Origin of the sequence: Xenorhabdus szentirmaii DSM 16338 (genome assembly GCF_002632585.1) — a bacterium.
GTDB lineage: Bacteria > Pseudomonadota > Gammaproteobacteria > Enterobacterales > Enterobacteriaceae > Xenorhabdus > Xenorhabdus szentirmaii.
This window is the reverse complement of record NZ_NIBV01000001.1, coordinates 2,017,588-2,075,258: the sequence shown is the minus strand read 5'-3', so window position 1 is coordinate 2,075,258 and position 57,671 is coordinate 2,017,588. Positions and strand designations below refer to the sequence as shown.

The window sequence follows — 57,671 nt, the reverse complement described above, 5'->3', positions numbered from 1 at the left end:
CAACATGTTATACCAACTCTATGTTATTTTAAACATTTGTCTATTCTTCAGCTATAATTTAAACTTTTAAATAAAATTAACGTATTAAGTTGCACTAAAATGTGACATAAAACACATTTTCAAGAACAATGGATGTAGTTATAACAGTTATTATTGAGTAATACTTTTTATATGTTGATATATCTATATTATTAGATTAACAATGCCATCTATACTTCCCTACCCATCACCTTTAGATTTGTATATTTATTAAACTAACCATAAAATAACTCAAGGATATTATTTTGGGAGTACCCATTAAATACAAATGATATCGTAAAGCGTATCAGGGGGAGCTTGATATTTATCAAAATCTGCATGTATAACCGCATGCAATTCATCAATATGAATTTTTTTAATGGCTTCAATTTTCTCACACTCTGTTATTGAAACCACCATTCTTGTGGCATGAGTTACCTTGATGATATCAAGCAAGATATCGATAAGTATATCTACCCTTTCTTTAGGATTGACCGGAAAACCTATATCTACAGTTTCTGGATCGTATTGGTAATCATCGGTTAAATAAGTGGAATTATGGTAGCCAGGAACATCACCTATTAAAAATATAAAAAAATCATCATCTGGAAGTAAATCAGCCGGATAATTATACACCTGATTTCTAGATATAGCCTGTATCCCTAACTGGCTTTTTCCTATAAATTCCAGTAAAGCAGTCTTGGATGACAAATTTAATGCTGGCTCTAAATAACCACAAACCTCATTTGACATATTTATATCCCTTGTTATTTTCCATAGTAAAAATAACCCACTAAACAATTTCTTTTATTGAATTTATATCCGTGAAAAATAAATAGGAGAAATATATTTATCCATTAATAATTTCCTACCGCTCCCATTTCATTTCTTTTTTAAACTCAATATAAATTATAGCTGTTCTTTTCCAATAGAATACATTCGATAGAAATAAATGGTTTTAATCTGATTTCAATTTTTACTATCGAATCAGAAAAAATACCTTCCGAATATAAATATTCCCTTTGTATTTCATTCATGAACCTAAAACTTTTCACACTTTCAACCAAATAATGAGATATTTCATTACCATTCAATTCTAGTTTCGCCTGATCTGTGTCCTTTCGACAACCCAACGGCTTGTTTTAAAATAAACGTCGTTTAGCTTCGCATTATGTTCATCTTTTCTCGATTGAATACAGGGAATATAGCGCTGTTTCTTAAGTTATTTTTCTAACCATTCTGCTTCATAGGCTTTATCCAGATGAAGCAATAATGCTTGCCCCGGCCGGCCTGTTTCAAGATGCGCCAGAGTCTCTATGACTAACTTGATGTCATGGGTATTAGCGGGGGCAACGACTACGGCTAAAGGCAAACCGTTTCCGACAGTCAGAAGACTTCTTTTGACACCTTGCTTTCCCCTGCCTGTTGGGTTGTGACCTGTTTTTTTGTTCCGGCAAGCGCTGAAGTTCACATTGCTGTGGTTGGTCTTAAAACCTTGCGGTTTGGAGAACGAAGTGCCCACGCTGAAGTCATAGCTGATATTGGCGATATTCAAGTTGCCCCGTATTCCTGCAACGCCACCGGCTAAATGGTTGCCCACCATCCACTCAGTCCCCTGCCACCCACTTCACCGTAGTCCATCCCCAAATACAGCTCCTGATCCGGCAGCGGAGTTCTCCATGCCAGTGTGTTTTGCACAAACCAGCCCCGACTGGCGCTCAGGGTTCGTTCACCGTCGAAACCGCGCACTGTCCAGCGATTGCCGATGCTGAACTGTTCTTGTGATGTCAGCGGGGTGTTACTCATCTGGCGGAGGTATGTCATCTGATAACTGAAGCGTTGAGCCCCGATATTGAATGGCATTTCAAGGGACGCTGACCATTGCAGGATTTTGAATAATGCAGTCGCATATTCTTCCCCCGTATTCGGTTCTGCGTAAGCAGGAAGTGCGCCAAACCAGCGGGTTGCCGCGCTGGTAACTCACGCCTGCATCCAGAATCGCTGTACCAAGGTAATGACGGTGGTAGCCCCATTTCCAGGCACTGGTGTGGCGTTTTTGAGATTCGATTTCAGTTTCGTTGATAATATTTTTACTTTGGCGAAGGCTGACTTCATATGTAGCCGTCGTTTTTGATGCAGCATTGCGATGCAATATCCGGCTGAGTTTGGCATTGGCGCTGTCACTTTCACCACTGTACAGGATGTCATTCCCGCCATATCCCGCAATGGTCTGGGCATAGGTATAATGGCTGCCTGTCACGCCAAATTGCCAATAACCGAACGGGACGGAATAGTGGGCGCTATAGCTTTTGGTACTCTTTTTACCGGCAAAGCTGAGATCACCGCGGCCCAAGCCGAAAATGAACTTTTCGCCACCATCATTTCAATGGTTGAAAGGCGTGGTTAAATAAGCCGTTAAGCTCGCCTTCATTCCCAATTTAGGATAGCATCTGCGCCCTTTTTAAAATTTTCCACGATTGAGGATGAGAAAAGCTATGTTCATCGGTTTTGACTATGGCACATCAAATTGCGCGGTAGCAGAAATGATTGGGGATACACCACAGCTGATCGCGATTGAAAATGATAATTTCTATATGCCTTCAGCTTTGTCGGCCCCAACTCGGGAATCCGTTTCTGAGTACTTATTTCGCCACTGGAATATCAAACCGGGTAGTCAAACAGGTGAGCAACTTCTTCGCAGTGCGATTGCCGGAAACCGTGAAGAAGGCATCGAACTTTTGCCGGATGATGTCTCATTTGGTCAGGAAGCATTGAGCCGGTATTTAGGTGATCCCCAAGATACCTATTATGTTAAATCACCAAAATCTTTTCTGGGTGCGATGGGATTAAAGGAAAGCCAAATCTGCTTTTTCGAAGATTTAGTCTGCGCCATGATGGCGAATATCAAGCTACGGGTAGAAACCCATAAGCAAGAAATCGTTGAGGATGTCGTGATTGGTCGCCCGATCAATTTTCATGGGCGTGGCGGAGAGCAATCTAATCAACAAGCTGAGAGCATTCTGTTTAATGCTGCAAAACGGGCAGGATTTCGCAATATAGAATTTCAATTCGAGCCTGTTGCCGCAGGTCTGGAATATGAAGCGACGCTGGAAAAAGATAAGACCGTATTAATCGTTGATATTGGTGGTGGGACAACCGACTGTTCTCTTATTCAAATGGGGCCGGGCTGGAAAGGTAAATCTGAACGCAATGACAGTTTGCTGGCCCATACAGGCCAGCGTGTTGGCGGGAATGATTTGGATATTAACCTGACCTTCAAACAACTTATGCATCCTTTCGGGTTGGGCAGTAAGGTAGGATCTAATATTGATATGCCACTGACTCAGTTTTGGAATCCCATTGCCATCAACGATATTCAGGCTCAGAAAGAGTTCTATTCCCGCCAGAATTTATCCGTCTTAAGATCTTTGCACAGAGACGCCCAAGAGCCAGAGAAAGTAGCCCGATTATTGAAGATCTACCAAGACACATTGGGGTACAGCCTGGTCAGGAGTGCAGAAGAAGCCAAGATTGCTCTCTCCAAGCAAACGGAGCATCGCGTTAAATTAAATTTATTATCAGAATTGATTGAGGTTGATATTCAGCGTGACCAGATGATTGCAGCGTTTGAATCAACCAAAGCCAAGATGATGAAATTGGTCAGCGAAGCCATTTCACAGGGAGGAACTCAACCTGATGTCATCTTTATGACAGGCGGTTCAGCAAGTTCACCAATCCTTCGTCAAGCTGTTGAACAAGAACTTCCCGGCATTCCGTTGATCGGAGGCAATTACTTCGGATCAGTAACAACGGGGTTAGCCCGTTGGGCAAAAATTTGTTTCTCTTAATCACCTGTGAGCAGACTCAATAAAATGAGTCTGCTTTTTTATTATCATTTACCTGCCATCTCTTACATTACCGCTTTCTTGTCTTTGCTCATTTATTCTTTATTACTGCTCTCCGGGCAAAAGCATCAATGTAATACAGCGTCACATTTCATAATAGGAGTTTTATTTTGATTAGAGTTTTGCTGATTTTTATTACCGGAATATTTTTATCTTTTTCCCATGCTGCAAGAACAGATCCTTTACATGAATTACAGGCTATTCACAAGAAAGTATTAGATCCAAATGAAATGTTTAGTATCAGCAAAACAATGGGAAAAATAGAAGACATTGAACCCCGGGTAAAGGATACCGATTATCAGGCACAAGGAGAAATTGCTTTTTTACGCGGTTTAATCTTATGGAAAGCAAACTCTCCTGAAGAGAGCCTGGAATTTACGCAAAAGGCGTTGGAGATTCATCAAAAACACCCTTTTTTATCCGAGCAAGAACAAACGGATACCTACCATAATCTTGCACAAATATCTGAAGAATTAGGGGAATGGGATATTGCTATTCCTGCCTATCAGAAAGTGATGGCTGTCTTTGAATCAGATAAAAATTTACCGCTGGATCAGCAATTATTTCCCCGGGAACGATTAGCTTATTGTTTACATGAGTCCGGTCGTTATGAAGAAGCCAAATCAATGAACAAAATCTCTCTTCTGCGTGCTGAAAAAGCGTTGGGAAAGGAAGATAAACGTCTGATTGTAACAATGATGAATCTTGCTCAAAACGAATATATGCTTGAAAATTATGAAGCATCAAAATTATTACTGGAAAAACTTTTTAAGGTGACAACCAAACATAATGAAATCACCTATCTTGATATTACGCTTTTTCAATTGGGTGTATTGGAATTTGAATTAGGCAATGATGAAAAAGCAGAATATTGGATGAAGAAAAAACTTGAATTAGCGCAACAAAGTGGCGATGAAGATAGAATAGAAGAGTCAAACGAAAATCTACAAATGCTGTATGATAAAATTCAGGAAAAGGAAAACAGTGCTCCAGAAGACTCAGGAGATAACTAATTAAAACAGGAAAAAATAATGTTAGATCTCTATTTTGAATCTTTTATCAAGAAAATGGGCGAGGCAACACAATATAAAATTACCTCTGAAGAAATAATAAAAAAATGGCTGGGAATATTACCGGATAGGCTTCTGCTTTATTGGGAAGTGGAAGGTTTCGCAAGAGACTATGCAGTTAATTATGAAGCGAGCACAGTTTATTCCCGAAGTTAACTACCATGTTATTGCTGTCAGTGGGCTTGGCGATCTCTTCCTTTATGGTGAAAATACAGGAATGCATACTTCAATACATAATAATTATAATATAATCAGCCGAGAGGAAGACGGAGCTATGAAAAAGACAAATTAGAGTTAGATGATGAAATTTGTTCATTTTTTAAAGATATGAGTTTCTTTTCCGATGATAATGATGCATATACGGATGAAGTTTTTGATCAAGCGATAGGAATACACGGGCCTCTCGAAGATAATGAAATATTCTGTTTTGAACCCGCTATTTATTTAAGGGGAGAAATTACACTTGAGAACATCAGAAAAGTGGATATTTATACCCACTTTAATGCTCAAAGCCAGAAAGGTTACTATAGCTTTTCTCCATATTGTTATTACGACGCTTCTTGATCTTTGATAATGAGGAGGATGAACTCCTGCCAAATATCCACTGAAATAACCGTTTTAACATAGATCCCTCTTGGGTAAAAATTTTGCCATGAGTATGTAATCAGAATGAGATGTGCTTATTATTATATTTTTTGTTCACATATTCCATCACTTCTGCCACGGTTTTATATTTAAAAACAGACAATTCATCATTAAAAAACCCCTCCAGACCTGACAAATTAGGATCATTAGAAATATCATTGTTTTTATGAAGGGCATCATCTTTATAATAATAAGCGTGTACTTCATAGGATTCACCGTCAATCTTAAGTGCATCATGCTTGTGTTTCCATGACACAATCACAAAAGCGTTCCTCATGCCTGCAATATTCATGAAAAAGAACCCCTTGATTTCGGGATCACTGCCATTAACGCTATATCTGTCAACCTGTTCTTCACGTTTTCCATCATTGAAAATAAGGCTTAATGGCGCTCCTTCCTTATTTGTTCTCGTTAAATAGACGTAATCATGATATTCATTCAATATAATGGGGCTATTTATGATATGACCATAAGAAGTAGTGGGATAATTCAATTTTAAAAAGGATACTGAGACAATTTTCCATTGAGACGATTCTTTTTCTAATTCAACCGAAAGGTTATACGGTTTTTCTTGCAATCCCGCAATATAAGCGTTAGCCGTTACCCGATTATCACTTTCATCAATAGCTATAATGGTGGTATGTCTCCAATCATCAAGGTAGTCTTGCGCTTTAATAAAATAATCTTTATCCACCATTTCATCTAACTGATTGATGAGTTTTGGAGAGACATATTTTTTCATCATAGTCTGATAATCAGATGCATAAGGATCTTTATGAGCATACAATGCTTTCATATACCAAATGTAAAAAGCCTCAGCAATTTGTTCTGCTGATTGGGGCTGATGCCTGGACACCAGGATGATTTTCCATTGACCTGACCGCTTTTCTAAAAGCACAGGGAGGCGATATTCATATTCAGTTCCGCGACCTAAAATCACAGCCAACTCAGCAAAATCATCAACCTTATTCACTGTCTCAACGGTTACATCAGCCCATTCATCAGGCGCATCCTGCGATCTTGTAAAGTAATCAGAATCCGAAAAAACACCCTCTACAGCGCATTCGCCCATTTCCCCTTCTGAATGACAGTCGTAAACGGCTTTGATCCGCACAATTAATTCTTCAGATATAGATTCTTTGGCTTCATTCAGAACCTCCATGGGATGTTTATGCTCCATGGATAAAAATTCTTTAATATACAATGTGTAAAATTCTTTCGTCACCTGCTCCGGTGACAGATGCTCTGTGTTAGCATATACATTTATTGGCATACATATAAACATAAACGCCATAAAATAAAAAAATTGGCCTAACAATAATAAGCGTCTCATTTATCCATCCTTATTGTTATAATAAATTAAAAATTCACCAATTCCATGCAACCCGGAATATAGCAAATGACTTTTCCTTTAGATAGAGATACCACCGCTTTTATTAGCTAAATAAAGTCAGCAATTATTATCATGTCCAACTATAAGAGGTTATGTAAGATGCTCGAGTACCTGATCAATTGGATATTATAGTTATGACGAAACAACGGTTGAATGCACTTCTTCAATATATCGATAAACATATTGATACTCCGATGGATGGGGAGTTTTTAAGTCATATTGCTTCGTTTTCTAAATATCACTTCCACAGATTATTTTCTGCTAATTATGGCATCGGGGTTGCCGCCTATATCCGGCAAATTCGCTTAAAAAAAGCGGTATATGATCTGGCATACAGCAATCGTTCAGTATTGGATATTGCACTTATATGTGGTTATGAAAGCTCTGAAGCATTTTCTCGCGCATTCAAAAGTACTGTTGGTCAAAGCCCTAATGAATTCAGAAAAAAACCTGACTGGTCTATTTGGTATAACCAGTATCAAGTTATAAATCATATAAGGACCCGAGTTATGAACGAAAAACTACCCCATATTGAGGTCAGTATCGTTAATTTTACAGAAACATCAGTCGCTGTCATGGAACATAGAGGTGCGCCAGCTCAAATAGGCAATACCATCAAAGAATTCAAGGAGTGGAGAGTCAAGAATAAATTACCGCCTGAAAGAAATAAAACATTCAATCTCGTTTATGCAGATCCGACAAAGGTTGATCCAGAAGAGTATCAATTAGATTTGTGTGTAGAAATTTCGCCAGCATTTGATATTAATCATCCGGGAGTGATCCGGAAGATGATCCCATCAGGAAAATGTGCTTATATAAGGCATATTGGTTCAGATGATGAGATACCAACTCTTATTAATTACTTATATAAGAATTGGTTGTCAGAAAACAATCAAGAATTACGTAATTCCCCACTCTTTTTGGAGAGAGTGAAATTATTCCCTGCGGTTTCTGAAGCAGAATCTGTGACGGATATTTATTTACCATTATCGTAAAAATATTAACATAAAAATAAATAAAAAACTGCAACACCATGCTATGTTGCAGTTTAATGCGATGAATTCAACCTACCGTAAATATGAATATAGTGCCAATAATCATTCATTTTATAGCAATCGCCCATAACTTATTGATTATAACTTATAAAATATCAATACCATCTCGCTAGAGGAGAGTTTTCTTGCAATTCCTGATCAATGCATTCTTGGGTGATTATTTTCTCATCAATCAAAGGAACAAAGATTTCATTCAGAATTTCCACATCCTGTTGGCATCCCGTATGGTCAAAAATAAGAAATAATGCTTTTTTAATCAATTGGGTTTCATTACATGCTTTGGCTTCCAAAATCAAATCGACAATACACGATTTAATTTCCTTATTTTTTAAATATTCTTCTTGCTCAGATAAATATTCCTTAGTGTAAAAATCATCCAACTCTTTAGATAATATATCAAGGCGAAAGTAAAAATCATTACTCATTTTTTCCCCACTTTTTTAAATGAAATTGTCTTTAAAATAAAAAACTCAATCAAGTATTAGATTACAATACTCTTCAAGAATCGAAACCAAATCATAAGCTGAACGCCTATTATATGGCACGATATAACTTTATTCTTTTAGAAGCTGTTGCCAGATTTTGGCATACTCTTGTTGAACAGAAGATAGGCATGAAACTGAATAATGTGGCCGCTGCCAGCCGTAAAAAGGGTTTCGCAAAAATGATCGTAATCTTTTGCGACACCCTTTGAAGAACGAGGTTTTACAACGTACCGGGTAAGTCTGCTCTCTATTTAGCTATCCGGTTTCAGCTAACCTGCAAATGGTGTTGCAGCTGGTCCTGAAACTCCCGGCTGGCAAATAAATAACCCACCCGCTCCCGGCGCCGTGGCTGACTGTTCCACGATATCCAGAGAAAGACCATATAAATGATGAGTAATATCCGGTAATTTTCGGCCTGCACTTGTGATAAACAGATTGTCACCGTGAATGCCACCAAATGTACAGCTTGTGACCGCTGGCGTGGATATCAAGACTTTCCCCATCAATTCCCCCGCTGGAGAGTAACGGTGTACTGCACCGCTGCCCATTAAAGCCAGCCAAATGCATCCCTCCTGATCAACCACTAAACCGTTTGGTATTCCTTCACCTTTGGCGAATGCTTTAAAACAGCGGCGATTATGGAGTGTCCCTTCAGAGACATCAAAATCGAAGATGTCCACGGCCAATGTATGCGAATCCACATAATAGAAAGATGTTCCGTCGGGGCTCCAGTCCAGCCCGTTGGAGAGCGTAATATCATTCAGTATGGTTGTCATTGTGCCGTCTGGATCGATACGGTAAAGGCTTCCCTGACCTTCAATAACCTCGCCAGAAGAGGTGAGAATATCATTACCGAGTGTACCAACCCACAACCTGCCCTGAGCATCGCATTTTACATCATTCGCCCGTACTTTTTTGGGGTCGGCATCCAGTTGAGCAAAGGGCGTGATATAACCGTCATCATCCAGCGCCAAGATATCAGTGCCCGCGACAACAATGACGCCACCATTCTGGCGGGGAACTGCACCACCAATATGGCGATTTAACGTCCAATGCCTGCCGGTATGCCAATCTTTACCATTATCAGATTGCGCTTCCCGCACGATACCCAGTGCATTATCGCACCAGAGAAGGCGTGCTTCCCCGGCATCCCATAATGGACCTTCTCCTATTATGTTTCTGGCATCAATGGCCAGTGTTGCTTCCATCTGAACATTCATGTGTATTTGAGCCTTCTATCCAACCGATGATTGAGCGCCATTGGTGTTATTTATCCCCCAAGGCACGATCCAACTCATTACGTAAAATTGACTGGAAGGTTGCCAGATGTTTCGGCCCCATCAGATCGTAATGACCGCCTGCTACCGGGATATAATTATTTGGCTGGCGGGAAAAGCTATCCCAGCGTTTGAGGTGAGTCAGCCACTCTTCTTTAGATCCACGAGGAGGATCGGCGTAGAACACACTGATGGATTCAACATGACCCGTCGGTACGTATGAACGCCCCACACTCAACAATGATTGCGTCAATGTGGCCCAGGCCTTGAATTTTTCTGCATCTAAATCCAGTTCTTGCAAGCGTTCAGATGACACATCTTTCAGGATATATTCACAAGGATTTTGGTTTCCTGCGGCAGCCCGGATTTCGGCGGGCAGCTCATCTTTCTGCTCCCTGTCAACCAAGGAGAGGAAAAAGGCCAATGTGGTGGCGATATCGGCTTCATCAACGTCAGCCATCTGATGCATAAGCAATGGTGCCATATCGATACTGCCAACAAAAGCCACGCGCTCACCTTGTGCTTCAAGTCGCTTGGCTATTTCGAAAGCAACAGGGCTGCCATATGAATATCCCGCGATGGCATACGGGCCATGGGGCTGACGTGAACGGATCCCTTCAAGGTATACACTGACCAATTCTTCAAATGACGCGAAATGTTCTTCACCTTCTTCAAGGCCACGTGCGCGCAATGCGTAAAAAGGACGATCGTTGATAAAATATTTTGCGAGATTGACAAAAACCAGGATTTCACCAATTCCGGGATGGATGCAGAAAAGTGGTGTTTTCTGGCCTGTGGTTTGAAGGGCAACCACCGGATCATAAATACCGTTGCCATGGGAGGCTATCCGGGCCGCGAGTGTGCGTACCGTTGGATTCTGGAGAAGTGTGACGATAGGAACGTCTTTGATATTGAATTGCTGTTGAATAGCTTGCTTAAGTTTAACGATATCGAGGGAAGTTCCCCCTACATCAAAAAAGTTTTCTGTTGCACTTATCTGAGCGGTTTCAAGACCAAATAGTTCGGCATAAATATTGGCAATGATTTCTTCTGCTTCCCCTGTTGGCGGAGTATAGCCCCCTGTCTGCCTGTCACTCACTTCTTTGATATGACGTATTTCATCGGCAAACACCCCAGACTCCAGACGCTTGCGCATAGCCGCACGCTGTATTTTTCCCAGACTGGTTTTCTGAAAAGCGTCTGTTGGTAAAGGTAAAATCAGTGTTGGACGGAAGCCCCAGAGCAGAATCGTCGTATTGCGGATAGCCGTAACCAGTTGATACAGCTTGTTATCATCAGAATGTGGGAATGAAGCAGAGAAAGCAACGACCAGTTGCTCAGTATCACTGCCCGCAGGCCGCGTCGGGAAGGCCGCAACAAATGATTTTTCAATGCCGGAAAGCTGCTCAAGCGCCGTTTCAAGCTCATGGCTGAAATAGTTCACACCACTCACAATAATGCTGTCTTTATTTCTTCCGACCAGATTCAGCCGCCCGTTTTCGATCAAAGCAAGATCGCCTGTCCGGAACCAGCCATCATCCGTGAATGCTTCCCGCGTCGCGCCTTCATTATTATAGTAACGGGTGAAGATCATCGGGCCATGCAACTGGAGTTCTCCCACCTCACCGGCTTGTGTCAGAGGGCCGTCTTCATCAGCAACACGCATTTGCAGGCCGAGTACCGGAAAACCGAGTGAACCAAACTCCTTGCCGGCATCAATATTAGGAAATTCGCATGAATAGATCGAGCCTGCACATGTTTCCGTCATGCCAAATCCCGGCCAAATGACATTGTTTGTCAATCCATAAGGGGCAAGATGACGATAGAAATTTCTCCCGGTTTCAACAACGGTCGCTTCCCCGCCTGAAATGATTTGTCTCAGGCAGGAGAGATCAAACGATTTGTTTTGAAGCTCAAGGGCATCTGTCCGCCCTGATTGCAATGCGGCATTGATTTGACCTAAAAGGAAATTGGGTGTGAAGGTCATTGCGACTTTATAATCGCTGATAAGGCGCAAAAACAGCAGAGGCTCTGCGAGAATGGTTGAGGATGGAACATGGAGCTGTATTGCACCGACGGATAAAGGCAATAGATGGGCTTCTGATAGAGCAGCGACGTGATCAAAAGAGATCCAGTTCAGCGTAGTATCTTCTGCTGTCAGGCACTGGCGCTCATTTTTCCCTTCCATCGATGCCAGCAAATTCCCATGTGTCAGCACAACCGCTTTTGAATTGCCGGTTGATCCGGAGGTCAGCATAAAGACAGCCGGATCGTCAATGTCCGCTTGGTGAATCGTGTCATCCGGCATCGCGGTGCGCAGTTCATTGATATCGATGGCATCAGTAACCCCTGTCAACTCCCTTTGCAACGCTTTGGTGGATATCCGAAGTGGATTTCCAAGCAGGGAGCTGACATGGTTAAGGTGTTTTTCCCAGCGTTCAGGATCATTGCGGATAGGAAGTACAGGGCAAGGAACATATCCCCCAAGAATACAAGCCCAAAAAGCAGGCACGAAATCGTAGGCATGTTCAAGAACCAAAATAACATGAACATCAGGCTCGGGAGCATGGGCACGCAATCCTCCCAGTATCCGCTGTGCTTCTTCCAGCAATTCAGGATATGTGGCCCACGTATTCTTATTGGCTTTTTCACCAGAAATAAAGCAGAGGCCAGAATGAGGATATTGCTGCACCGCTCGTAATAAGAGATCACTGATAGAAGTCACAGTGGATTCAAAATGAGCAATATACTCATTCGGTTCGTTATATATTATATTTACAGACATACTTGATATTCCATTCTAATCAGGAAGTAAGAGATAGATTGACGTCTTCCAAATTCCAAGCTTCAGCTCTATTGTGGTGTTCACTTCCCCAGTCACAGGGTGTTCTGTTCTGTTGGGACTCGCTCACTTGCCGCGTGCAGTAATTTGAAATCTATTGGATGTAGGGTACATACGTACTTTGTGATTATTACCTTACATAGCCCTGATGAATAAAATTAAACTAATATCCGTCTGTCAGAAGATAATATTAATTGATACTCCCACTATAATTAACGAAAGATATTAATTACTTTTAATACACGCCATCTCCCTGAACATGTGTATCTTTCAGGTAAAACGGTTAGGTAGTCCCCGGGATAATCAGTATGCGATCATTCTAAAAATACCAGCCAAAAACTGAGATTGCCATGCTACTTCTCAGTGGCGAACATACCATTATTTTAAATATTAAATTGAATGTTATATTTTGCCGATAAAAGAACCAATGGAAAAAACTATCCACCAATATGTTTTGCATACCATACGTTTTGCATTCCATTCACAAGTTATATCTAAGGAATTGGGTAATGAAAGAATTTATGAGGTTTCAAAAAATAATGTGCTATTAGGAATCGTCCGCTTGTGGGCAGAAGCAGCTAAATGTAGAGATTATCACAAATATATTTGTGGATTTTTACAAATACAGAGATCAATACTTATGCTTGGATCAAAACCACCAAAGCATGTATGCCGTTTTTGCTCACGTCATTTTGGATCAAGAAAAAGCTTAAATTTTCATATAAGCCATAGCCACCCATTTTACCGGCAGTTAGCAACATCAGTTATCACCCCATAGCCAGCTCCCAACCAGCCTACGGGCAAGAACAACTTCAAACCGGAAGCAGCAGAGCCGAACAGCATAGTATATCGCATTCATGGCGAGTCAGTTCTCCCTCTTATAAGTTCAAAGTTCAAAGTACAAGCTCAGACACCGCACCAATGCTCCTATTTAAACCTTCAACAATCCACTCCATTTAACGATTTCAAGGATACCTGCCTGCTGATATTACATCTTTATTAGTAACACAGCGAAGCAATAAGAATATATCCTATGTATTAAATCACCTCACTTACCCACCGGTTTTTGAGTTACGTTTATCAAACACATTTATTTATACTAAATTGGACAGGTAAATAATCCATATGATATTGCAGTTATTATTTCACTACTCCATTAGCGCTAAAACAATAACAGTTAAAAATATTAACATGTTATTTTGAACCATTTCATCAAAAGGATCACAACATGAAGATTATCAATATATTATTTTGTTCAGCTTTATATTGTTTGTTGATATCCCCAGTCTGGGCAGATGAAAAAATGGTTGATGCGGACAAACAACAGATTCTTTCTGCTGATTATAATATGGAATTTAAAAACCACTCTTCTTCTGTAAATAATCTTGTGATAGTTAAGCAAAGCAGTAATTGTATGTATGATAGTGGTGCAGATCAGATAAGCATTAATCCTGGCAATAAACAGGCTACCCATTTAGAAGACAACGATAATTTATTTAGTGCTTGTACTCTTAGAGCTAAATGGGTTGAGTGGTCGGTTTCTTATGATTCCATGAGTTGTGCTTTGAGATTTGAACGTGGATACGATTTTAGTGATTTAGGCTGGTATACCGTGATCAAAGGGTGTCCGGATATTGTTCAGAGCGCAACTTGTGGAAATGCTGACTGTAATCAGACGAAAGTTTACGGAAGCTCATCGTATATGGATATCAATGTGGAATTCCTTGTTCAGTGAATCTAGTATGCACCACATCCTATGCAAAGGTGAGATTTCTCACCTTTTAATCATGAATCAGATCTGAGTTATGGCTGAAATCAAATAGATATTGAAAAGATATTCATATTCAGCACCAAATTTCAAATTGACACTTCCTTGAAAGCCATAACAACAATCATTTTTAGTGATATAAGAATTCCGGACACCTCATAAACCTTAAATAAAATAGCCAGAAATATCATCTTGGGGAATTTCTCCGGCTATTTATAAGTAATAAATTAACGTGTATTTTTAACAACATCGGTAAAAAAACGGTGTATTTTGAAACAGAATGTAGAATTCTCAATAAAATCAGGGATAACTAATACATAATAAAATACATTATCTAATAATAAATTTATATCATAGGGTTCAAAATCTGACTGAGTTTCAAATTCAAATAATGAGGCTATGCCATGTAAATTAACAATCCTTGCCTCAATACAAAAACATCCTTGCCCATCAATATCTGTGTTATACCCGACTTCTAAATGATGCTCTAACATATTTTTATCTTTATAAAAAATAAGGACTCTTCTCCATCATAGGAATAATACTCATACTGATAATCTATATGATTAATTTCTCTTTTTAGCACCTCAAAAATTTTTTCTATCGGTTTATTAGTATAAAACCTATACAATTCTCCAGTCCATCCTGACATATCAGCCCTCGTGATAATATTTTCTTAAAAACTAATAACTCATTTTACACTTGCATGTATAAAATCATCTTTTAGCTCATTATTTGAATTTCTGAGCATTACATTTTCTTGTATAAAAAGGCATTTAACGCCATACTGATGATCCATTCGATGCATTTTACTACTATCTATTTCAAAAGAGATATCATGAGTATTTTTTGAGTTAGGTAATTCCATTTGCCCTCTAGCTCTGGGAACAGGATAAATGAAATACTATTTATCCAGAGATGCCAACGTATCAGTTGTTCAATCACGATCGGGAATGGGCCTTGACCGAATTCATTTAAGCCATCGAAACCAGAGAGTGCTTTATTAACCAGTTCAGCCAATACCTTATCTGTGTTTTCCATCTCTTTACCTACATTCAGTCCGCACATAATCCCTCAGTCCGAGGAGCTGGGCTTCGAGGGTTTCCAGTTCTCCGGGGAGAGTTTGTCACGTTGTTTTATGTGTGCCCGTAACGTGTCCCACTTACTGCCATAGCCGCGTTCGTGTCGGCTCCTGCCTTGTTGGTGAGTTTGCCAGCCAATATGCAGGTGGTCAGTGCAGTAGCCTGAGCGGTCGGTAGTGGTCTTGGGGCAACCTTGTTTGCGGCAGGCTCGGGGAATACGGGGTGGCATCGCATCACCACCTTGATAACAGCCCACCTCGCCGACTCTCACGAGTGACGAACTGCTGTAGCTCTTCACCGGATGTGCTCGTCAGAAGCCTTTATCTTGGCTTCATTGATTTTTGCTGAATCGATGGTTACCGGTTTTATGTAAGGTCACCCCAGCTGCGACATTAAAGACATTGAAACCTTCGGCAGTGATGCTTGCCTGTTTCCTTTCTGCCTTCTGCTTAACTTCATGGTAAATGCAAATATTTTGAGGCGCGTTCTCTCCCAGACTCAGCACAATCTTCCCTTCTTTATCATACCATGCTGAATATTCTTCAGCTGTTATGGAGGTGCTACCATCTTCTTTGATAAGTATCATCATCATTTTTGCCTCATTTAGCCTATTCAACTTATATAAAATTCTGAAAAAACCACTCAATGAATGGCCTGTTCAGAATTTGCCGTCTCTCCGGCTGTCACACCCCTTCGTCTGCCTACAGCGGATATTGCTGATAATGACCCGTTTTACACGGTGGCATGGGTTATTTTTGATTCTGTCTGTACGCTCGATGGTAAGGAAACATGTCACAGCTAATACCGACAGACGGCGATAACCCGACGCAAATAAAAATGCCACCAGCCCGTGTGTGTTGGGTACGCGATGAGAACGGGATGATGGCATGAGTTATTGCTTTAACCACTCAAGGGAATAGGTAAATGAATACTTAAAAACTGTTTAATGTTTGTTCAAAAAAAGCACAAATTGGATGCTAACCTTATTACAAATATATTTTTTGGAGGTAGTCATCATGGCTAATACACAAGTAATATCCAATTTCTATAATCTAATAGATGCAGGTGACCCTAATTATTTATTAATGCAACAACCCGCTGTTGAGGCATTTGGTGTAAATACTCTATATATTGATTTTAGGAGTCCTGGGGCAACTGCATTAATAAAAAGACTATTCGATCTTTCTGCTATGACTGGTATTACCTACCACCTATATGGCCTATTTTTTCATCGTAACTTTAACCAATTTTATAAGCTAAAGCAAAGTGACGTACAGCATCCGAATCAACCTATCAATATCACGATTGATTCGTTTGCAGAACATATATTGCCGCTTATTAAAGATACAACAGCAAGGAATAGTGACAATATTCTATTGCCGTCCCTATTAGCAGACTCATCACTTCGAGAAAAATTGAATGACCATTGGATTAGTACTCAAGGATATAGTGATAAGCAGCGCAGGATTAATGCAAAGAACACCATAACTCAACTATACCCAAATACAATTCAACAAGCTCTAGCGCGACAACAACAACTTGAACAAAGGCAGGGAATTCCGTCTCAGCCACCTAACTTGCAAGTATCCCAATCTGGCGGGATGAACTATCCGGCGTTAACCTCACAACAAGAGCTACATTATCCCTCTGCGATGGCATCACCAAATACTTTTGGTCAACCGCCAGAATATAATCAAACTGTCCAATTTGGCCTTTACCCTACGCAAAATAACCCACCTCCAGCTAGCGGGATAATGAGAACTCAAAGGGCGCATCCTACTGTAGCAAGTCCGTATAATGCGCCTCCACGAGCTACAGATTCAAATAGCCAAGACATATTTCAGAGTCTGCGTGAAGCCACGTTGAGTAAATATCCTGGCATGTGGCCACCACCTCGTCGTTAATCACACCAACTTTCTGGTGGCCCCTGAATTAGGGATTAGGGGCTACTGACATTCGCCTAACTTATTCCCGCCACCTCAGAATCATTTGCTCTGAGGTGGTGATGCCTAACCTAATTTTGCCCTAACCAGACAATCTTTAGCTTCCAACAGCTTTCGCAGTCCTGCTGATTTTTCTGGGCCATCAGGTAGCGATTCATCCATTGATTTAGCCAAATCACCAATAGGTTTACTGATTTCTTGCAAATGTGATGGTAGATGGGCGTATTCAAAATATTTCATCATTGGTGACATGATTACCTCAGTTCATTTTACACTCAGTCTTCACATAATCCCTCAGTCCAAGGTACTGGGCTTCGAGGGTTTCCAGTTATCCGAGGAGACGTACATAATCTTGTTCAGCGTCTTTCGCCAGTCGGGCGGGTCCTGAACCATCCACGCTGGCGGGGGAAGGGGTTTCAGACACTGGACATTCAACTTTGACATACATGCGCTTAACGTGAGTGCGCAAATCATCGCCAAGCTGAGTGATTTTAGATTTGGCATTCGTGAGTTCCTGTGTGTACTTGGCGTCCAGTTCATGCAACATTTCAATATGCGTGTTCTGGTAGTTAATCCGGTCAGTCAGTTGCTGAATTTCGGTTATCTGGTTGTTGTTGATACTCAACTGTTTCATATACTCAGTGCAGTAATAACCTCCCATATACATAGCAACGCCTAGTGCCATAGCTAGTCCGCAGATAACGTAGAATTTCATAGCAGCAATACCCCTATGAACAAAAACCAGCCCCAACCATTCGCACCAAAACCCGCCAAAATGAAAGCAAACAGAAACATCAGTCCCACCAATGAATGACTATTCACCCAACCTCCAACATGTTAATTCTGACTCTTGGGCACGTCGCTCAACCTGACCGTAACAGCCGTTCGCTTGGCCTTGGGTCTGCCGGCAGTCTTTACCGCCGTCAAATATCCACCGTTTGATTTCGGCACAAGCACCTTTCCTATCCCCGGCATTGAGCTTCCGATAGAACGTGGAAGAAAAGCATTTCCCCGGGCCAATGTTGTACGGGCAGAAACTGGCAATACCAGCTATCTGAGGTTCAGTCAACGGCACCCGTACATGGCGTTTTACCCAAACAATGGCGTGCTCGGCTTCTTTGGCATTGGCTCGGCGTTAGTCTCATCCCCTGACGAACGGGAACGCTGTCTATCTGAGTAACACCCCGACAAATAGTCCAGATGCCGCCCGCATCACGATAGGCTGATAACCGGTTACTCTTTCTCGTCCAAGAACTGAGAAAGAATAGCCGTAGCCCCCGCGCCGGACAACACCAGTCCAATGACCACCGCCGTTAATTTAGTCTTGGTCTTTGCCATTGCGGTTAAATTCCCGATGCCTGTAATACCAGTTCACGACGAATGTTCCTGCCGTGCAGATAATTCCGACGATAATCGCCCAATTGTTCAATGACAGAGCGCCGAGCATGGCTGTGAATGCCCCAGCGGTAAGCAGTGGGGCTTGAGTATTTGTCCATACACATATTTCTACCCCACTGACGGAGTGACCATTAGGTAAGTTGATAAGAAAAAGCGCCGTAATTGCTGGCACCAGAAATGAAAAAGGCCGCTTAAGCGACCTTAATTATTTGGATGAATAAGTTAAGTTACTTTTTGCTTTTGTCTTTGATTGCGTCGTAAATGAAACTAGCGCCAATACATATTACTGCCAATGGTAATCCCCATTTTACATCAGACGATATGACACCAAAACTCTCTAGCAAAGAAATGATACCTGCAAAAACAATAAATAAACCAAGAAACATATTTTTACACATGATCAGTAAGCAAACAAATATTGATCACATCACAACCAATGCAACTAACTAATAGAATGATAAGATTAATTCAATATTGAGTTATTTAGTATCCACTAATAAATTGAATCTGTTCCGATATGGAAATTCTCATATCGGATAAGTTTCAAATAGTTAGAAATGCCAGCCGCAATGCATGGATACGGATGTGACTAGAGTGATTGCGGTGGCAAATACAGAAAAGGCTGCATTAAGCAGCCTTAGATTCAAGATTGGAGTTATTTCCAGTTGAGGCAAAAGTGCAGTATTTTACCTACGCTTTGTTTCAGTAGATTACCTAATTTTTTTGCTTCGGCGTTAGAGTACTGACCAAAAAATTCATACTGCTGTTTACCAACTATACTGCTATCTGTCGTACTTCCAAGGTGATAAGATACTTCACCTACAGTTACAGTGAGATTTTTTGCTAATAAATTTATCATCTTCTGATAACCTTCTGACGTTCGAGGATTACCAGAGGAGACTCTGATAAAAATCGCCGCAGACACATTGTCCCATACGAAAGATGAAAATGTCGTAATATCTGTTTTATTTTGGAGATTAGTTAAAGTACCAAAAGGACCTTCTCTGTTGGGCCCAGACTCAAGTTCATTATCAGCAAGATATCCCCACATTTGTTCAGTATCAGAATATTTCCCGGTCCCTATCTTAAGATCAAAAGACAGCATACAATCTTCTAGTTTCACCAATTTCCAATCACATGCCATTAAATCTTCTGGTGTTGGTTGCCAAGGAAACCAATGACCATGTCTATCACTCTTCTCAATATAAACAGAGTTATTATCTGGTTTTTTAGAAGTAAGGCGCATATATTCATTAGGAATATCCCAGTCACTACGATGCAACATATTACCCAAATATACTTGAATTATTGCCCACGGACAGGAACCAACTGGTGCTGTTACTGTATCAATCTTAATTTTGTATTGGTTAGGGTCAATCTGGCATTGTGTCTCAGTATTCTCATTATCCAGCTTATCAACATCAGACATAAACACCTCACTTTATTATTCGTTAAAGGTCATTTCAGCCTACTGTTAACTCGCCAGAAACCTTACTTATGTCTAATTCCTATCTCAATCGGATTACTACTATAGCAAGGCTTATAATTTGAAAGACGATACTCAATTCAGTGAAGTGTAAATTTGAAGTTTACTATTGATACATGCCATACCTGCCATTAGTCAGATAGTAACTATTGTCTGAGAATGAGGAATATGGACTTAAACTATGGGGATCGGAGTGTTGACCAAATCGCCAAAAATCATACCTAATATATTGATTTAACTATGATATAGATATTGACCGATCTCGCTCGAGTTGTAATCTAAAAATTAACTTTTGGGGTGCAGTTCAGAGTGCGAGGCTATGGAGTTCGATAAGCTATGTGACATTGCTATCACTCTTATCACGATATACCCACTTTTGTAATTACGCAACCTTATCGATGATTTCTTTTTGCACACTTTTATCAGCTTCCAATGTTACCCCTGAAACCGCTAAGACCCCCTCAATAAATCCCTCAGCAGCCTGTAGTCGTTTTGCTACTTCGTTGTGGGAAATGCCTAACTTGTTGCCCATTGTCCGCAAGGTACACGTCTTGATGTAATGCAAGACGATGAGCTGATAGTAATAAGCGTTGTGCTTTTTCAGTCGCAGAACGGCAGCATCAAACGTAATACCATCATCATCAAAACATTGGACACAGGTCTTTCGGGTACTGGGGAGCAATCCCTTAAACCCTGCGGCAACAGTGCCCAATCCACTTCGCTCTTGCCTTCACTCGCCCATGCTCCCCACTGACTGAGTGTCATCCTCATGTCACGCATCAGCACACCCCCCCACCAGATTGAGGATACTCCTGTCGGTCACCGCCCGATCAAGGAACTGTTCTTCTTCCAATACCCACTGACAGACCTCTATCAGTCGTTCAGCTTCGCAATCTTCAAGAGCTTGCTTGTACTGCCAAACAGTCCCCTGACCTGACTGAATACAATTCTGCGGGTAGTGTATGATAAGCCGGTGCATAAGACCGGTAAACTTTCATCGCCAGACGGTGGGTTATTTGTCCGACGATATCTGCTTCCAAAAGTGCACAGATGTACCGCAATGCTTGCTCTCCCTTTCAGGCTACGGGAGTTTTTTATAGCCGTTTTTAACGGCGCGTACCCATCTGTGATGGTGATTAAACAAGTTTAGGCTAACGTTTTTTTCGAACTACTGCAATTAAATGTCACTAATTCGAAAATTTTATTAAAAAATTTTTCACACAAGAAATTTCTTAATAAACTACTAATTTAAAGTGACATATATATAATTAAAAACATAAATCACAATGGATAACTATTTCACATATTGCGGAATATGACAGAAATAATATATTTCAATTTGGTTGAAAAGCATTTAATAACATAATAACATTAAGTTAGGTGGAAATATTTATATTCAGACATATTACATTTCACCTCCGTCCATCTGATGTTAACATGCCAATTGGATTATCTATGATTTATTTGTTATAGTTCATATTCGGAACATCAAGTTAAGTATATTTTTACTCAACTCAAGTATAAGAGGTCTGTACTATGTTAGAAGAATCATCAAAAGATTCGCCTGAGCTTCCCAAAGAGATCCCCTATGAGCAAAGCCATTTATTAAAATCCAGATGTATTATTATATCTGGTGAAATTAACCAAAAATTAGCTGAAAGGGTAACAATACAGCTACTGATTTTACAAGAAATAAGTAACGAACCAATCAAGGTTTTTATTAACAGTCAAGGTGGACATGTTGAAGCTGGCGATACCATTCATGACTTAATTAAATTTATAAAACCGGAAGTTTTTATAATAGGAACCGGTTGGGTCGCAAGTGCTGGTATTACTATTTTTCTTGCTGCCAAGAAAGAAAATCGTTATTCCCTTCCAAATACCCGTTTTATGATTCATCAACCTTTAGGAGGATACGAAGGGAGAGCATCTGATATTGAAATAGAAGCTAAAGAGTTTTTGCTGATACGTAGTCGTATAAATCAGCTTATCAGCGATGCCACAGAACAGCCAATAGAAAAAGTAGAAAAAGATACTGATAGAAATTATTGGATGCGCCCCCAACAGGCTATTGAATATGGAATTGTAGGTCGAATAATAACCAAGTGGGAAGACGTCAGCCCTGTATAAATGATAAAGAGGGTGGGCAAAGTCTCACCCTCTATTTTATATTAGTATCATATTCTTTTAAAAACCTTGGTACTTTCCATTCATCTTTTAGAATTGCATATATATACATGTCACTCCATATTCTATTAACGTATTCGTTTTGTAATAAGTGAGCCTCTTGACGCATTCCTAGTTTTTCAACTAATTTTTTGGAACCTAGATTTAAAGTATCTAATCTTGCATAAATTCTATGATATTTAAAATAATTAAAACTAATATCTATTAATGCACCTAAAGATTCTGTTCCAATAGATTTTTTTTGATATAATGGATGAAATATACAACCTATTTCCCCCTGCTGTGATTCTTTGCTCGTTACCCTTAACATAATTTCTCCGGCTAAATCATTATGTTCACGTAGAACTACAGCAAGTCTTATTTCATCACCATTATCATTAAATGCAGGGTTAAGGACTTTATTAAATTGTTCACGAATCTCTTTATCTGTAGGGAGTGGGGTGTATAAAAACTTATAAACCTCTGGTAATGAATGATAGTTTTTATACTTTATGAAATCTTTTTCCTCAAATTTACGAAGAATTAAGTGTGATGTAAAAAATAAAAGAGAATCATTATTTAGTAGCATAAAAACCTCTAGATTACTTATTGATTTACTGATTTATTAATATTGCTATTTTCTTTAAGAAAGAAAAGACAAAATAACCCAGCTAGTAACGTCAAGATAAAAATAATTATAAAAAACACTTTAAATATTTCTCTATAATAAACTATTTGAGTGCTATCACTAATTGAATTGGAATTAATATACATCGAAGTAAGCATATTTATCAATGAACCAACAAGTGTAATAGCAATGGCTTCGCCTGCAACTCGCATAGTATTAAACAATCCAGACGCTAACCCAGCTTTTTCTTGAGGAACAACACTAACAGATAAAGCATCCATTAACCCCCAAGGTAAGGCATTACCAATTCCTATTAATGCCATAGCAAAAGATATTAACCAAATTTTTTCATATGTGGAGTTGATTAGTATACATACTCCAATAGAAGCTATAAAAAAACCAATCCCTGAAATATTATTAATTGGATAATTTTTAGCAAGATAACCAGAAATAATCGGAATAAAAAGCATCGGCAAAGTCAAAGGTAAAATAATTATCGAAGTTTTAGATGCACTGAAGCCTCCTCCAACCATAAGCCACATTGGTAAATAAACAAAGAGTGATATATAACTAAAAGCAGTTAACAAAGGTAGTAATTGCACTCCAAAAAATAAAGGAATCTTAAATAATGATATATCGACTAAAGGGTGAGCGGTTCGTTTTTCTGTAAAATAAAACACAATTATGAGAAAGATTACAATAAATATAATTGTATGAAATTGCATATCACTAAATCCATTTTTACCAACTAAAATAATTGCATATGTGAACAAGATTAAAGATAAAGTGAAAATAACAAGACCAATCCAATCTAGGCGTTCGGCATTATTATTTTTTGATTCTTTAATTCTCCATCCTCCTAATGAAATTATTAGAATAGAAAAAATAGATATTCCCCAATAGAGTGAGCGCCAACCTAGAAAATCAATCATAAAACCAGAGATAATAGGGCCAAATGCAAGCCCAGCACCAAAAGATGTACCTAAAAAAGAAAATGCAATAGCTTTATTTTTTCCATAAAATTCTTGAGCTAATAACGATGTGGCAGAAGTTGATACTAACGCACCGCCCATACCCTCAAGTATTCTCATTATAATTATAGTGAATAAATCATGACTGATTGCAATATATATAGATGACAGGCTAAATAAAACAAAACCAATTATAAAACATAATTTTCTGCCAATATAATCACCTGCAACACCAGCAGCCATAACAAGTCCACCGAATGCAATGACATAAGAATTGATTATCCATTCTAATGAAAACCTGTCGCCACCTATATCATTTTTCACAGCATGGAGAGAAATTGCAGGCCCAGTAAATACCAAAGGTATCATAAATGCTGCACAACAGATAATTATAAGGATGTCATGTCTTTTTTTTGTAAATTCTGTCATGGTATTATATAAACACACTAATCTTGTATTTTGTTAAAAATTAACTGAAAATAATCAGTTGAATCAATTTCGAACTTATCTGAAAGATTTTCATTTAGCCATTTCAAAAAAATATTAGAATGCTCTGTATTATGTCTTTTGTCTATTATTGATATAGCCTTATATGAAAAATCATACAGTTTATAGGATTCTGCAAGAATTATAGCAAGAACACAAAGTTTTTCATTAGGCATAGAATCCCATTCATTAATATCTCTAATAAACAATGCATCACTCCATATCCATTGATTTCCATAAATAAAAGGATCTTTATTTATAGTGATCGGTTCCAAAGGTCTTGTGCCATACCCCATGAATTTAACAAAATTAAAACCTTGTGAGCGTAGTAAAATTTCTATTTCTGAGAATCGAGGTTGACCTATATATTGTTCTACAAATTCAACTTCACATTCAATTACAAGAGTGTCTTTAAGTTTTTCCAAAGAATTATATAATGCAAGATATTCGCACCCTTGAATATCTATTTTATATAAATCTATATATTTTATATCATTTATTTCATCAAGTCGTTTCGTTTGAACTATATGTTCATCTACAACCAACATCCATTCAGAAAAAGATTTGTATTTACTCATTTCTTCTAAGTTAGGTATCAAAAGGGAAGAGCAGCCAGGAATCTGGCAAATAGAAAGTTTATGTATCCCACCATCCCCAATAGCATATGGAAAGTATGTAATCCTTACATCTTTATTTTTCTTTAATTTTTCGAATTCATCAGGATTTGGTTCAAATCCATAAATTTTAAATGGATAATATTCAATTATTTCATTGTAGTTGTTTTCTGTTGTTTCAAAATTAGCTGCACCTATATCTACTATATTTATACTTCTATTTTCTTTTGTTATATTTTTATATAATTCAATAAGAGGTTTGATCGCCATATTTAATTTACCTAATCAAGATTCATTCAAAAGCCATTTCTCTTATGCTATTCATTAATTTTTTTCCTAGCTCAGTTAATTTTGCATTTTCTAATATTATATTCCAGCAATCATAAAATTTTTCTTCAAATGAAGCTGAATTATTGGCATTGTTGTATGCAGTGTCAACTCGTTCTAAAATTGGATCATAATCATGATAAGAACTTAATTTCTTTAAAATACGCATTGTTCTAGCAAGAACAAACATTGCATGATATATTCCGCTTAATGGCCTAGCCTCACGGCGTAATGGCGACTTATATGTACCACTATCTTCGTTTAAAATTATTGGGTCAATAAAAAAAAGCATATTTAAATGATTATGCCCAGCTTCATGAGCCAGATTCTCAAAATACCGAGTCCAAATTTGATTTTCTCTTAATTGACTCATTCTTATGATTCCAAATGTATTTAATGATGAGCCAGCATTCATGGTAGGGGAATTGACAATGATAATATCTGTAATTAAAGAATTAAGCTCATCAAATAAATCCCGATCAACTTCTTTCATTCTATTTAAAGATTTTTCTACGGCATGAGTTGAATGCTCTAATTCTTTCTTTGATGGAATATCCCCATCAAAATGATAACCATAGGTATTTATCATTCCATAGTCACATGTATCATAATAAAACTGATGTAGTGATTGTGTATACCCATTAGTAAATAATCCTATAGTACGTGGTGGCTGTTCAATATAATTTAACTCCTTAAAAGAGTCTAATATATCTTTAATTAAAATAACATTTTCATCTTCAATAGCTTGCAATATCCTATTATGTAATACATGTACCATTCCACTTATTTTTCTTTTCTTATTTAAATTTCTTATTATTTCCTCCGCTGAATTACAATTAAATCCAGAAATATTACACTGTTCAAATATATATGAAAGACTGTTTATTAGCCTTTCATTTATCTGTTCTCTAAGTGTAATATCTCTTATTGCATCTGGGCGAGCATCATATATATCAAGCATAAACACCTCTATTAATAAGATATATTTATGTAAAATACATAAAAATTATTATGCTTATAATTATAGATTAAATTGTTTCTCCAAAAATACTGCCGCAAACCTTTCGCTTGCGGCAATAATTATGGATTAGTTTACTTGATCCATAATAGGTGCAGTTCGATTTGCCGAGGCAGAAAAAATTTTCTTGGCATCGAGTTTTATCTTATTATTTTTATTATCTTTTTTTGCAGTATTCATAGTGTATCTCCTAGATTTAATATCGTTGATTTACTACTAGAATTTACCAGAACGTACTAATTAATGATAAAACCAGATATGGTTAGTGTATCTGGTAAAAGAATACTATCAGATAAAAACAGAAGTTCAACATTTAAATAATAATATCGAATGTGTTTTTTTTGACTAGACAATTAAAATACTCGGCTTATTATTTTTAATTTCACTTTTGGCTTTGACTATAGCGATTTATAATTAAAATCGTCATTTCGCAGGCATATCACAACATTCTGTTTTAATTAATATGTGCACAAAAAACATATAAACGGGTATAAATCATAACATTACAGAGTTATTTGTGAAATGTCGGTTATAAAAAACTTATTAAATTTTATTCCTAATAAATTACTTATTAAATTTTAACTAAATTAAACTTCAAGTAGTGCAATAGATTAAAAACACACTGACGCACTGCTCTTGTCTTCTCTGATTTGTCTGGCTAATACATTAACCAGACAAATCAGAGATCCTAAAAATACCATACCCGCCAAGAAAAGCCATTTTTCACTATCCCCTCCCTATTAAAGAATTATGCGTAAAATTGTTCACCCTGTTCATCTTTGAGTATTTTTATTTAAATTCATATTGTTAAAGGGTGATGAGTTGAAATCAGACTCATCACCACTCTTCACCCAACCCCTCACCGTCAAACCAGAAAAAGGTGAACAGGGATGAAGACTTGTGAACAGTTTAAAAATAACTGCTCATCCTTTAATACCTTGATATATCTGATTTAAATTACAGAGTGAACAGTAGTGAACACTTTTTTTATATTTTTAGGAAATTTTTATCAGGGTGAAAAAATTATTCTTCTGGCAGGTTATCCCTTATCAGTTTTGGCAGCCATTCGATGGCAGTATCGATATTCAAGTCTAGGCAGTGTCCCTTAATATAAATTGAGAGTATTATCATCTCATTAAGTTCATGACTGGAAAAAGATGATGGCACGTTATGACATTCCCGATGAAGCATGGATATTGATAGAACCGTATTTGCCACCCCGCCATTCAAAGCGGGCAGGACGTCCCCACGTTGAACACCGTCGAGTGATGAACGGAATGTTTTGGGTTCTTTGTTCAGGGGCGCCATGGCGCGATTTGCCTGAACGTTATGGCCCCTGGAAAACGGTTTATAACCGATTTAATCGCTGGTCAAAATCGGGCATTATCAGCATGATATTTAACCGATTATTATCCATCCTTGATGAAAAAGGCTTAATTGACTGGGATGCGATTTGTCTGGATGGCAGCAATATTCGCGCCAGTCAAGATGTCGCTGGAGCCCAAAAAAACATCCCGATATCGCTGGCGATCATGCGCTGGGTCGCTCACGCGGTGGTTATGGCACCAAAATCCACTTGGCCACAGACGGAAACGGGTTCCCTCTCAACATCATGTTGACGGCTGGGCAGGCTCACGAAAGCCAATCCGCTATTCCTTTACTTGATGGCATAGGTATACAACGTAAAAATGGTTTCATGAAACGGCGTGGCAAGGCGGTACTGGCAGATAAAGGTTATTCGGATAGAAAACTCCGCTATTATCTTCGTAAACGGAGAATTAAAAGCATTATTCCTTATAAAATCAACGAAAAAGGCCGTTCAGATGGCCGCACGCAATTTGATAAACAGGCGTATCGTAACCGCAATGTTGTTGAACGCGGCTTCAGTTTTCTTAAAAATAATCGGCGTATTGCCACCCGTTACGAAAAAACAGCACGAAACTATTTATCCATGGTGAAATTAGGCTGCATTCGGCTTTTTTACAGGCGATTAAATAATTAAGGGACACAGCCTAGGATCAATTAATAAAGATAATCCGTTGCCATCCGCCAACGTATAGGCTTTTTCCTTTGCTTTAGCTCGCTTGATCACTAAGTCTGTCAGCTTCATAATCCACCAAAATTGTATAGAAGAAAATGCATACAGAATTCTATACAAAAAACTGTATGGATTTAGGAAGATGACACTAGACTCGGAGAAAGTGGAATAGTTATAACTATATTGATTTTACTGGATTTAATGGACTTCAGGAGAGGTTTGATTGGAGCGAGTGAAGGGAATCGAACCCTCGTATAGAGCTTGGGAAGCTCTCGTTCTACCATTGAACTACACTCGCAATCATCATTTGGAATGATAAAATGTGCAGTCAAATATATACCTCTTATTAAGTCTCAGCAAGCGGATTTTCGTTAATAATTGTATATATTTCAATCAATTATTTAAGGCTTCTGTATCAAATAAAAAAACGCCCTATCGGGTAAAACTAACAGGGCGCTGATGACTTTAATTAATCAAAAATGATTATTTGTTCGGACGCATTGCCGGGAACAGGATAACGTCGCGGATGGTGTGGCTGTTCGTAAACAGCATGACCATACGGTCGATACCAATCCCTAAGCCTGCTGTTGGTGGCATACCGTGTTCCAGTGCTGTGACGTAGTCTTCATCGTAGAACATGGCTTCGTCATCACCTTCGTCTTTCTGACGAACTTGCTCTGCAAAACGTTCTGCCTGATCTTCTGCGTCGTTCAGCTCTGAGAAGCCGTTACCAATTTCACGGCCGCCGATGAAGAATTCAAAACGGTCAGTGATGAATGGGTTGTCATCGTTGCGACGCGCCAGCGGAGAGACTTCTGCCGGATATTCGGTAATGAATGTTGGCTGAATCAGGTGGCTTTCTGCGGTTTCTTCAAAGATTTCACATTGAACGCGACCCAATCCCCAGCCTTTTTCTACTTCAATGCCGAGAGATTTGGCGATAGCTGTTGCTTTATCCATATCATCCAGATCCGCCATGTTGGTTTCCGGACGATATTTGCAGATCGCTTCTTTCATGCTCATTTTGGTAAAAGGTTTACCGAAATCGAACTCTTGTTCACCGTATTGAACCAGTGTCGTGCCCAGAACTTCTTGAGTCAGGGTACGGAACAGTTCTTCGGTCAGCACAATCAGATCTTGGTAATCCGCGTAAGCCATATAGAGTTCCATCATGGTGAACTCTGGGTTATGGCGCGGAGAAATACCTTCGTTACGGAAGTTACGGTTGATTTCGAAAACACGCTCAAAACCACCCACAACCAGACGCTTCAGGTACAGTTCCGGTGCAATACGCAGGTACATGTCGATGTCCAACGCATTGTGGTGCGTGATGAATGGACGTGCACTTGCACCACCGGGGATTGCCTGCATCATTGGTGTTTCAACTTCCATGAAGTCTTTCTTAATCATGAAGCTACGCAATGAAGACATCACGCGGGAACGGATCTGGAATGTCTTGCGGGATTCCTCATTCGAGATCAGATCCAAATAACGCTGACGATAGCGGGTTTCCTGATCCGCAAGGCCGTGGAATTTATCCGGCAGTGGGCGCAGTGCCTTGGTCAACAGACGCAGTTCAGTACAGTGGATGGAAAGTTCACCCGTCTGAGTTTTGAACAACTTACCACGCGCACCTAAAATGTCACCCAAGTCCCATTTCTTGAACTGAGTGTTGTAAATGCCTTCCGGCAGATCATCACGGGAAACGTAGATCTGAATGCGGCCACCCATGTCCTGCAAGGTTGCGAAAGATGCCTTGCCCATGATGCGACATGTCATCATGCGACCGGCAACGGTCACTTCAATGCCCAACTCTTCCAGTTCTTCCTTGGTTTTTTCATCGTATTTTGCGTGCAGATCTTCAGAAATGTTTTCACGGCGGAAATCATTTGGGAACGCAATACCGTTGCCACGCAAAGCAGCCAGTTTTTCCCGGCGGGTTTTCAGTTCGTTATTTAAGTCAGGAGCCTGTTCTGCTCCCTGCTGTTGTTGTGACATTTCAGTTCCTCATAGGCCAGCTTTTAAGCTTGCTTCAATGAATTTGTCCAAATCGCCATCCAGCACGGATTGCGTATTGCGGGTTTCAACACCGGTACGCAAATCTTTAATGCGGGAATCATCTAAAACGTAAGAGCGGATCTGACTGCCCCAACCAATATCTGATTTGTTTTCTTCCATTGCTTGTTTATCAGCATTTTTTTTCTGCATTTCCAGTTCATACAGTTTTGCTTTCAACTGTTTCATCGCCTGGTCTTTGTTTTTATGCTGAGAGCGGTCTGTCTGACATTGGGTGACAACGCCAGTCGGTACGTGGGTGATACGTACCGCAGATTCGGTTTTGTTAACGTGCTGACCACCAGCACCAGAGGCACGGTATACATCAATACGTAAATCTGCCGGATTGATTTCGATATCAATATCATCATCCACTTCCGGATAGATAAAGGCAGAGCTGAATGATGTATGACGGCGACCACCAGAGTCAAAAGGACTCTTGCGAACCAAGCGATGAACGCCTGTTTCTGTACGCAACCAACCATAAGCATATTCGCCGATGATTTTGATCGTTGCGGATTTCAGCCCAGCAACATCTCCATCAGATTCTTCGATGATCTCAGTTTTGAAACCCTTGGATTCTGCCCAGCGCAAATACATGCGCATCAACATGCTGGCCCAGTCCTGTGCTTCCGTACCACCAGAGCCGGCTTGAAGATCCAGATAACAGTTTGCACTATCATATTCACCAGAAAACATACGGCGGAATTCTAACTGAGCCAGTTTTTCTTCCAGCTGTTCCAATTCAGCGACGGCTTCATTGAAGGTTTCTTCGTCATCCGCTTCAATGGCCAGTTCCAACAGCCCGTTTACGTCTTCCAAACCCTGATCAAGCTGATCAATCGTTTCTACGATGCTTTCCAGTGATGAACGCTCTTTACCCAATGCCTGTGCCCGCTCCGGTTCGTTCCAGACATCAGGCTGTTCCAGTTCTGCATTAACTTCTTCTAGGCGTTCTTTCTTGGCATCATAGTCAAAGATACCCCCTCAGAACTGCTGTCCGCTCAGACAGGTCCTGAATGTGGTTTTTTACCGGATTAATTTCAAACATATTTAGTGTCTTATACGTTGTATATTATGAATATCCCCAGTGTCTTCCGGGGATTGCCGCTTTATTGGCGGCATCCCGAAATCCATTGGGTATTATAATGATGGTCGCATGGGTCCTTTCGAACCGTGCATTGTAACGGATCTGTCAGCGGGTTTATAGCATTTCCATATAATTAACCCGCATTCAAAGGCCAAATATGCTGGATCAAAAGCTGGACATCACGATTGCCACGAAATTCGTTAATGTCCAGTTTATAAGCCAGTTCCACGGCTTTGATGCTATTGTCCGGCCAGAATCTGGGATCAATATTAAATGCAATGCCATCTAACATTGGCCCGCCATGCAATGGCTCAAGCATCACTTTCAGGTGCTTTTCACCCACGATTCGCTGTTGCAGCAATTTAAACTTGCCGTCAAAAACGGGTTCCGCAAATGCCTGCCCCCATGGACCTCCGTCACGCAGAATTTCAGCGACTTCCAGAGATAACTCTTCTAAAGCGAGTTCTCCATCACTCCAAATCACGCCTTCAAGCTGGGCGATGTCCAGCCATTCTGCAACCAATTCAGAAAAACGACACTGAAACTGATCAAATTTGTCTTGTTCAATCGATAAACCGGCAGCCATCGCATGACCACCAAATTTCAGCATCAACCCCGGATGCAAAGTATCAAGGCGTTCAAGCGCATCACGCATATGCAATCCATTGATTGAGCGCCCGGAGCCTTTCAATGTGCCATCACCCGCAGGTGCAAATGCGATGACCGGACGATGGAAACGCTCTTTGATGCGTGAAGCCAAAATGCCGACCACACCTTGGTGCCATTCAGGGTGATAAATCGCTAAGCCGTATGGTAACTGGGCATGAGCCCGCTCGATGTTATCGCAAATCTGCAAGGCTTCCTGTTCCATGCCTTGTTCGATTTCCCGTCGGGTCTGGTTCAGTCCATCCAATTCACAAGCAATCTGACGGGCTTGAACCTTGTCATCGGTCAGCAATAAAGCCACCCCGACAGACATATCGTCCAATCGTCCCGCCGCATTTAAACGTGGCCCTAAAGCAAACCCCAAGTCACTGGCTGCCAGTTTAGCCGGTTCACGTCTGGATACTTCAAGCAGGGCCTGTATTCCGGCGCAGCAGCGACCTGCCCGAATCCGGTTCAGGCCCTGATATACCAAAATGCGATTGTTGGTATCAAGGGGCACAACATCAGCCACAGTGCCCAATGCCACTAAATCCAGTAATTCCGCCAGATTGGGCAATGGAATGCCTTGTTGTTCAAACCAGCCCGATGTACGTAATTCTGCCCTGAGTGCAGACATCAGATAAAATGCAACACCAACGCCAGCCAAGGCCTTAGACGGGAAGTTACAATCCACTAAATTGGGATTGATAATGGCATCTGCGGCAGGCAATGTTTCTCCCGGCAAATGGTGATCGGTGACAATCACTTTAATGCCATGTTGATGTGCTGCGGCCACACCATCGTGGGATGAAATGCCATTATCTACGGTAATAATGAGTTCCGCGCCTTTTTTGACAACTTCATCAACGACCTGGACGCTTAATCCATAACCATCTTCAAAACGGTTCGGAACAAGGTAATCAAGATGGCGATATCCCATCAACCGCAAGGCCCGGATGCACAATGCGGTGCTGGTTGCCCCGTCCGCATCGAAATCCCCGACAATAACGATGCGCCGATGCTCGTGCAATGCGGCTATCAGCTGGGGAATGGCTTGCCCTATGCCATTAAGGGACTGGTAATTGAGTAATCCCTTTGCTCCACGTTCTAATTCATCAGCCTGACGCACGCCACGCATGGTGTATAAGCGGCGCAATAATGGATGGACTGAATCGGGGAGATGGCTGGAATCCGCCGCCAATCGGCGGCGGAGTAGTGTTTCTCTATTCACTGGTTTTTATTCTGCTTGCTTTTATTTACTGAAATGGTAGGCATTATTGGTTATTCACCGTGTTTTTCCAGCATGGTCAATAAATCTGCTGGCGGCAAGTAACCACCGAGTACGGTGCCATCTTCAAGGACAATCGCGGGTGTGCCCTGAACACCAAATTGCAAACCTAATTGATATTGTTTCGCGATATCAATTTTACACTCTTTAATCGGAGAAACTTTTTCGCCTTTGAAGGCCAAGTTCAGTGATTTGTTTGGCGTCGCACTACACCAGATGGATTGCATGTCTTTGGCTGATTGATGTTGCAAACCATGACGAGGAAATGCCAGATAACGGACAGTGATCCCTAAGTCATTATACTCCTGTACGTTTTCATGCAATTTTCGGCAATATCCGCAGGTGATGTCGGTAAAAACAGTGACAATATGTTTTTCTTTTGGTGCCTTGTAGATGATCATCGAACCTTTCAGCGCATCCAATTTTTTAACCAAGATCTGATTGCTGACATTTTTGAGGGCCTTTCCGCTAATATCAAAAAGTGCCCCTTGCAGCAGATACTTACCATCGTCAGACATATAAATAATGCCATGCTCAGTTAAAACCGCACTCAGGCCAGAAATTTGTGAAGGAGTGATACTCTCCGCTTTAAGCCCTATCTTAGACAGTGACTTATTGATTTGGCTATCATCAGCAAAGGTGTTGCTGGCAAAAGCTGTAAGTAGCAAGGAGAGGCAAAGCGCAATCTTCTTCATTAGTTTGTTCCTTATTTCACCTTTCTTCGCCGTCAGGCGCGAGGATGATGTTGTTGATGCAGCACTTTAAGACGTTCAGTTGCCACATGAGTGTAAATTTGAGTTGTTGAGAGATCACTGTGACCCAATAGCATCTGTACAACTCGTAAATCAGCACCATGATTAAGTAGATGTGTCGCAAAAGCATGGCGCAGGACATGAGGTGACAGGCGTTCAGCATCAATTCCTGCCAATATGGCGTAATGTTTGATCCGATGCCAGAACGTTTGTCGCGTCATCTGCGTTCCTCGTTTGCTGGGAAAAAACACGTCAGATACGGAGCCATTCAATAACCACGGGCGACCATATTCCAGATATTTCTCCAACCAGTAAACAGCTTCTTCCCCTAGCGGGACTAACCTCTCTTTATTTCCTTTACCGACTATTCTCACTACGCCCTGACGAAAACTCACATCTGATAATGTCAGGCCGACCAACTCTGAAACACGCAATCCACAGGCATAAAGTACTTCAAGCATGGCTTTATCGCGCAATTCAATGGGTTGATCAATTGAGGGAGCATTCAGTAAATCCTCAACCTGCTTTTCGCTTAAATCCTTGGGCAAACGTTTAGGCAATTTAGGTGCTGACAATAATGCCGTTGGGTCATCTTCCCGTATCTTTTCACGGTAAAGATACTGAAACAATCGGCGCATTGCACTTAACAATCGCGCTGAACTACTTGCTTTATAACCACCGTCGACTCTTTCTGCCAAGAAAGATTGTAATTCCAGTGACTGTACAGAAAGCACATCATGACCATAATTCACCAGCCAATTATTCAAAGCTTGTAAATCCAGTTGATAAGAAACCAGCGTATTTTCAGCCAGATCGTTTTCCAGCCAGATGGAATCCAAAAATTGTTCTATTAGGGGATGTGCCGATGGATGTACTTCCATTGCGTGTTGTGTCAGAGGCGCATTTTCCGATAAATGAGTTTTCGGGGACATGTTTTCTGAACTGTTACTTTTTTTTGGCACTGGCCCTCCTGTCTCTCTGCTCCTTCCTGTCGGCTATTATGCCTGAAAACAGCATTCTTCTGTTACAATACCGACCCGATGTTCAAAATCCCCTGATAAATAATGATGAAAATTGGTCTTTTTTACGGCTCCAGTACATGCTACACAGAAATGGTAGCAGAAAAAATACGCGATATACTCGGTGAAGATCTGATTGACCTGCATAATGTCAAAGATTGTGATCCGTTATTGATGGAAGAGTATTCTGTCCTGATCCTCGGTATTCCTACTTGGGATTTCGGTGAATTGCAAGAAGATTGGCTGGCGATTTGGGATCAGCTTCCATCATTGGATCTGGCTGGAAAAATTGTTGCCATGTATGGCATGGGCGATCAGATTGATTATAGTGAGTGGTTTTTGGATGCACTGGGCATGTTGTATCACCATCTTCGCCCGTCAGGTGTGCATTTTATCGGATTCTGGCCAACTGAAGGTTATGAATTTACCAGTCCAAAACCCCTGTCTGATGACGGTAAACAATTCGTTGGATTAGCACTGGACGATGTACACCAGTTTGAACAAACAGATGATCGTTTAAACGAATGGTGCATGCAAATATTGGCTGAAATGGAAGCACTGTTTTAATTTCAAGGCAGCCTCAATCCGGTAACCCTTTTTTAATCAGATAGTCATCTGATATCAGGATATTGGCGCATAAGCTGATTTAGATGACGCCATGCTCCCGATGATAAGCTATCTGATGCTATCCATAATGTTACGGTTGCCGAAGATATTCCCGGCCGTTGCCTGTATCTCCTTTCCGCCTGTTCGTTGTCATGGCCATAAGCTCGGAACGTAATGAGCATGCCATGGCGGCAAAACCACGGAGGTTGAGTGATATTCCACTCTGCCTTCTGCCAAAGAACTTTATTTCCTTTATACAGTACCAATTGCCCTTGGCAGCGGCGGATACGCTTCTGACTCCATGCCCAACTCATCAGGATGACGGAAAATACCGGAAACCAGAAATAGATATAGTTAACCGACCACAGCCCCCATAACGCCGCCACTGCCACTCCGCCATGTGCGCCGGTAGAAAACAGGCAAGTATGGCGGGATACACTTAATTTACAGTGCCACAGGGCCACGAGCCTGGTTTCTGCTCTGGATCAGTTGCACCATATGGAAAAGCTCATCATCTTCCGGCCGGCCGTGATTCATGAGCCAGTTGAACAGATCAGGATCAGGGCACTCCAGCAAACGAATAAAAATGTGTTTGTCTTCATCACTCAAGGAATCATATTCATATTGAAAAAATGGCATGATAGAAATATCCAATTCACGCATACCACGACGACATGCCCAGTGAATACGCGCTTTATTCTCGATATCCATGTGTAAAAAACCTCTTTATCATTTTCATCAGGCAGGATTATCAACGATTCTGTTTTGTTTTTCATTAATTGCTATCGTTGAATGACGGGAGAAATCGACAAGTTGCGAAGCATATCGCAACAAGCCACAACAAATTTTCAATACAGGAATAATGAATAACGGGAATAACCTCTTTGCATTAAGCAGCTTCTCTTTTACCATTAGCCTTATTTCTCAGACAGATCACTGGAAGGAGCTGTTATGGCTTATCAAATTCCATTTTCCGCACATCCCTCATTTCCTTCAGCAACACTCCCGCTCACGTTAGTTTCCCTTGATGACTGGGGAATGGTGACTGCAATTGGTGCTGATGCGCAAAAATATCTGCAAGGGCAAGTTACCGCAGATATCGCTTCCCTGAATGAAAATCAACACGTATTGACCGCACATTGCGATGCCAAAGGGAAGATGTGGAGTAATTTTCGGCTGTTTCAACGCAGTGAAGGTTTTGCCTATATTGAGCGTCGTTCAGTATTGGATACGCAATTAACTGAATTGAAAAAGTATGCCGTTTTCTCCAAAGTCACTTTTGCCAAAGATGAAGAAAATATTCTGCTTGGTTTAGCCGGAGCCGGAAGCCGGGAAGCGCTTTCAGCGTTTTTCCCCAGTTTGCCTGATACTGAAACCCCGGTTATCCAACACGAAACAACAACGCTTCTCCACTTATCACTGCCGGCAGAGCGTTTTCTTATCGTTGCAGACAGCACGACTGCGGCTCAATTAACTGAAATGTTGGTCGAAAAATTTCAGTCACAATTGAATGATAGCCAGCAATGGTTAGCCCTGGAGATTGAAGCGGGTTTCCCTGTGATTGATGCCGCCAGCAGTGTGCAATTTATTCCACAAGCCACAAACCTTCAGGCAATCGAACACAGCATCAGCTTTAAGAAAGGTTGTTATAGTGGTCAGGAGATGGTGGCCCGTGCCAAATATCGTGGTGCGAATAAGCGGGCCATGTATTGGTTAGCGGGTAAAGCCTCTTCTTTGCCTGTTGCAGGTGATGATCTGGAATGGCAACTGAATGACAACTGGCGCCGGACAGGTTCCGTGCTGGCTGCGGTGAAACTGGCTGATGATTCAGTCTGGGTGCAAGTCGTTATGAACAATGATATGGAAGCAAATAGTGTATTCCGCATCCGAGAAGATGGTGACCAGACTCTGGCTATTCAGGCATTACCCTATTCATTTGATGAAGAAAAATAATTATTGAGGTTGTTTATATGTCATTAGCTGTACCTCCTGTTGATTTTGGTCCTTTTACTGATGTTATTGCATTTATCATGGAGCTGGACAAATTAAAATATGTCCACCGCAAGACAAAGCTGTTGAATAATGTGCGCCATGAAAACTCCGCTGAACATAGCTGGCATTTTGCTATTGCTGTTATCGGTTTTGCGCCTTATGCCGGGGATGTGAATATTAGCCATGTCATTCAAATGGCACTCATTCATGACATCGTTGAAATTGATGCCGGGGATGTCATTGCTTTCGATCTCGCTGCCCGTAAAGCCATTGAAGCAGAAGAAGTGAAAGCGGCCAACCGTATTTTTGGCTTGCTGCCGGAAACACAGAGAGATTATTTTCTGGCGCTCTGGCACGAATATGAAGATGCCATCACACCTGAAGCGCGTTTTGCCAAGACACTCGACAGAATTATGCCAGTATTCATGAACTTGCATAATGATGGCCAGAGCTGGGTTGAAAATGGCATCCGCTTTGAACAAGTCCAGAGGCTGCTTCACTTTGTTCCAGAAAGCTACCCTGAACTGTGGAAATACCTGCTGCCACAATTAGAAGCCGCGAAAGAAAAAGGCTGGTTGAAGTAATTACCGCCTTCAACCGATAAATTAAGCTGTCAGATATAATCTCTGGCAGCTAACATTCACGCTACGCCCTCTTTCATTCCGAACTGTACTGTCACCCATGAGGCAATGCGATAAATCCTGCGTTCAGCCCGTGGATTTCGATACCTTCCGGCATCGCTTCTCCGGCAATCACCTGCCGTGACACCGGCTGGGTATTTAAGTCCGGGCGCCAGATTACGGATAGCTGCCCGTCGCTATTACGAACCAATGTTTTTTCGGGTACAACAATTCCCTGCTCATTGCGATAAACAATAATATTCACTTTGGCACTCATACCCGGCCTGACGGGAGCATTCTGGTTCATGGGTGAAATCACTTTAATCACAACATCGTAATAAATCGCCGAGCCGGGATTATCATTATTTGCACTTTGCATCGCAATGGTTTCAATTTCACCATCCAGAAGGTTTTCAGAAAATCCCTCTCCGCTGATTTTTACCGCCTGCCCCTCTTTGAGTTTGGCAAGGTCAGCCTCTTCAACCTGAGCCAACACCTGATATTGTGTCGTGTCCATAATGTCCAGCAAAGGGGTTCCCTCAGTCACCCGAATACCGGTCTGTATTGTGACGAATTTCCCTTTTTCTCCCTGTGTGGCTCTCAGTATGACACCTGAAAACGGGGCCTTAACTGTTTTGTTGGCGTGCTGCTCCTGCAAAGCCTGATAGTGGCTTGTTGCGTTCTGAAGCTCCATCTCCGCAACACTGACGTTATTGGCATCCCCTTTTTGGCGGGTCGATGTCAGCTCACCCTGTGCTGAAGCGAGATCGGTCAGTTGCCGGCGAAGTTGCTGCTCAAGGGTTTCCACTTCCATTCGAGGAACAATGCCACGTGCAAAAAGCGCCTGTGTTTTTGCGAGGTTATTTTTCAATTCCATGACCATCTGGTTCGCATTTTCGACATTCCTTCTGGCCCGGATAACTTCCTGGCTGTTTTCCCAATCATGTAATTGCTCAACGACGGAGGAAGCCTTAATCATCTCAACCTGCGCCTGTCGAAGCTCAATATCAATTTTCCGGGTATCAAGCGTGACCAATGTCTGGCCTTGATCCACTCGCTGCCCTTCTTTTACCCACACCTGCCTGATAATTCCCTCAAATGGCGCCGGTATAGTTTCAAGGCGTCTGGATTGCAGCTTGCCAACCAATCCCAGTTGTTTTTCTATCAGAATGGGGGAGATTTCCACCCATTGTACCGATTGTTGGGCGGATGACTTTTCTGAAAACGGATGGCGCACAGCAAAAAGAGAACAGAGCGCCACAATCAATATCCCCGCGATAACCCACCGATAACGTTTAACCATGGAATATGGAAATCTTGTATGTGAAAATACGGAATGTGAAAATATCGGGCGTTTATTCATTAATCACTATCTCCCAACTTTCCAATGTCGTACCGAGAACCTGATCCAGTTCAGCCTGCGCATTGAGATAGTGGATAAGTGTATTCAGGCGGGCATTTTCAGCATTTCTGAGATCGGTTTCAAAACTCAGCACCTGAAAGTTACTGGATCTCCCTACCTGCAATTTTTCCTGCTCAATTTCAAGTTTCTTCTGGGAAAGTGAACTGGCTTTTATTGCCAACTGATATTCTTGCCAGCGGGATTCGGTATCACGAATGGCATTAATGACTTTCTGCTCCAGATTGATTCTGGCTTCTTCCAGATTTAGTGCCTGTTTCTGGACATCCACTCTGGCCTGAACTTCCGCTTGTTTTTTTGTCATATCACCGATTGGAATATCCAGCTGTATCCCCACATAATTTTCCCAATTGCGGGAGTCAGAAGAGGATGAGCGATACCGGGATGTTCCCCCAACCAAAGATAAATCCCAGAGCCGATTGTCTTGGGCTTGCAACAGTTGAATATCTGCGGCTTTTGCAGAAAGTAATTGGATAAGATAAGCCGGTTGCTGAGCCTGTGCTTTTTTTATGGACTGCTCAACATTCAGACTGACATGGGCGCCTTGCAACGTATCGGTTGCATGGATAGGCGTTTTGAGACTCAGGGCGAGTAACTTGAGCAATGCCAGCTTTGCGGCATGAACATTATTTTCAGCTTCTTTCGCTGAAAGTTCTTGCATGGCAAGATCTGCCTGAGTTTGTATGATATCTGTCTGAGCCATTCTGCCGGCATCAATCAGCTCCCTGTTCGTCTCCACCAATTTCTGCATACGCTTAAGGGAAGCGACAGATAATGCCTGTTGTTCCTGAACTCGGAGCAATGCATGGTAGGCCAGAATGATTTGTGTGATTGAATCGGAAATCGTGGCTTTTAAATTCAGCCGATGGGTTTGTTCCCGCAATTTCGCCAGTAATACCGGGGCATTATTGATATCCGTTCCCGCGCCCCGCAAAAGCGGCTGGATGACCGTAATGCTTGCGCCATCATTGTGAACATTGTTGTTCCCCGCTTTATTGTATTCCCGCGCCCATGAGAGCGCAAAACGCGTTCCCAGCGGGGCCAGTAATGTGGCATTGGGCGAAAGGTTGGCTTTCCTGAAATTTTCATCCTGGTTTTTACCTGCAATGTAACGCCCGCTCAGCTGTAGCTTCGGAGTAAATCTGTCTTCCGCAACCCGTAAATCAAATTTTTGCGCAATGCGATCCAGATAGACACTGCGAATGGCATAGTTATTTCTTAAACCCAGCGATATGGCATCACTCAATGACAAACCGACCACTTCTTCCGGCGCTTCCCGACCCAAACCATAATCAGATTCTGATGCAGCAAATTGTTTCTGTTCAAGCGCAAAAACGGTTGTTTGAGGAAAACAGAAAAACAGGATCAGGGCGCCACCATAAAGGAAATATTGTTTAATCATCGCGTAATGCCTGTACGGGTTCCATTTGTGAAGCTTTATGTGCGGGGTAAAAGCCGGAGATAATTCCCGCCACAATCGAACTTCCGATCCCCAAGGGAATGGATAAGGGAGCCAGAGAAAATGACCAGCCAGAATATAAAACAAAAAGGAAGGAGACGATGACACCGATCAGTGCACCAAGCATTGCACCCGCAAAAGCCAGCACGGCAGTTTCATATAAAAACAGACGTCGGATATCCTGAATTCTTGCGCCCAAAGCCATGCGCAATCCGATTTCTTTTCGGCGGGCTGAAACGCTCATCAGCATAACATTCGCGATGGCAATACCGCCGGTGAGTAATGAAATCCCCGCCAACCCTATCAACATGAAAGAAAACGTTTTACTTTGTTCTGTTTGCCCTTGCAGCAATTGTTGGGCAACCCGAACCTCAATTTCAACCGATGGGAACTGACTCTCAAAGAACGCCGATAAATGCTTTGCATCGGTTTCTATCGTGTCCGTTTTGATTGTGCGGGAAATAATGCCATTCAGTTGAGTACTGGATGATATTTTGCGCATCGCTTCGATCGGCACAACAACGACTGAATCCAGAGAAAAAGGAAAGATAGGGTTTTGCCCTTTTATATCGAAAACACCAATGACTGTGTATAAGTAATTGCCAATTTGTACCTGCTCGCCAAGTATTCTGGAGGCATCCCCTTTTCCGAGCGTCGTGGCGATTTCATTCCCCATGACCAGATAAGGCGAGCGTTGGTCATGATCAGAAATAAACCGCCCATGACGCATTTGCAATTGCATGACGTCTTCAAGTTCAGCAGAAGCGCCTATCAAAATAAACGTTTCAGTTTTCCCGCCATAACGCACAGGAGAAGAATAATAGATCCACGGAGCGGTTGAAGACAAACCGGGAACCGCCGTTTTCAGGTCGTCCATTTTAATGGATTTACTGTCAATTCCATGGCGATAAGAATAAAAATTGGTGGTAATAACGTTGATATCAAGCCCGCTGAACATTTTTAATGCCGCAAGTGTGGCGTTATGGCCGGTATTCACGAAGGCCACAACCGACGCACAGCCAATGGCAATACCCGATAAAGCCAGCAGAGTACTTCTTCCTGTCACCATTAAATTACGCCAGGCTTCCCGCCACATCATAGGGACTGACATGCCATAACGACCAAACTGGCGCTTACCCTGCATGAATGGCTACACCTCTGGTTTCATGCAGCTGGCCGTCAACCATGCGCAGTTCACGCTGCATATGATCCGCCACCATCGCATCATGAGTAATGACGACCAGCGTCATCGCGTTTTCCGTGTGGAGGGAAGAAAGCAGCAACAAAATTTCCTCTGCCGTTTGTTGATCCAGATTTCCGGTGGGTTCATCCGCCAACAACAATGAAGGCTCCCCGACTAATGCTCTGGCAAGTGCCACCCGTTGCCGCTGACCACCGGAGAGATCTGCCGGATAATGCCCGGCACGCTGGGCCAGCCCCACCAAATGTAATTTTTCTCTGGCAATCCTATGGGCCTGTGAGGCTGAAATACCACGGTAAAGCAAGGGTAGTGCGACATTTTCCGTTGCCGTCATTCCGGGCAACAAATGAAAACTTTGAAAAACAAAACCAATTTCTTTATTGCGCATTCTGGCACGAAATTCATCATCCGCCGTTGACATATCAACACCACAAAGAAAATATTTCCCGGAAGTGGGTTTATCCAGCAAGCCAAGAATATTCAATAAGGTACTTTTACCTGAACCTGATGTACCCACAATGGCGCAACTCTGACCGACAAAAATTTGAGCCGTAATATCTTTTAGAATTGATATTGGGTTCCGTTCACCCTGTTGATAAACGCGGGTCAGATTTTGCATATTAATCACCGGTGTTATCAAAGATGTTGACAATGTAGAGTTTATAGAAACCATTATGGCTTATAATATCCTGCGTCTTAATATCTATATTGATATTTATCAAAGTAACGGAAATTTGAATACAATAAAGAATGTCCGAGAAATAATCTATACATCCGATTGTATATTATTTTTCTCATTAATATTGCAATTATAGATAAATTACTTTCCTTATGTGAATAATAGAAATTTACCCACCCATTATAAATTATGATAATCAAAATTAGTTTTTCATTCTATCGTGGAATACATAGGCGGTTTATAAATTTTAAAATTGTACCCTAATCAAGGGTAACTTAGATTTAGGGCGCATTATAAAATACAACGCTATCAATAAAACATTTTAAGTTCCAGATCTATGACAGGAGAATATTTATGTTCAAGAAATTATTGACAGTAGGCACATTGGCAACGGCATTAATAGCCGGAATTGGAACTGCATCGGCAGCAAAATATTGCAGCTCTCCAGATGCCCAATATGCCAATAACGGCAAGTATTTTAGATATGTTATTAACCCTTCAAATACATTTGCTAATGTGTTCGTGGAAAACACGCGGTTTGGAAAAATAAAATGGTATTTTAAACAAAATATTGGCGCTTGTGAATATCATACTGGGCGCAATGCTTTTCAAGCTTATTATGAAGGTCGATTGATAAAGTAGTGACTTAACATGCTTTCCATCACATCGATAAACCTCGTTGAAATTAACGAGGTTTTTTATATTACTGCATATAATAACATCACTTTTTTTACTAAAATATCCGACAGACATTTATAGATCCAACCAAGATAAAAATATATACCGTTTCCAAATTTTGAAATGGTGAAATTATTTTATGATGATTTACATTTAGCGCACCTTATCACAGGTAATTGAATAAGTAATAAATGTAGATTAAAAGTTAAAAAAAATATTAAAGGACGGTTTTTATGTTGAAGAAATTATTCGTCGGTAGTGCATTGGCAGCAGGTATTACCCTGACCACAGGCATTGGCACAGCATCAGCAAGCACAGATATTCCCTGGAAAAACTGCTATTCTTCTTCTATCGAATACAACAATGGCGTATATACAAAATACCTTGTTAAAGATGGCATTGTTTTTCTTGATGTACGTAAAGAAAATGGGCATGAGTGGCATTTAAAAGGCTTTAAAAAATTATATTCCTGTGGAATGAGTATTTACGTTGGCAAATATGAAGCCATAAAGCCATAAGAAAAAATACCGCAACCCTATTGTTTCAATGGTTTTATAAAACTAATTGACCTCGTTAAGATAACGGGGTTTTTCACTTTATAATCACAAAGGAAATTACATAATTACAGGGAAAACGACAATATAAAAAACATATACAGCGTCCAAATTTTGAAATAGTAAATATATCTTTTTATGATTTATATTTATCCCGCCTTATCAAATATGATTTGATGAGTAATAAATTTGAACATAAAGTTAAAATAATATTAACAAGAGATTTTATATTGAAGAAATTACTTGTTGGTGGTGCATTGGCCGCAGTTATTACATTAACAGGCAATATCGCAACTACGTCACCAAATAAAAATTTTAACTATAATGATTGTTATAGTTCCGGGAGAACTTATACTGGTCTAAATGGCGCCGTATTTGTTTTATATGAAGTGCGCCCTAATTATATTTTTGACAGTGAATTCACTGACGGAAAAGTTCATTATTCCTTGCAGGGTGTTAAACCGATGACAGCCCATTGCGGTAAAGGCTATGTTGCTTACTACGAAGGTAAGAAAATATAACACCCTACAATGAGCCTCTTTTAGAGGCTTTTTTCCCAAAGGTTACTTTATTCCACATTTTTGTAAAATAAAGTAACCTATCACTGATATAGCAGTTAATGGCATGAGTATAATGAAAAACCTTGTTAAACTTAGGTTAGTTCCATATATTAATATAATCAAAAAAGCCACACCTAAATTCAACAAGATTGCAAACAGTAAAAACTTTTTTGTACAGCCTACGATAATATAAAGAATACTTATAATGAGTGCAAAACAAAAAATAAATAGCCCATACAAAAATTAAATAAAAATTAAATAAAAATTAATGACCCCATACCCTGAAAGAAGTCACTCAGCAATCCGTCTTTATAAACATATACCCTTCGTCTTTCAAGTTGCCCTTTGTTGGCTGCATAAATAATAAAAAAGCCGTATTGATATTGTCTTCAATACGGCTTTTTTTGTTTTAATATTCGTTTTTACATTTCTTTCATTTTAAGAAAACTGGCTTCCGCTTTACGTTTCACTTCATCGGTAAAGGTTTTGCTCATAAACAACGGGCTTTTAATATCCTGTTTAATCGGTAAAGTATCCGTAAACTGGAATTTATTCTCTCGTTCAAGATAGCTTTTCAACAGCCCGAATGCGGTCAGCTGAGATTCACCTTTTACTCCCCATATGCTGTCTAATGCCCAAGGCGAAGGAAGCCGCTTTTGTTCAATAATCGGGCCAGTATCTATTCCGGGATCAACATAATGAATTGTCGCCCCCGCAGACCGTTCAACCGCTTTCTTGTTTTCTGATGTTGCCAATTGTTCTATCGCAAACATGCCCCTGGCATAAGGTAAAATAGCGGAATGCGCATTGACTATCCTTTTTTCAAAATGCTCTATCCAAAATGGCGATAGAATAACCGTCATAAAAATAAGTGCCCCATCCTTATCTTGGCTGCATTCATGATTTAAATAATCCTGATAAAAACTTTCACCGAAATTGCCTGTTTCAATCATCATTGCGGAAGATAAAGAATGTGTTTCAGGAACACCATGAGCCTTGGCCAGGTATTTTTCTGTTTCGTTAAGACCTTGGTAAATTTCTTCCAATTTAATAATATCATCATCTGTTATTTTTTCTTTTTTTGAAAGCTCATGATGTATATTATCCAGCAATGATATATCTAGTTTCCTAGAGTTCCTGACTATCCAATTTAGCTGAAAACCTCTCAGTTTTTCATGAAGAAAACTAGTGTGAAAAAATGCATCTGTCATAACAGTAAACATGTTAATTCCTATTAGTGTAAGAGGTTATTATTTTCATAAAGTAGTTTTGCAATGTTTTCACGTTCGATTAAATCACAATACTTTTTCTTTACACAAGTGAATTAGCTGTTTATTGGGTTGTGGTTGGCATATATCTTTTTATTATTACTTATTGTTTTTATTTAAACTCAGCTTTATTTTTTACTAACCTCCCTTTAACCAAAACTAAAAGAATAACGAACAAAAAAGCAGTATTGATTATTTAATCAATATAGAATTTAACTGTATGCTTCCGAAGAGAAAAATCCCCATCCTAAGATGAGGATTTAACAATATGCCTGTCGTCGCACTTATTATCATTCAAGGAGCAGATTTATTCTGCTGCCCCTTGAAACGCTAATGCAACGGACATGTTAAGCCGAGATTAACGATAGTCTTCAATCGGCGCACACGAGCAATGTAAGTTGCGGTCACCGTAAACATCATCAAGACGTTTAACTGTCGGCCAGTATTTATTGGCTTGAGTTTCCATTGTCGGGAAAACAGCGACTTCACGGCTGTATGCATGGTTCCAGTCAGATACCAGTTCAGTCTGAACATGTGGCGCATTCACCAATGGGTTATCTTCCAAAGGCCATTCTCCGCTTGCCACTTTGCTGATTTCTTCCCGAATTGCCAGCATTGCGTCAATAAAGCGATCAATTTCAACTTTGCTTTCTGACTCTGTCGGCTCAACCATCAGGGTTCCCGCAACAGGGAATGACATGGTTGGAGCATGGAAACCATAGTCAATCAGACGCTTCGCGATATCCATTTCACTGATGCCAAACTCTTCTTTCAGCGGGCGGATGTCCAGAATGCATTCATGCGCAACGTAACCACCACGCCCGGTATAGAGGATCTCATAAGCACTTTTCAGACGGGTTGCAATGTAGTTTGCGTTCAATATCGCAACCTGACTTGCTTTTCTCAGCCCGCTCGCCCCCATCATCCTAATGTACATCCAGCTGATGGGCAGGATGGATGCACTGCCGAATGGCGCAGCAGACACGGCACCCAATGTGGATATTCCATCCATTTCAACGACTGAATGGCCGGGAACAAATGGCGCAAGGTGTTTTTTCACGCCAATTGGCCCCATGCCCGGACCACCGCCACCATGCGGAATACAGAAGGTTTTATGCAGGTTCAAATGCGATACGTCTGCGCCAATAAAGCCTGGGGTCGTAATACCGACCTGAGCGTTCATGTTTGCACCGTCCAGATAAACCTGACCACCATTCTGATGAACAACATCACAAATTTCACGAATGGTTTCTTCGTATACCCCGTGGGTCGATGGATAAGTCACCATGATACAAGCAAGGCTATCACGATGTTTTTCTGCTTTTTCGCGTAAGTCAGCGAGGTCAATGTTACCGTCTTTATCGCAATCCACGACCACAACTGTCATGCCCGCCATATGCGCGGAAGCCGGATTGGTACCATGGGCAGAACTCGGGATCAGGCAAATATGGCGATGCTGCTCACCGCGGCTGGCGTAATAACGACGGATCGCCAGCAAGCCTGCATATTCCCCTTGTGCGCCCGAGTTTGGCTGCATACAAAATGCATCGTATCCCGTTAACAGTACTAACCAATGGGAAAGCTGACCAATCATTTGATGGTAGCCCTGCGCTTGTTCCGGAGGGCAGAATGGGTGCATGTCTGTAAATTCAGGCCATGTAATCGGCGTAATTTCTGCTACCGCATTCAGTTTCATCGTGCATGAACCCAGCGGGATCATCGCTTGGTTCAAAGCCAGATCTTTACGTTCCAGACTATGCATATAGCGCATCATGTCCGTTTCACTGTGATAACGACGGAAGTTATCATGTGTCAGGATTTCGTCACGGCGCAACATGGATGCGGGAATGGCTGGGTTGGCCGCTGCCATTTCAGCATCGAGCGTGTCGATATCCAGTACGGAATCAGAACCTGTCAGGACCTGGAACAGCGTAATTAAATCAGCACGGCTTGTTCTTTCACTCAAGGAGACACCAACGGCACCAAGAATATCGGTACGCAGGTTAATTTTCGCTTTTTTCGCTCTTGCCAATACCTGTGATTTATCTGCTACTTCAATGGCCAGTGTGTCAAACCATGTTTTATGGCGCAACGAGATGCCGGCTTTCTGCAATCCCGCAGCCAGAATGCTTGTCAGTCGATGAATGCGGTTCGCAATGCGTTTCAAGCCTTCAGCACCATGGTAAACCGCATACATGCCTGCAATATTCGCCAGCAAAACTTGGGAGGTACAAATATTGGAGTTCGCTTTTTCACGACGAATATGCTGTTCACGCGTCTGCATCGCCATGCGCAGTGCTCTGTTACCCGCTGCATCACGGGAAACACCGATGATACGCCCCGGCATAGAACGCTTGAATTCATCACGGCAGGCAAAGAAAGCCGCATGAGGGCCACCGTATCCCATCGGAACCCCGAAACGTTGCGCCGAACCAAATACAATGTCTGCCCCTTGTTTGCCCGGTGCGGTCAGCATGACGAGAGCCATGAAATCCGCAGCCACACTCACAACAATTTTTTTCGCTTTCAGGTGTGCAATCAGGTCGCTGTAATCGTGAATTTCACCCGTCGTGCCAACTTGTTGCAGTAAGACACCGAATACACCTTCTAATTCCAGTACTTTTTCTGCTTTATCAACAATGACCTCAAACCCAAATGTCTCAGCACGAGTACGCACAACATCCAATGTTTGTGGATGAATATCATCTGCCACAAAGAAACGCTCAGCACCTTTCAATTTGCTGATCCGTTTTGCCATTGCCATGGACTCCGCCGCTCCTGTTGCTTCATCCAAGAGAGAAGCAGAAGCCAGCTCCAGCCCTGTCAGATCGATAGTCACTTGCTGGAAATTCAGCAGGGCTTCCAGTCGGCCCTGAGAAACCTCTGGCTGGTAAGGCGTATAAGCGGTATACCAACCCGGATTTTCCAACAAATTACGCAAAATGACTGGCGGTAGTATGGAAGGCGAATATCCCATGCCAATATAAGATTGATAACGCTGGTTCTGGTTCGCCATCACTTTCAATTCGGCCAGAGCCTGTTGTTCAGTCGCACTTTCTCCGATTGCCGGCGGCTCGGGCAATACGATATCACGGGGAACGATTTTATCTGTCAGATCGTCAAGAGAATTTGCACCAACCATCGCCAACATTTCTGTTTGCTGTTCAGCAGAAGAACCAATGTGGCGACGAATAAATTCACCCTGATTTTCAAGTTGGATTAATGTCTGGGTCATTGATGATAATTTCCTGAAACTAGCTACTAAAAAAACAGCACATATAAAAAAGCCCCATTCACAAACGTAATATGGGGCGGAGTAAGGCAATTATTCGTTTTCTTCCAAGAGTGACTGATAATTTTCAGCATCAAGCAAATTAGCGATTTCACTCTCATCAGTGATTTTGATGCGGAACAGCCAACCTTCATCATATGGTTCACTGTTCACTAATTCGGGAGAGCCTTCTAAATCAGGATTAATAGCAATGATTTTACCACTCAATGGTGCGTAGATATCAGAAGCAGCTTTGACTGATTCCACGACTGCACAGTCATCACCACAGGTTACCTCTGCACCGATTTCAGGCAAATCAACGAACACCATATCACCCAATAATTGCTGGGCATGTTCGGTAATGCCTACGGTGTATTCCCCATTCCCTTCCGAACGAACCCATTCATGTGATTCTGTATATTTTAATTCTGTTGGTACATGACTCATTGCTGCCATCTCCTTGTTTCTATTAATCAATCAAAACATTACAACAATCAAAACATTACGTTCAAAAATTAATCTAAGAGTGATTTACCCATCCGTACAAAACCCGGTTTAACGACCTGAACGGGCATTTCACGATTACGGATCTGGACAATGGCCTGCTCACCAATGCCCTGCGGTACCCGAGCAAGTGCGATGCTAAATCCCAAAGTTGGAGAAAATGTTCCACTGGTGATGACGCCAGAATGTATTTCACCTACTTCATCAGTGAAGCTAACAACCAATCCACTACGCAAAACCCCTTTTTCACGCATCACCAGCCCAACCAGTTTTTCAGTGCCAGTTTCGCGTTGTTTTTCCAGCGCTTCACGGCCAATGAACTGACGATCTTCGGGTTTCCACGCAATGGTCCATCCCATGTTGGCAGCTAAAGGTGATATGGTTTCATCCATTTCCTGACTATAAAGATTCATGCCTGCTTCAAGGCGCAATGTGTCACGCGCGCCTAAACCTGCGGGCTTTACGCCTGCTTTCAATAAGGCTTGCCAGAAATCTGCTGCTTGTTCTTTCGGCAGGGCAATTTCATAACCCGCTTCACCGGTATAACCTGTCGTTGCAATGAACAAACTACCCGACTGAACACCAAAGAACGGCTTCATGTCCATTACAGCCTGTTTTTGTTCATCATTGAATAAAGATTGGACTTTGGCTTGTGCATTCGGGCCCTGAACCGCAATGAGCGCTAAATCGTCGCGCACCGTTATCTCAACATCGTATTTTTCAGCATGTTGATTAATCCATGCTAAGTCTTTTTCACGGGTTGCTGAATTCACGACCAGTCGATAGGCGCTATCAGTGAAGAAGTAAACAATCAGGTCATCAATAACACCACCGGAAGCATTCAGCATTCCGCTATAAAGGGCTTTGCCCGGTTCAGTCAATTTGGCGATATCATTTGCCAGAAGGTAACGAAGAAAATCACGGCAACCCGTGCCTTGCAGATCCACAATCGTCATGTGAGAAACGTCGAACATACCCGCATCAGTACGAACTGAATGATGCTCGTCTAACTGTGAACCATAATGCAGGGGCATCATCCAGCCATGAAAATCTACCATGCGTGCTCCGCATGCCTGATGTTGATCATATAGTGGCGTGTGTTTTGACATTATTTCCCTCTTTTCATTCTTAACATGAAAACATTCATAACCCGAAAAATACGGCGCATTAACCGGCAGGTGTTAGCTCATGAAATAAAGAATCGGTTAATCACGCAAACGATACCTCATTGTCAGAAGTTATCACTGAAAGGAGAAATGAACCATAAAATAAATTAGCAATACTGGAGTAATAACCTGAAAAAATATTCACTATGATTCAGAATTTTTATCTAATTTTCTGTGTTGAAACACTCAAAATTGATTATGTATTGAATAAAATAAATTTTAAAAATTGGAAAATGACTAAAGTGTGAAGCAAATCAACTGAACACACTCTAGTCAAATATAAAGAAAACTAATCCGAAATGAGGGGCGAAATTAGATTTTTTCAATCAAAGAGGATTGAGACAACCAATCAGGGAGGTCATTAAGCCCCATGGCATGGCGAAGTAATTGTGGTTTTATTCCCGGTAAGTGTTCTGCCAGTGATAGCCCAACACCACGTAATAACCTTTTCGCTGGGTTATTACCATCAAATAACTGACGAAACCCTTGCATTCCTGCCAGCATAACCGCAGCGCTATGCTTGCGACGACGTTCAAAACGCCCCAGATAGAGATATTGGCCAATATCTTTTCCCTGACGATGTAAGCGCTTCAATTCACCTATTAATTCCGCCACATCCATCAATCCCAAGTTAACCCCCTGACCTGCCAAAGGATGGATTGTGTGTGCGGCATCGCCCAAAAGTGCTAACCGGTGCGCGGCAAAGTTACGGGCATAACGTCCCACTAACGGAATGGTTTGCCGTGAGCTGATCAATTCACTGTGACCAAGGCGCATGTCAAAGGTTGCGCTTAACTGCTGGTTAAATAATTCAGCCGGCATGTTTTTGCATTGCTGTGCTGATTCGACTGGCAATGACCAGACAATGGAACATAAATGAGGATCAGACAACGGTAAGAAAGCCAATATTCCGTCACCATGAAAAACCTGACGTGCTACGCCTTCGTGAGGTTCCTCTGTCCGAATGGTTGCCACCAGGGCATGGTGTTCATAATCCCAGAATGTCAACGGAATATCAGCATGCTGCCGTAGCCAGGAATGAGCGCCATCCGCCCCAATAACTAAACGCGAAGTCAGCATATTGCCATCAGATAAAGTGATAAATGCTTCGTTTTCCCCCCAAGCCACATTTTTGAATGAAGAGGGAGTGAAAATCGTCACATCAGGCAAACTTTCCGCCCGTTGCCAAAGGGCCTGCCGGATGACATCATTTTCAATGATATGCCCAAGATGAGTCAGGCCATTTTCCGCAGCATTGAATTGAATGCGGCCAAAGTTATCCTGATCCCATACCTCCATGCCTTGGTATGGGCTCACTCGCATCTCAAGAATATGTTGCCAGACACCAAGGTAGGCTAGTAACCGTTCACTTGCGGCATTAATGGCAGAAACACGCAGCGCATGTTCATTATTGGCACTGAATGCCTCTGTCGGCGGGTGCTCTTCCACAATCGCGATGCGCAAACCGCTCCCTTGTAAACCACAGGCCAGCGCAAGGCCAACCATACCGCCCCCTGCGATCACCACATCAAATGATTGCATGTTTCTCTTTCCTCTTCATCTGCCAATGGTGACTGAGCAACCCAACCTAATGTCTGACGGGCTAATAACGCCCGCACGGGTGATAATTTTTCCATTGCCCTCAGACCAAGATTGCGCCCAATTTTTAACGGCAAGTAATCATTGGCGAATAATTTGACCAATCCATCGGTAATGCCAATGGTTTTGTTACGATCCGTATTGCGTTGTTGCTGATATTGCGCCAGTACCTTATAAGAACCAATATCTTGCCCTGCAATCGCTGCATCTGAAATGACTTTTGCCAGGGTCATGACATCGCGCATACCCAGGTTAAACCCCTGACCGGCAATCGGATGCAAGGTTTGGGAGGCATTTCCCACCAGTGCCAAACGATGGCTCACTTGCCTGTCGGCTGTCGATAACGCCAATGGGTAACTATGCCTCTGCCCTGTTTCCAACATTTTGCCCAAACGCCAGCCAAATGCATTTTGCAATTGCTGAAGGAATTCATTCTGACTCCATTGATTGATTTCAGGTTGTTTTTCCAGCGGATGACACCAGACTAATGAACTGCGTCCTTCAGACATCGGCAACAACGCCAGCGGGCCATGTTTGGTGAAACGTTCAAATGCCCTTCCCTGAGGGTGTTCAGATGTCAGTACATTAGCGATAATCGCCACCTGACCATAGTGTTGTTTCTGATATAAGATATTGCACGATCGGGCTACGACTGAGTGGCTGCCATCCGCAGCAACCAACAATTCACCCGTCAGCTTTTTGCCATCACCCAGCGTCACAACCACCGCGTTTTCCTGACGCTCAACGGAATCCACTTTTGCCGGACAGTAAAACTTGATATTCGGTGCCCGTTTCAATAAATCAAACAGATGAACGCCAGCATCATGCAGTTCAATCACGTTGCCCAGTGCCGGAATACCATAATCATTGGCATGAATGTTGACAAAACCACTGTGGCCACGGTCGCTGACATGAACGTGATTGATTGGGGTCACACAATTTTTCAATGCAGACCAGACACCTATTTGATTTAAGCGCTGGCATGTTCCATAAGCCAGAGCAATGGCTCTTGCATCAAACCCCGGATGCGCCTGAGTAGGTTCTGCCGCTTCAATCAGGGAGACTTGCAACTGCCCCCGGCTCAACGAAGAAATAGCCAGTGCCAACGTCGCCCCGGCCATTCCTCCCCCCACAATAATCACGTTCATTGTTACATCCTGATTAACTTAACTTTAACCCTGTTTCTGGCCCTGTTTCGCCTGTGCCATCAGCGCTTCTATTTCATCCGGATCTTTCACGACATACTCGGTCAGATTTTCATTTCCGGCATCCGTGATGACGATATCATCTTCAATGCGGATACCTATGCCCCGATATTCCAGTGGAACATCCGCATCCGGTGCAATATAAAGCCCCGGCTCGACAGTTAACACCATGCCCGGCTCCAGTATGCGATCACGATCCGTGCCATAATGCCCCACATCATGTACGTCCAGTCCTAACCAATGACTCAAACCATGCATGAAAAATTGGCGATAAGCATTGGTTTCGATCAATTGTTCGACTTCTCCGTGCATAATTCCTAATTTGACCAATCCCTTGACCATGACACGCACTACCTGAGCAGTGACTTCCCGAATGCTGGTACCCGGCTTGTACAATTCAAGGGCGACATTAATGGATTCCAGAACAATGGCATAAATTTCACGTTGAGGACGCGTGAATTTGCCATTGACCGGGAATGTTCGCGTAATATCACCTGCATATCCTTCATGCTCACACCCTGCATCGATCAAGACCAAATCTCCGTCTTTCATGCGACGCTCATTTTCAGTGTAATGCAGGATGCAGGCGTTTTCGCCAGCGCCCACAATGGTGTTATAAGCTGGAAAACGCGCACCCTGACGCGTGAATTCATGGTGGATCTCTGCTTCCAGCTGATATTCAAACATATCCGGGCGGCAAGCCTGCATCGCCCGGGTATGCGCCTGTGCGCTGATCTTCCCCGCTTTGCGCATGATTTCCAGCTCAGCCTCTGATTTGAACAAACGCATTTCATGTAGCCACGGACGCCAATCCACCATCGTTGAAGGGGCGCTCAGATTACGACGACTGTTTTTACGCAGCTTATCTAACGCCCCAAAAACGATGTTATCCGCGTATTCAAATTCCCCTTGAGCGTGGTAAACCGTTTCAAGACCATTCAGCAACAGGTAGAGCTGTTCATTGATATCATCAAATGGCAGGGCACGATCAACCCCCAGTTTTTTGGGTGCGGCTTCCTGCCCAAGACGGCGACCAAACCAAATTTCCGCAGTCAAATCCCGAATACGATTAAACAATATACTATGATTATGAGTTTCATCGCTTTTTATCAGTATCAGAACAGATTCCGGTTCACTGAATCCAGTCAGGTAAAGAAAATCACTATGTTGACGATAAGGATACTCACTATCTGAATTACGTGTCACAGGCGGGGCTGAAAAAATGATCGCTGCACTGGCCGGTGCCATTTTTGACAAAAAAGCCTGACGACGGGATAAATATTCTTGTTTAGTCATACCCTCTCCTGCAATTTCGATTTCATTATTATTAGTTGGTATACCCTTCATCTTTCAAATTGCTGATTTATTAGCCATACTGAAACCTCCGGCTACATAATCACACATACCTATATAACCGGAGTTATGTTTCCTCACCGTGACTCTGCCACTTAAAATCTGCAACTTAAAATCGACAGGGTGATTCAGAGCCAATTAATGCAATGTTGGCTTTTCATTTTTTTTACTATCTGTGATTTTGGGTGAAGCTAAAGCGATATAACAAAGCTGAACAGCAACGCGTATATATTCCAATACTTCTTCAAGCGCTTGGGATAATTCTTCCTGATCTTCGTTTTCGTCATACCCCAACATTCCGATGTCGCGCAAGTCGGTGACTATTTCCTTAATTTCTGGTTTTTCCGTCAATTTTGGATTTGCTACGCCTAATCCCAACAAAAAATGGTTTACCCATCCCGCCAACGCATCTGCACATTCAAAAACCCCCAATTCCTCATCAGGAAGCAGTAAATTAAATGCAAAATTATTGTCATCCAACAACTCAAACGTTGTTTCGTATAATTCCCTGAGGGGCTGAGCCAAAACCTGCGAGAATGCCAGGCCATCATTGGCAAGATCATGCACCAGCGTTTGCCAGCTAGTATCATGGTTCCCACCGCACAGTAATCCGCTGATTAAGCCATGCATTTCAGCAGCGGTCAGTGCAACGGACTGTTGCTGCAAAATTTCATCGAATGATTGATAATTAGGTAATGAGTTTTGTATAGACATGTATATTGATCATCGTTGGCGATATAAGTTCATGCTATGCTACCATCAAGGGGAGTCGCTATACCAGACAGCATGCCGATATAAGAAAGGGGCTTCTGGTATTGTACAGTAATGATTGGTGCCGACCTTGTTTTTATAGCAATATTTAATTTATATCCTATTATTTCAAATTGTGGCTCAGCCCATAAAGCAACAATTTGAAAGATAAAGGATATATGCCAAAATCAAGGTATCGGCCAGTAATAAATCAGGAAGGTGTCATGTCTGCACAGCCAGTAGATATTCAGATTTTTGGGCGGTCATTACGCGTCAATTGTCCTCCAGAGCAGATAGAAGCATTACAAGCTGCTGCTGAGGAACTTGAGCAGCGTTTGCATAACCTCAAAGAGCGCACCAAAGTAACTAACACTGAGCAACTGGTTTTTATTGTGGCACTGAATGTTTGTCACGAGTTAGCACAGGAAAAAATGAAAACCCGTGATTATTCCTACAATATGGAACAAAAAATAAAAATGCTTCAGCAGTCCATTGAAAAGGCGCTGTTAGAACAGGGTAAAAGTTAGAAAAAGGTAAAATAATCGATACCATTATTGATCAACAAACTAAATCTTGTTGATAAATCAGACAGTAGTCACTCAAGATTAATATAAGCTATTGCTTTCTTCATTTAGTTTCATACAATAGGTTTCACGACGTTGCAGATGACCCATTTGGGTGATCTGAACGACAAAAAAATTTCTCTGAGGTGTTTGTGAGCAGGTAAGTCCCCTGAGCCGATATTTCATCTCTATAGAATGTGGTGCTCCGTCTCTTGTGAGCATGCTTGGTTTATCCAAGAAGCCTAATAGAGGCGACACTGCGTTCACCTTGAACCAAGGGTTCAAGGGTTACTACCTGCAACGGCATCTTGGAGAACCCCCTATCTTTATCTGTTTTGTATCCTTTTCTGCATCAATAGGCAGGTATCATGCAATCAGATTCATTTTTCTCTTTTCGGAAATCCATCAGAAAAAAAATCCGACAATTGCGTCAAAATTTATCTCCCGAACAACAATTTCAATTTGCCCAACAAGCTGCTCAGCGAGTCATTACACATCCTAAAATTCAGCAAGCCCGCAGAATTGCGCTATATCTTTCTTTTGACGGGGAATTGGATACACGTCCGCTGATTCAGCAGCTCTGGCAACAAAATAAACAGGTCTATCTGCCAATATTGCACCCCTTTAGTCGGCATCATCTGCTTTTCCTGCATTATTCCCCCGATACTCCCCTCATTCGGAACCGTTTCAATATCGAAGAGCCACCATTAGATATCCGGCAGGTTTTACCCGTATCCGAACTGGATGTGATGTTTATTC

54 protein-coding genes, 1 tRNA gene, 1 other RNA gene and 7 pseudogenes (1 of these 63 running past the window's edge) are annotated in these 57,671 nt (G+C 41.6%); 18 read left to right on the top strand and 45 right to left on the bottom strand.

The genetic code is table 11. The features are described 5' to 3' along the window. Positions 1-297 precede the first annotated feature (297 nt). The 3 genes and pseudogenes from Xsze_RS09415 to Xsze_RS21800 all read right to left on the bottom strand — a co-directional run. Positions 298-771 carry a hypothetical protein gene (locus Xsze_RS09415; RefSeq protein ID WP_038240609.1) on the bottom strand — a complete coding sequence of 158 codons (474 nt, stop codon included), beginning with the start codon at positions 769-771 and terminating at the stop codon, positions 298-300. 361 nt (positions 772-1,132) lie between these two features. Then, positions 1,133-1,468, bottom strand: a pseudogene (locus Xsze_RS22675) (transposase); the annotation flags it as partial. Next, positions 1,466-2,359, bottom strand: a pseudogene (locus Xsze_RS21800) (ShlB/FhaC/HecB family hemolysin secretion/activation protein); the annotation flags it as partial. The pseudogenes Xsze_RS22675 and Xsze_RS21800, both read right to left, overlap by 3 nt. A gap of 154 nt (positions 2,360-2,513) precedes the next feature. Here Xsze_RS21800 and yegD point away from each other — a divergent pair. The 4 genes and pseudogenes from yegD to Xsze_RS23315 all read left to right on the top strand — a co-directional run bounded on the left by yegD (position 2,514) and on the right by Xsze_RS23315 (position 5,557). Continuing rightward, positions 2,514-3,866 carry a molecular chaperone gene (yegD, locus tag Xsze_RS09395; protein ID WP_038240611.1) on the top strand — a complete coding sequence of 451 codons (1,353 nt, stop codon included), beginning with the start codon at positions 2,514-2,516 and terminating at the stop codon, positions 3,864-3,866. Positions 3,867-4,033: 167 nt separating this feature from the next. Then, complete coding sequence (locus tag Xsze_RS09390; RefSeq protein WP_038240612.1) at positions 4,034-4,936, top strand: tetratricopeptide repeat protein; 903 nt, start codon at positions 4,034-4,036, stop codon at positions 4,934-4,936. 18 nt (positions 4,937-4,954) lie between these two features. Then, a pseudogene (locus Xsze_RS23320) lies at positions 4,955-5,285 on the top strand (GAD-like domain-containing protein). 14 nt (positions 5,286-5,299) lie between these two features. Continuing rightward, on the top strand, positions 5,300-5,557 hold the full coding sequence (locus Xsze_RS23315) for a T6SS immunity protein Tdi1 domain-containing protein (RefSeq protein ID WP_422645799.1): 258 nt from the start codon (positions 5,300-5,302) through the stop codon (positions 5,555-5,557). A 100-nt stretch (positions 5,558-5,657) separates the two neighbouring features. On the opposite strand, the gene Xsze_RS09375 is transcribed toward Xsze_RS23315, so the two are convergent. After that, positions 5,658-6,971 carry a DUF3828 domain-containing protein gene (locus tag Xsze_RS09375; protein WP_051462510.1) on the bottom strand — a complete coding sequence of 438 codons (1,314 nt, stop codon included), beginning with the start codon at positions 6,969-6,971 and terminating at the stop codon, positions 5,658-5,660. Positions 6,972-7,165: 194 nt separating this feature from the next. On the opposite strand from Xsze_RS09375, the gene Xsze_RS09370 reads away from it, so the two are divergent. After that, positions 7,166-8,026 (top strand): AraC family transcriptional regulator, encoded by an 861-nt coding sequence (locus Xsze_RS09370; protein WP_038240615.1) that lies wholly within the window; start codon positions 7,166-7,168, stop codon positions 8,024-8,026. Between the two features lie 155 nt (positions 8,027-8,181). Here the strand turns inward: Xsze_RS09370 and Xsze_RS09365 are convergent, their stop codons facing one another. From Xsze_RS09365 to Xsze_RS23100, 4 genes are all read right to left on the bottom strand, one after another. Continuing rightward, on the bottom strand, positions 8,182-8,511 hold the full coding sequence (locus Xsze_RS09365; protein ID WP_038240616.1) for a hypothetical protein: 330 nt from the start codon (positions 8,509-8,511) through the stop codon (positions 8,182-8,184). Between the two features lie 329 nt (positions 8,512-8,840). Next, positions 8,841-9,791 carry an SMP-30/gluconolactonase/LRE family protein gene (locus tag Xsze_RS09360; RefSeq protein WP_038240617.1) on the bottom strand — a complete coding sequence of 317 codons (951 nt, stop codon included), beginning with the start codon at positions 9,789-9,791 and terminating at the stop codon, positions 8,841-8,843. 46 nt (positions 9,792-9,837) lie between these two features. After that, on the bottom strand, positions 9,838-12,633 hold the full coding sequence (locus Xsze_RS09355; RefSeq protein ID WP_038240618.1) for a non-ribosomal peptide synthetase: 2,796 nt from the start codon (positions 12,631-12,633) through the stop codon (positions 9,838-9,840). A 695-nt stretch (positions 12,634-13,328) separates the two neighbouring features. After that, positions 13,329-13,451 (bottom strand): hypothetical protein, encoded by a 123-nt coding sequence (locus tag Xsze_RS23100; protein ID WP_255296626.1) that lies wholly within the window; start codon positions 13,449-13,451, stop codon positions 13,329-13,331. A gap of 467 nt (positions 13,452-13,918) precedes the next feature. On the opposite strand from Xsze_RS23100, the gene Xsze_RS09350 reads away from it, so the two are divergent. Next, positions 13,919-14,425 (top strand): hypothetical protein, encoded by a 507-nt coding sequence (locus tag Xsze_RS09350; protein WP_038240619.1) that lies wholly within the window; start codon positions 13,919-13,921, stop codon positions 14,423-14,425. A gap of 260 nt (positions 14,426-14,685) precedes the next feature. Here the strand turns inward: Xsze_RS09350 and Xsze_RS22670 are convergent, their stop codons facing one another. The 4 genes and pseudogenes from Xsze_RS22670 to Xsze_RS09330 form a co-directional block, all read right to left on the bottom strand. Further along, a complete protein-coding gene (locus Xsze_RS22670; RefSeq protein WP_244431837.1) occupies positions 14,686-14,952 on the bottom strand; it encodes a hypothetical protein in 267 nt (88 codons plus the stop codon). 325 nt (positions 14,953-15,277) lie between these two features. Further along, positions 15,278-15,499, bottom strand: a complete 222-nt coding sequence (locus Xsze_RS09340) for a hypothetical protein (RefSeq protein WP_141557241.1) — start codon at positions 15,497-15,499, stop codon at positions 15,278-15,280. A gap of 81 nt (positions 15,500-15,580) precedes the next feature. Next, positions 15,581-15,769 (bottom strand): annotated as a pseudogene (locus tag Xsze_RS09335) (HNH endonuclease); the annotation flags it as partial. Between the two features lie 102 nt (positions 15,770-15,871). Next, complete coding sequence (locus tag Xsze_RS09330; RefSeq protein ID WP_141557240.1) at positions 15,872-16,132, bottom strand: hypothetical protein; 261 nt, start codon at positions 16,130-16,132, stop codon at positions 15,872-15,874. 424 nt (positions 16,133-16,556) lie between these two features. Between Xsze_RS09330 and Xsze_RS09325 the strand changes: the two genes are divergently transcribed. Further along, positions 16,557-17,444, top strand: coding sequence for a hypothetical protein (locus Xsze_RS09325; RefSeq protein ID WP_038240622.1), 888 nt, complete (start codon positions 16,557-16,559; stop codon positions 17,442-17,444). 105 nt (positions 17,445-17,549) lie between these two features. Here the strand turns inward: Xsze_RS09325 and Xsze_RS09320 are convergent, their stop codons facing one another. From Xsze_RS09320 to Xsze_RS22380, 8 genes and pseudogenes are all read right to left on the bottom strand, one after another. After that, the gene (locus tag Xsze_RS09320) at positions 17,550-17,735 is read right to left on the bottom strand and encodes a hypothetical protein (protein WP_244431838.1); all 186 of its coding nucleotides are present in this window, start codon (positions 17,733-17,735) and stop codon (positions 17,550-17,552) included. A gap of 42 nt (positions 17,736-17,777) precedes the next feature. Beyond that, positions 17,778-17,876 (bottom strand): lysis system o-spanin lipoprotein Rz1, encoded by a 99-nt coding sequence (gene rz1, locus Xsze_RS22665; protein ID WP_244431839.1) that lies wholly within the window; start codon positions 17,874-17,876, stop codon positions 17,778-17,780. Continuing rightward, a pseudogene (locus tag Xsze_RS22660) lies at positions 17,833-18,117 on the bottom strand (lysis system i-spanin subunit Rz); the annotation flags it as partial. The pseudogene Xsze_RS22660 and the gene rz1, both read right to left, overlap by 44 nt. 180 nt (positions 18,118-18,297) lie before the next feature. Next, positions 18,298-18,821 (bottom strand): annotated as a pseudogene (locus Xsze_RS09310) (lysozyme). Further along, entirely contained in the window at positions 18,802-18,930 is a 129-nt protein-coding gene (locus Xsze_RS09305) for an HP1 family phage holin (RefSeq protein ID WP_099138904.1), read from the bottom strand. Before Xsze_RS09305 ends, Xsze_RS09310 begins: the two are co-directional and overlap by 20 nt. A gap of 606 nt (positions 18,931-19,536) precedes the next feature. After that, positions 19,537-20,310 (bottom strand): Thoeris anti-defense Tad2 family protein, encoded by a 774-nt coding sequence (locus tag Xsze_RS09300; protein WP_071991820.1) that lies wholly within the window; start codon positions 20,308-20,310, stop codon positions 19,537-19,539. A gap of 439 nt (positions 20,311-20,749) precedes the next feature. Then, positions 20,750-21,132 (bottom strand): annotated as a pseudogene (locus Xsze_RS09295) (antiterminator Q family protein). A gap of 7 nt (positions 21,133-21,139) precedes the next feature. Continuing rightward, complete coding sequence (locus Xsze_RS22380; RefSeq protein WP_038240625.1) at positions 21,140-21,346, bottom strand: hypothetical protein; 207 nt, start codon at positions 21,344-21,346, stop codon at positions 21,140-21,142. A gap of 557 nt (positions 21,347-21,903) precedes the next feature. Here Xsze_RS22380 and Xsze_RS09285 point away from each other — a divergent pair. Continuing rightward, a complete protein-coding gene (locus tag Xsze_RS09285; protein ID WP_038240626.1) occupies positions 21,904-22,497 on the top strand; it encodes an ATP-dependent Clp protease proteolytic subunit in 594 nt (197 codons plus the stop codon). 31 nt (positions 22,498-22,528) lie between these two features. Here Xsze_RS09285 and Xsze_RS09280 read toward each other — a convergent pair whose 3' ends face one another. The 4 genes from Xsze_RS09280 to Xsze_RS09265 are packed head-to-tail and all read right to left on the bottom strand — an operon-like array spanning position 22,529 to position 26,520. Then, entirely contained in the window at positions 22,529-23,122 is a 594-nt protein-coding gene (locus Xsze_RS09280) for a GNAT family N-acetyltransferase (RefSeq protein ID WP_051462511.1), read from the bottom strand. Between the two features lie 17 nt (positions 23,123-23,139). After that, complete coding sequence (locus Xsze_RS09275; protein WP_051462512.1) at positions 23,140-24,561, bottom strand: MFS transporter; 1,422 nt, start codon at positions 24,559-24,561, stop codon at positions 23,140-23,142. A 17-nt stretch (positions 24,562-24,578) separates the two neighbouring features. Beyond that, positions 24,579-25,502: an FkbM family methyltransferase gene (locus Xsze_RS09270; RefSeq protein ID WP_051462513.1), complete on the bottom strand. Its 924-nt coding sequence runs from the start codon at positions 25,500-25,502 to the stop codon at positions 24,579-24,581. Between the two features lie 22 nt (positions 25,503-25,524). After that, the gene (locus Xsze_RS09265; RefSeq protein ID WP_084616329.1) at positions 25,525-26,520 is read right to left on the bottom strand and encodes an aKG-HExxH-type peptide beta-hydroxylase; all 996 of its coding nucleotides are present in this window, start codon (positions 26,518-26,520) and stop codon (positions 25,525-25,527) included. A gap of 1,217 nt (positions 26,521-27,737) precedes the next feature. Here Xsze_RS09265 and Xsze_RS09260 point away from each other — a divergent pair. After that, positions 27,738-28,579 (top strand): IS5 family transposase gene (locus Xsze_RS09260; protein ID WP_099139115.1). Its coding sequence is split into 2 segments (ribosomal slippage): positions 27,738-28,080 and positions 28,080-28,579, totalling 843 coding nucleotides; the frame shifts between segments, so codons are not numbered across the junction. A gap of 260 nt (positions 28,580-28,839) precedes the next feature. Here the strand turns inward: Xsze_RS09260 and Xsze_RS09255 are convergent. From Xsze_RS09255 to xerD, 6 genes are all read right to left on the bottom strand, one after another. Next, positions 28,840-28,913 (bottom strand) — tRNA-Gly (locus tag Xsze_RS09255). Positions 28,914-29,098: 185 nt separating this feature from the next. Beyond that, positions 29,099-30,613, bottom strand: coding sequence for a lysine--tRNA ligase (gene lysS, locus Xsze_RS09250; RefSeq protein ID WP_038239172.1), 1,515 nt, complete (start codon positions 30,611-30,613; stop codon positions 29,099-29,101). A gap of 9 nt (positions 30,614-30,622) precedes the next feature. Further along, positions 30,623-31,721 (bottom strand): peptide chain release factor 2 gene (gene prfB / locus Xsze_RS09245; protein ID WP_099138886.1). Its coding sequence is split into 2 segments (ribosomal slippage): positions 30,623-31,645 and positions 31,647-31,721, totalling 1,098 coding nucleotides; the frame shifts between segments, so codons are not numbered across the junction. A gap of 172 nt (positions 31,722-31,893) precedes the next feature. After that, positions 31,894-33,636, bottom strand: coding sequence for a single-stranded-DNA-specific exonuclease RecJ (recJ, locus tag Xsze_RS09240; protein WP_038239176.1), 1,743 nt, complete (start codon positions 33,634-33,636; stop codon positions 31,894-31,896). Between the two features lie 50 nt (positions 33,637-33,686). After that, positions 33,687-34,388, bottom strand: coding sequence for a bifunctional protein-disulfide isomerase/oxidoreductase DsbC (gene dsbC, locus Xsze_RS09235; protein ID WP_038239178.1), 702 nt, complete (start codon positions 34,386-34,388; stop codon positions 33,687-33,689). A 32-nt stretch (positions 34,389-34,420) separates the two neighbouring features. Continuing rightward, entirely contained in the window at positions 34,421-35,326 is a 906-nt protein-coding gene (xerD, locus tag Xsze_RS09230; protein ID WP_038239252.1) for a site-specific tyrosine recombinase XerD, read from the bottom strand. Positions 35,327-35,512: 186 nt separating this feature from the next. Between xerD and fldB the strand changes: the two genes are divergently transcribed. Beyond that, on the top strand, positions 35,513-36,031 hold the full coding sequence (gene fldB / locus Xsze_RS09225; protein WP_038239253.1) for a flavodoxin FldB: 519 nt from the start codon (positions 35,513-35,515) through the stop codon (positions 36,029-36,031). 44 nt (positions 36,032-36,075) lie between these two features. Here the strand turns inward: fldB and Xsze_RS09220 are convergent, their stop codons facing one another. Genes Xsze_RS09220 through Xsze_RS22135 form a run of 3 tightly spaced genes read right to left on the bottom strand, consistent with a single transcriptional unit; the run spans position 36,076 to position 36,982 of the window. Continuing rightward, positions 36,076-36,534: a protein YgfX gene (locus Xsze_RS09220; protein ID WP_038239180.1), complete on the bottom strand. Its 459-nt coding sequence runs from the start codon at positions 36,532-36,534 to the stop codon at positions 36,076-36,078. Then, a complete protein-coding gene (sdhE, locus tag Xsze_RS09215) occupies positions 36,515-36,781 on the bottom strand; it encodes an FAD assembly factor SdhE (RefSeq protein WP_038239182.1) in 267 nt (88 codons plus the stop codon). The genes Xsze_RS09220 and sdhE overlap by 20 nt, the downstream gene beginning before the upstream one ends. A gap of 27 nt (positions 36,782-36,808) precedes the next feature. Next, positions 36,809-36,982, bottom strand: a complete 174-nt coding sequence (locus Xsze_RS22135; protein WP_156935890.1) for a hypothetical protein — start codon at positions 36,980-36,982, stop codon at positions 36,809-36,811. A 39-nt stretch (positions 36,983-37,021) separates the two neighbouring features. On the opposite strand from Xsze_RS22135, the gene ygfZ reads away from it, so the two are divergent. Both ygfZ and Xsze_RS09205 read left to right on the top strand, forming a co-directional pair. Beyond that, positions 37,022-38,023 (top strand): tRNA-modifying protein YgfZ, encoded by a 1,002-nt coding sequence (gene ygfZ, locus Xsze_RS09210; RefSeq protein WP_038239184.1) that lies wholly within the window; start codon positions 37,022-37,024, stop codon positions 38,021-38,023. Between the two features lie 17 nt (positions 38,024-38,040). Further along, complete coding sequence (locus tag Xsze_RS09205; RefSeq protein ID WP_038239186.1) at positions 38,041-38,646, top strand: HD domain-containing protein; 606 nt, start codon at positions 38,041-38,043, stop codon at positions 38,644-38,646. 91 nt (positions 38,647-38,737) lie between these two features. On the opposite strand, the gene Xsze_RS09200 is transcribed toward Xsze_RS09205, so the two are convergent. Genes Xsze_RS09200 through Xsze_RS09185 form a run of 4 tightly spaced genes read right to left on the bottom strand, consistent with a single transcriptional unit; the run spans position 38,738 to position 43,435 of the window. Then, positions 38,738-39,985 carry an HlyD family secretion protein gene (locus tag Xsze_RS09200; RefSeq protein ID WP_244431811.1) on the bottom strand — a complete coding sequence of 416 codons (1,248 nt, stop codon included), beginning with the start codon at positions 39,983-39,985 and terminating at the stop codon, positions 38,738-38,740. 52 nt (positions 39,986-40,037) lie between these two features. Then, on the bottom strand, positions 40,038-41,504 hold the full coding sequence (locus tag Xsze_RS09195) for a TolC family protein (RefSeq protein WP_038239190.1): 1,467 nt from the start codon (positions 41,502-41,504) through the stop codon (positions 40,038-40,040). After that, positions 41,497-42,705, bottom strand: a complete 1,209-nt coding sequence (locus Xsze_RS09190) for an ABC transporter permease (protein WP_038239192.1) — start codon at positions 42,703-42,705, stop codon at positions 41,497-41,499. The genes Xsze_RS09195 and Xsze_RS09190 overlap by 8 nt, the downstream gene beginning before the upstream one ends. Further along, entirely contained in the window at positions 42,695-43,435 is a 741-nt protein-coding gene (locus Xsze_RS09185; protein WP_038239195.1) for an ABC transporter ATP-binding protein, read from the bottom strand. The genes Xsze_RS09190 and Xsze_RS09185 overlap by 11 nt, the downstream gene beginning before the upstream one ends. A gap of 360 nt (positions 43,436-43,795) precedes the next feature. Between Xsze_RS09185 and Xsze_RS09180 the strand changes: the two genes are divergently transcribed. The 3 genes from Xsze_RS09180 (at position 43,796) to Xsze_RS09170 (ending at position 45,194) form a co-directional block, all read left to right on the top strand. After that, positions 43,796-44,083: a hypothetical protein gene (locus Xsze_RS09180; RefSeq protein ID WP_038239197.1), complete on the top strand. Its 288-nt coding sequence runs from the start codon at positions 43,796-43,798 to the stop codon at positions 44,081-44,083. Positions 44,084-44,352: 269 nt separating this feature from the next. Beyond that, complete coding sequence (locus Xsze_RS09175) at positions 44,353-44,637, top strand: hypothetical protein (protein ID WP_038239199.1); 285 nt, start codon at positions 44,353-44,355, stop codon at positions 44,635-44,637. A 212-nt stretch (positions 44,638-44,849) separates the two neighbouring features. After that, positions 44,850-45,194, top strand: coding sequence for a hypothetical protein (locus Xsze_RS09170; RefSeq protein ID WP_038239201.1), 345 nt, complete (start codon positions 44,850-44,852; stop codon positions 45,192-45,194). A 461-nt stretch (positions 45,195-45,655) separates the two neighbouring features. On the opposite strand, the gene Xsze_RS09165 is transcribed toward Xsze_RS09170, so the two are convergent. The 8 genes from Xsze_RS09165 to Xsze_RS09130 all read right to left on the bottom strand — a co-directional run bounded on the left by Xsze_RS09165 (position 45,656) and on the right by Xsze_RS09130 (position 56,313). Then, entirely contained in the window at positions 45,656-46,345 is a 690-nt protein-coding gene (locus tag Xsze_RS09165) for a formyltransferase family protein (protein ID WP_038239204.1), read from the bottom strand. A gap of 514 nt (positions 46,346-46,859) precedes the next feature. Next, positions 46,860-49,736 (bottom strand): aminomethyl-transferring glycine dehydrogenase, encoded by a 2,877-nt coding sequence (gene gcvP / locus Xsze_RS09160; protein WP_038239207.1) that lies wholly within the window; start codon positions 49,734-49,736, stop codon positions 46,860-46,862. A gap of 90 nt (positions 49,737-49,826) precedes the next feature. Beyond that, positions 49,827-50,219: a glycine cleavage system protein GcvH gene (gene gcvH / locus Xsze_RS09155; RefSeq protein ID WP_038239209.1), complete on the bottom strand. Its 393-nt coding sequence runs from the start codon at positions 50,217-50,219 to the stop codon at positions 49,827-49,829. Positions 50,220-50,287: 68 nt separating this feature from the next. Continuing rightward, on the bottom strand, positions 50,288-51,385 hold the full coding sequence (gene gcvT, locus Xsze_RS09150; protein ID WP_038239211.1) for a glycine cleavage system aminomethyltransferase GcvT: 1,098 nt from the start codon (positions 51,383-51,385) through the stop codon (positions 50,288-50,290). A gap of 369 nt (positions 51,386-51,754) precedes the next feature. After that, positions 51,755-52,984 (bottom strand): FAD-dependent 2-octaprenylphenol hydroxylase, encoded by a 1,230-nt coding sequence (gene ubiI, locus Xsze_RS09145; protein WP_038239213.1) that lies wholly within the window; start codon positions 52,982-52,984, stop codon positions 51,755-51,757. Further along, complete coding sequence (ubiH, locus tag Xsze_RS09140) at positions 52,963-54,189, bottom strand: 2-octaprenyl-6-methoxyphenyl hydroxylase (RefSeq protein WP_051462435.1); 1,227 nt, start codon at positions 54,187-54,189, stop codon at positions 52,963-52,965. Before ubiH ends, ubiI begins: the two co-directional genes overlap by 22 nt. 24 nt (positions 54,190-54,213) lie before the next feature. Beyond that, positions 54,214-55,542 carry a Xaa-Pro aminopeptidase gene (pepP, locus tag Xsze_RS09135; RefSeq protein ID WP_038239215.1) on the bottom strand — a complete coding sequence of 443 codons (1,329 nt, stop codon included), beginning with the start codon at positions 55,540-55,542 and terminating at the stop codon, positions 54,214-54,216. 195 nt (positions 55,543-55,737) lie between these two features. Next, entirely contained in the window at positions 55,738-56,313 is a 576-nt protein-coding gene (locus Xsze_RS09130; protein ID WP_038239218.1) for a YecA/YgfB family protein, read from the bottom strand. Between the two features lie 260 nt (positions 56,314-56,573). Between Xsze_RS09130 and zapA the strand changes: the two genes are divergently transcribed. The 3 genes from zapA to Xsze_RS09115 form a co-directional block, all read left to right on the top strand. After that, positions 56,574-56,876: a cell division protein ZapA gene (gene zapA / locus Xsze_RS09125; RefSeq protein WP_038239221.1), complete on the top strand. Its 303-nt coding sequence runs from the start codon at positions 56,574-56,576 to the stop codon at positions 56,874-56,876. Between the two features lie 171 nt (positions 56,877-57,047). Further along, positions 57,048-57,231: non-coding RNA, 6S RNA (ssrS, locus tag Xsze_RS09120), on the top strand. A 49-nt stretch (positions 57,232-57,280) separates the two neighbouring features. Further along, a protein-coding gene (locus Xsze_RS09115) for a 5-formyltetrahydrofolate cyclo-ligase (protein ID WP_038239223.1) crosses the window boundary here: on the top strand, positions 57,281-57,671 show its 5' portion. It continues 206 nt past the right edge of the window; 391 of the gene's 597 nt are visible here — the first part of the coding sequence; the start codon lies at positions 57,281-57,283; its stop codon lies off the right edge, out of view.

Coding starts and splice junctions, on each gene's coding strand:
- Xsze_RS09415 (WP_038240609.1), bottom strand. CDS start 771: ATGTCAAATGAGGTTTGTGGTTATTTAGAGCCAGCATTAAATTTGTCA.
- yegD (WP_038240611.1), top strand. CDS start 2,514: ATGTTCATCGGTTTTGACTATGGCACATCAAATTGCGCGGTAGCAGAA.
- Xsze_RS09375 (WP_051462510.1), bottom strand. CDS start 6,971: ATGAGACGCTTATTATTGTTAGGCCAATTTTTTTATTTTATGGCGTTT.
- Xsze_RS09370 (WP_038240615.1), top strand. CDS start 7,166: ATGACGAAACAACGGTTGAATGCACTTCTTCAATATATCGATAAACAT.
- Xsze_RS09365 (WP_038240616.1), bottom strand. CDS start 8,511: ATGAGTAATGATTTTTACTTTCGCCTTGATATATTATCTAAAGAGTTG.
- Xsze_RS09360 (WP_038240617.1), bottom strand. CDS start 9,791: ATGAATGTTCAGATGGAAGCAACACTGGCCATTGATGCCAGAAACATA.
- Xsze_RS09355 (WP_038240618.1), bottom strand. CDS start 12,633: ATGTCTGTAAATATAATATATAACGAACCGAATGAGTATATTGCTCAT.
- Xsze_RS23100 (WP_255296626.1), bottom strand. CDS start 13,451: ATGTTGCTAACTGCCGGTAAAATGGGTGGCTATGGCTTATATGAAAAT.
- Xsze_RS09350 (WP_038240619.1), top strand. CDS start 13,919: ATGAAGATTATCAATATATTATTTTGTTCAGCTTTATATTGTTTGTTG.
- Xsze_RS22670 (WP_244431837.1), bottom strand. CDS start 14,952: ATGTTAGAGCATCATTTAGAAGTCGGGTATAACACAGATATTGATGGG.
- Xsze_RS09340 (WP_141557241.1), bottom strand. CDS start 15,499: ATGGAAAACACAGATAAGGTATTGGCTGAACTGGTTAATAAAGCACTC.
- Xsze_RS09330 (WP_141557240.1), bottom strand. CDS start 16,132: ATGATGATGATACTTATCAAAGAAGATGGTAGCACCTCCATAACAGCT.
- Xsze_RS09325 (WP_038240622.1), top strand. CDS start 16,557: ATGGCTAATACACAAGTAATATCCAATTTCTATAATCTAATAGATGCA.
- Xsze_RS09320 (WP_244431838.1), bottom strand. CDS start 17,735: ATGTCACCAATGATGAAATATTTTGAATACGCCCATCTACCATCACAT.
- rz1 (WP_244431839.1), bottom strand. CDS start 17,876: ATGGTTCAGGACCCGCCCGACTGGCGAAAGACGCTGAACAAGATTATG.
- Xsze_RS09305 (WP_099138904.1), bottom strand. CDS start 18,930: ATGCTCGGCGCTCTGTCATTGAACAATTGGGCGATTATCGTCGGAATT.
- Xsze_RS09300 (WP_071991820.1), bottom strand. CDS start 20,310: ATGTCTGATGTTGATAAGCTGGATAATGAGAATACTGAGACACAATGC.
- Xsze_RS22380 (WP_038240625.1), bottom strand. CDS start 21,346: ATGCACCGGCTTATCATACACTACCCGCAGAATTGTATTCAGTCAGGT.
- Xsze_RS09285 (WP_038240626.1), top strand. CDS start 21,904: ATGTTAGAAGAATCATCAAAAGATTCGCCTGAGCTTCCCAAAGAGATC.
- Xsze_RS09280 (WP_051462511.1), bottom strand. CDS start 23,122: ATGCTACTAAATAATGATTCTCTTTTATTTTTTACATCACACTTAATT.
- Xsze_RS09275 (WP_051462512.1), bottom strand. CDS start 24,561: ATGACAGAATTTACAAAAAAAAGACATGACATCCTTATAATTATCTGT.
- Xsze_RS09270 (WP_051462513.1), bottom strand. CDS start 25,502: ATGGCGATCAAACCTCTTATTGAATTATATAAAAATATAACAAAAGAA.
- Xsze_RS09265 (WP_084616329.1), bottom strand. CDS start 26,520: ATGCTTGATATATATGATGCTCGCCCAGATGCAATAAGAGATATTACA.
- lysS (WP_038239172.1), bottom strand. CDS start 30,613: ATGTCACAACAACAGCAGGGAGCAGAACAGGCTCCTGACTTAAATAAC.
- dsbC (WP_038239178.1), bottom strand. CDS start 34,388: ATGAAGAAGATTGCGCTTTGCCTCTCCTTGCTACTTACAGCTTTTGCC.
- xerD (WP_038239252.1), bottom strand. CDS start 35,326: ATGGAAGTACATCCATCGGCACATCCCCTAATAGAACAATTTTTGGAT.
- fldB (WP_038239253.1), top strand. CDS start 35,513: ATGAAAATTGGTCTTTTTTACGGCTCCAGTACATGCTACACAGAAATG.
- sdhE (WP_038239182.1), bottom strand. CDS start 36,781: ATGGATATCGAGAATAAAGCGCGTATTCACTGGGCATGTCGTCGTGGT.
- Xsze_RS22135 (WP_156935890.1), bottom strand. CDS start 36,982: ATGGTAAAAGAGAAGCTGCTTAATGCAAAGAGGTTATTCCCGTTATTC.
- ygfZ (WP_038239184.1), top strand. CDS start 37,022: ATGGCTTATCAAATTCCATTTTCCGCACATCCCTCATTTCCTTCAGCA.
- Xsze_RS09205 (WP_038239186.1), top strand. CDS start 38,041: ATGTCATTAGCTGTACCTCCTGTTGATTTTGGTCCTTTTACTGATGTT.
- Xsze_RS09200 (WP_244431811.1), bottom strand. CDS start 39,985: ATGGTTAAACGTTATCGGTGGGTTATCGCGGGGATATTGATTGTGGCG.
- Xsze_RS09195 (WP_038239190.1), bottom strand. CDS start 41,504: ATGATTAAACAATATTTCCTTTATGGTGGCGCCCTGATCCTGTTTTTC.
- Xsze_RS09190 (WP_038239192.1), bottom strand. CDS start 42,705: ATGCAGGGTAAGCGCCAGTTTGGTCGTTATGGCATGTCAGTCCCTATG.
- Xsze_RS09185 (WP_038239195.1), bottom strand. CDS start 43,435: ATGGTTTCTATAAACTCTACATTGTCAACATCTTTGATAACACCGGTG.
- Xsze_RS09180 (WP_038239197.1), top strand. CDS start 43,796: ATGTTCAAGAAATTATTGACAGTAGGCACATTGGCAACGGCATTAATA.
- Xsze_RS09175 (WP_038239199.1), top strand. CDS start 44,353: ATGTTGAAGAAATTATTCGTCGGTAGTGCATTGGCAGCAGGTATTACC.
- Xsze_RS09170 (WP_038239201.1), top strand. CDS start 44,850: ATGAGTAATAAATTTGAACATAAAGTTAAAATAATATTAACAAGAGAT.
- gcvP (WP_038239207.1), bottom strand. CDS start 49,736: ATGACCCAGACATTAATCCAACTTGAAAATCAGGGTGAATTTATTCGT.
- gcvH (WP_038239209.1), bottom strand. CDS start 50,219: ATGAGTCATGTACCAACAGAATTAAAATATACAGAATCACATGAATGG.
- gcvT (WP_038239211.1), bottom strand. CDS start 51,385: ATGTCAAAACACACGCCACTATATGATCAACATCAGGCATGCGGAGCA.
- ubiI (WP_038239213.1), bottom strand. CDS start 52,984: ATGCAATCATTTGATGTGGTGATCGCAGGGGGCGGTATGGTTGGCCTT.
- ubiH (WP_051462435.1), bottom strand. CDS start 54,189: ATGAACGTGATTATTGTGGGGGGAGGAATGGCCGGGGCGACGTTGGCA.
- pepP (WP_038239215.1), bottom strand. CDS start 55,542: ATGACTAAACAAGAATATTTATCCCGTCGTCAGGCTTTTTTGTCAAAA.
- Xsze_RS09130 (WP_038239218.1), bottom strand. CDS start 56,313: ATGTCTATACAAAACTCATTACCTAATTATCAATCATTCGATGAAATT.
- zapA (WP_038239221.1), top strand. CDS start 56,574: ATGTCTGCACAGCCAGTAGATATTCAGATTTTTGGGCGGTCATTACGC.